Source organism: Mycobacterium persicum, from assembly GCF_002086915.1.
GTDB classification, from domain to species: Bacteria; Actinomycetota; Actinomycetes; order Mycobacteriales; family Mycobacteriaceae; genus Mycobacterium; species Mycobacterium persicum.
This window is the reverse complement of the sequence record NZ_MWQA01000001.1, coordinates 4,048,471-4,106,141: the sequence shown is the minus strand read 5'-3', so window position 1 is coordinate 4,106,141 and position 57,671 is coordinate 4,048,471. Positions and strand designations below refer to the sequence as shown.

The following is a 57,671-nucleotide window of genomic DNA, read 5'->3' as shown; positions in this document are numbered from 1 at the left end:
GTGAACGGCATCCGGGCCGGCGCCACCGACCAGCCGCCGGGACACACCACATCCACCGTGCCGCTCAACGCGAAGTCGCTGCAGTCGCTCGCGGCGGTGAGGCGCAACACCACCTGGTCTCCCGCGTCGGCGTTGACCAGCCGGGGATGTAGGTAGGCGACGGCCGGCAGTCCGCCCAGCGGTGCCGGGCCGCGATTGTGCAGCCAGTAACGGGCATACAGCGGCTGCGCCGTTTCGGCTTGCGGCGCGAGCTCGGCGTCGCCCGGGGTCCCGCTGATGTCGAGCCGGGCCACCACGGTCGCGACCTGGTAGCCGTGCAGGTCGATTGATCGCTTGCGCTGCTGCGGGGATTCCAGCAGGTCGGCCATCCGGAATCCGGTTACCTTAGCGACGTCGGAGCCGATCCGGACGCGGGTGGCGGCCCCGGTGGTCTCCACCAGCCGCAGCGCGACCACCGTGGGATCGACGGGCCGGGCACTGCCGGCCGTCAACGGGTTGCCCGCCGCTTTAAGTGCTCCCAGGTGAACCGCATCGGCGGGGTCGACCTGCAGCAGCGAGCCGGCCGACGGCAGCCTTGCCGCCGATTTTCGCGGGGTCAATGCGATGAGCGGATGCGAGAACTGCGCGCTGCTCGTGGGCAGGCCGGCCCGGCGCCAGTCGCCGTCAGCGCAGACCAGAGCGTAGTCGAAATCGTGTGTCCAGTGCTGGAGCTGGAAGTTCGAGCCGTCGGGCGCGGTGCGGCGCGGTTCGTCGATCCAGACGCCGGACGGCCAACCGGTGCAGGAGCGCATCAGCGCGGTATGCAAGGTGCCCTCGGTGTCGACGGCGAAGCTGGGCACCCCGCGGTTGAGCAGCGCCACGGTGCGGGCCTCGAAGGGTTCCATCGCAGCCGGTGCCTGTTGACTGATCTCGATCTCGGCGTCGTCGAGGTCGGCGATCACCGAGGTGATCGCCGCGGCGAGGTTGGCGTCGTCGCGGCCGTCGATCACCAGGACCGGCAGCGCGTTCGGCGCGCGCAGGTCCGCCCCGGGCACCCAGACCGCCGGCAACGGCGCCGCGGCCGGCACCCACACCCTGGCCCGGCCGTTCTCGGCCAGCTGCCGCTGGAGTTCGGCGGCGTATGCCGGGGCGGCCTCGGCCAACACCGCCTTGGTGAAGACGTTGCGGTCGGGCCCGCCCAGCGCGATCCGGATATCCGGCAGGTTGGAGTCCACGTCGAGGTTGCCGTAGCGCGGTTTGTCGGCGCCGCTGCAGGTGGCCGTGACGCCGGCGCGAACCAGCGCGACCATCAGCTCGCGAGCCATCGGGCCCGACATCTCCTCACCGGGCGACACCACCTCGGCGACCGATACCGCCCGGACCGCGTCACTGCCGGCCCGGACCCGTGCCGCCGACGACAAGCCGAACCAGCCGTAGGCGGGGTTGTCCAGCGTCCACGGGTGGTCTGCGGTGTCAACCGACCGAGTCCCGTCATGCAGCAGCGCGAAACCGCGCCCGACGACGGCATCGCCCACCTCGCTGACCGGCATGGCGCCCGGAACCGGGCACGGCCAGCGCAGCCGCAGCAAGCGGTCTTCGCCGGTGAACCCGTCAACCGTGGTGCGGCAGTCGACGCGGGGCACGCCGTTCCACAGGGTCAAGGTTTGGGTGTAGCGCAACACCGTGCCGATCCGGCCGCGCACCACCAGCCGCTCGCCCAGCGGGCACCGGTAGGCCCGCACCTGCGCCGGCGATTCCGACGAGCAGACCACCGGACCTTTGGGTAGCAGGTGCCACGGACCCTCACCCTGCGTCGGGTGCGCGGGGTATTCCTCGTAGACGGCAAGCTCGTTGCCCACCCGGCCGTCGGCGATGAGCTGACGACCGTTCTGCATCAGCGAGGACACCGCTCCGCCGCGCGCGGGGTCGACGGTCAAGCGGTAGTGCTCGTTGGCGACCGCGTCACCGGATGCCGGTTGCCAGCCTGCCGGGCCGTCGGCCGTGTCCAGCCGGTAGCACCGCCAGCCCAGCGACGGCATGTCCCGCGCCAGCCAGGTGACCGTCCGCCCGTCGTGCTCGACGAGTGCGGGAACCTCGGCGCCCTCGCAGTCATAGACCCGCACCCCGGCGACCTGCGGCGCTTCGAGCCGCACCGTGACGATGTCGGTGCGTCGGCGGCTCAGCGGATTCCACACGACGACGGCGCCCTCGGGAGCATCGACCAGGCCGGAAATCGCTGCCAGCGCGTTGTCGCGGGCGGTGCGGCCCAGTTCCCACGCGTCACGCCAGCCGGTCAGCAGATCGAGGTAAACCTGGTCGGATTCCGACCCGGTGATCGCGTCGTGGTGTGCGCCGTAGGCCAACTGCACCCAGGCTTTGGCCAACGCTGCCTGCGGATACCGGGCGCCGGTCAACACCGCGGCGAACACCGCGAATCGTTCGGCGTCCAACACCGCGTTCTCGGCGGCCCGATTGGCTTGCTTGGTGTCGATGTAGGAGACGTCCTTGCCGGTGTAGATCGGGTTCATGTCGCGGGTCTGCGGCGACGGCACCGCACCGCGATCGGCGAGTTCGGTGCGCACCGCCGCGAAGAACTCCCGCGGCAGCCCGCACACGAACCGCGGCCAGGTGTAGCGCGCGGCCCAGTCGCGGTGGATCTCGGTCACCCACTTGTTCGGCGGGGTGTAATCGGTGCCGACCGGCAGCAGCACATTGCGGGTCAGCGCAACGCTTTTGAGCTGGCCGAAAAGCGCGTACGTAGCCTCCTCGGCCTCGGCCAGCGACGTCGACGAATCCATCCACCAGCCCGCCGAATAGTGCGCCGGCATGTAGTGGGTGAGCAATCCGCGGCCCGACGGCGAGATCCACTCGAACTCGCTGGCAAACTGCATCCGGTCGACCGGGCCGCCTTGGGTAGGTCCCCATTGATGGTGTGGCCCACGAGCCCAAGAACTGGACGTCAGCCCCGCGTCGGCGGCCATGCCGGGAAATTGCGGGTCGTGGCCGAACACGTCGAGCTGCCAGGCGGTGGCCGGATCGGCGCCCAGTACGTGACGTTGAAACCCGCTGCCGTGCACCAGGTTTCGAATCGTCGTCTCGGGACCGGTGAGATTGGTGTTGGGCTCGTTATAGGTGCCGCCCATCACCTCGACACGGTCCTCGGCGAGGAACCGGCGCAGGTCGGCACGGTCCTCGGGATGGGTGTCCCAGTACGGCTTGAGGTAGTCGACTTCCGCGAGCACGAACTTATAGTCGGGATCGCGTCGTGCCAGCTCCAGATGAGCGCGCACGAGCTCGAAGCCGTTGGCCTGCCGGGCTCTCCCCGGCGGGTCTTCGCGCCACTGGCTGGTGTAGCCGGCCTGGGTGTTCCACCACACCGGGTCGTAGTGGAAGTGGCTGACCATGTACATGGTCCAGCCCGGCTCGGCCACAACGAACTCGAAAGCCAGGCCGGCCCCAGGGGCGCGCACCCACGCAGGCAACGGCGACCCCAGCACCGGGCGGTTCACCGAGACCGCGATCTCGACCACCTCTTCGCCGGAAGCGACGACCGCCTCCCCGCGCAGGCCGTCACCGTCGACGCGTAGCGGTGTCGGCTCGGCGCATCCGGCGACGGCGACGCGTACCAGTTGCAGCGGCTGGTCGGGCGGGCCTACGAACAGCTCGGTGGATGCCGCCGAAACCAGTTGCATGACCGCACCTTACGGTGCCTTACCGTCACGACGAAGACATTTGCCCACAGCACCCGCCGCCGCCGCGCCTCCGCCGGTTCCAGCACCTCGAACTCGGCGCCCACCATCGCGAAGTACAACGCCATCCGCCGTCCACATCCGATGCGACTGCAAGTCTGGCACTGGTACACCCAGCTGCGCCCGCGCCCGGACGGCCTGACCGACGACGAATACTTCTGGCAGCCGATGCGGGACTGCCGACCTTGCATCCGGACGCCTCGGTGGATTTCGTGTTTCCGACTCCCAGCCCGATGCCGTTCACCATCATCGCCTGGCGGCTGGCTCCCGTCATCGTCGGAGTGTTCGCCGTGCGCAATCACCGCCACTTCGGGGTCCGCCCGCGGACTACTAGAATTGGCCGTAAGCCACCCACGCCGCGACCGCCCTGCGGCAACTAGCGCGTCACCGGTATGCAAAGGGCATGGATGGCACGGGTGGCCGCCGCTCCGGACGCCCCTCACGAGGATCCGCGGCCGTTAGCGCAACGCACCGCCGAACACGCCAACGAATTTGTGATGCGGCACGAGGAAACCCTGGCCGGTTTACTCGAGGCATTTGCCGCGCAGAACGCGGAAACGCTGCGGCTGGTCGACACCACTGACCTGGACGCCGCGGTGCCCGTGCCGCGGGACGCCCCCTGGTTTCCCAAGGACGTCGAAGCCTGGTCGGTGCGCTGGGTCATCCTGCACGTGATCAACGAACTGGCCCGCCATGCCGGGCACGCCGACATCGTCCGGGAAAGCATCGACGGGGCCACCATGTACGAATTGATCGCCGGCCTGCAGAACTGGCAGCCGCAGCCGTGGCTGACACCCTGGCAACCCAAATAGACCGCCGAACGTGTACTCAGTGCGAAAATCCGCGCCGATTTTCGCAGTAGATACACGTTCGGCGAAGGCATAGCCCATCCATCGGCCGCGCCTTTGCCGCGGGTGAAGCGACGCACGCAAATTGTGAGTCGGCTCCACCAATTTGGCACACTGCACAGATGAGTTCCACCAAACACCGCGATGTGGCCAAGCTCGACCGGGTGCCGTTGCCGGTCGAAGCGGCCCGGGTCGCCACCACTGGTTGGCAGGTCACCCGCACCGCTGCTCGGGTACTCACCAGGCTGCCGGCCAAGGGTCCGTGGCAGCAGAAGATCATCAAGGAAATCCCGCAGACCTTCGCCGATCTGGGTCCCACGTATGTGAAGTTCGGCCAAATCATCGCCTCGAGCCCAGGGGCGTTCGGCGAGTCGTTGTCGCGTGAATTCCGCACCCTGCTGGACCAGGTGCCGCCGGCCGACACCGGTGAGGTGCACCGGCTTTTCGTCGAGGAGCTCGGCGACGAGCCGGCCAAGCTGTTCGCGACGTTCGAAGAAGAGCCGTTCGCCTCTGCGTCGATCGCCCAGGTGCATTACGCGACCCTGAAGACCGGCGAGGACGTGGTGGTCAAGATCCAGCGGCCGGGCATCCGCCGCCGGGTGGCCGCCGACCTGCAGATCTTGAAGCGTTTCGCGCAGGCCGTCGAACTGGCCAAGCTGGGCCGCCGGCTCTCGGCCCAAGACGTGGTGGCCGACTTCTCCGACAACTTGGCCGAGGAGTTGGACTTCCGGCTGGAAGCGCAATCGATGGAGGCGTGGGTCTCGCACCTGCACGCGTCCCCGCTGGGCCGCAACATCCGGGTGCCGCACGTGCACTGGGACTTCACCAGCGAGCGGGTGCTGACCATGGAGAAGGTGCAGGGCATCCGCATCGACAACGTCGCCGCCATCCGCAAGGCCGGCTTCGACGGCACCGAACTCGTCAAAGCGCTGCTGTTCAGCGTGTTCGAGGGCGGGCTGCGGCACGGACTGTTCCACGGCGACCTGCACGCGGGCAACCTGTACGTCGACGACCAGGGCCGCATCGTGTTCTTCGACTTCGGGATCATGGGCCGCATCGATCCGCGTACCCGCTGGCTGCTGCGCGAGCTGGTTTATGCCCTGCTGGTCAAGAAGGACCATGCCGCCGCCGGCAAGATCGTCGTGTTGATGGGCGCCGTCGGGACCGTGAAGCCCGAGGCCCAGGCCGCCAAAGACCTCGAGAAATTCGCCGCCCCGCTTACGATGCAATCGCTGGGCGAGATGTCGTATGCCGACATCGGCCGGCAGCTGTCGGCGCTGGCCGACGCCTACGACGTCAAGCTGCCCCGCGAGCTGGTGCTGATCGGCAAGCAGTTCTTGTACGTCGAGCGGTACATGAAGCTGCTGGCGCCGAAGTGGCAGATGATGTCGGACCCGCAGCTCACCGGGTACTTCGCCAACTTTATGGTCGAGGTCAGCCGCGAGCATCAGTCGGATGTAGAGGTCCAGTGAGGTCTAGCGGAGGTCTGGTGGAGGTCCGCAGCGGCACCGCGGTCGCGGGGCAGATGAAGCTGTACTACGAGGACATGGGTGACCCGGACGACCCACCCGTGCTGCTGATCATGGGTCTGGGCGCCCAACTGCTGCTGTGGCGGACCGCCTTCTGCGAGAAACTCGTCGCCCAGGGCCTGCGCGTCATCCGTTACGACAACCGCGACGTCGGCCTGTCCAGCAGGACCGAGCACGCCGACCCCGCCCAGTCGATGCTCGCGCGGCTGCTGCGCTTCTGGTTCGGCCTGCGCAGCCAGGCCGCATACACGCTGGAGGACATGACCGACGACGCGGCCGCGCTGTTGGACCACCTGGAGATCGACCACGCCCACATCGTCGGCGCGTCGATGGGCGGCATGATCGCCCAGGTTTTCGCGGCACGGTTCCCGGAGCGGACAAAGGCCTTGGCGATCATCTTCTCCAGCAACAACAGAGCGTGCCTGCGACCGCCGGCACTGCGCGCCTTGCGGGCCATGCTCAACGGCCCACCGCCGGGCTCGCCGCGCGAGGTGGTAGTGGACAACGTCGTGCGGGTCACCAGGATCACGGGCAGTCCCGGCTATCGCCTGCCCGAGGAGCGTGTCAGGGCCGACGCGGCCGAGAACTACGATCGCAGCTTCGACCCGTTGGGCGTGCGCCGACAGTTCAACGCGGTCCTGGGCAGTGGCAGCCTGCTCCACTACAACCGGCGCATCACGGCGCCGACCGTGGTGATCCACGGCCGAAAGGACATAATGGTGCGGCCTTCCAATGGCCGCGCGGTCGCCCGCGCGATCGATGACGCCCGACTGGTGTTGTTCGACAGGATGGGCCACGATCTGCCCGAGCCGTTATGGGACGGGGTGATCAGTGTCCTGATGAGCAACTTTGCCAGGGCCGGCTGAGTCTTGAACGAGGCTTGAACGAGGATTGTAGGGTTGCAAAAGGAGGTTGTCTCAAGTGGCCGAGCTGACACCGTATTACGAGGACTCGCAAGCCGCGTACGACATTTCGGACGACTTTTTCGGGCTTTTCCTCGATCCGACGTGGGTCTACACCTGCGCCTACTTCGAGCGCGACGACATGACCCTCCAAGAGGCGCAGCTGGCCAAGCTCGATCTGGCATTGGACAAGCTGAACCTCGAGCCCGGGATGACGCTGCTGGACGTCGGGTGCGGCTGGGGCGGTGCCCTGGTCCGGGCGGTGGAGAAGTACGACGTCAACGTTATCGGCCTGACGCTGAGCAAAAACCACTGTCAACGCAGCCAGGACCGGCTCGCCGCCATTCCCACCCAGCGGCGGGCCGAGGCGCGGTTGCAGGGCTGGGAAGAGTTCGACGAGAAGGTGGACCGGATCGTCTCCTTCGAAGCGTTCGACGCCTTTCACAAGGAGCGCTACGGCGCGTTCTTCGAACGCGCATACGAGATCATGCCCGACGACGGGCGGATGTTGCTGCACAGTCTGTTCACCTATGACCGCAGGTGGCTGCACGAGCAGGGCATCGCGCTCACCATGAGCGACATCCGATTCCTGAAGTTCCTCCGCGAATCGATCTTCCCGGGCGGCGAACTGCCGTCCGAACCCGACATTGTCGACAACGCGAAGGCCGCGGGTTTCTCCGTCGAAGAGATCCAATTGATGCAACAGCATTACGCCCGGACCCTGGACATGTGGGCCGCCAACTTGGCGGCCGCGCGCGAACGTGCCATCGAGATCCAGTCCGAAGCGGTCTATGACAACTTCATGCACTACCTGACCGGTTGCGCCGAGCGGTTCCGCCGCCGCTTGATCAACGTCGCCCAGTTCACCCTGGCGAAATAGCCTTGCACCGGCTCTGGCCTGCGCAGACTCGGTCGTGATTTAGTGCTGCGGCGCCAAATCGGATAACATTCCCCGAGCACATGGGGGAGCGTTTTTCGGTGCATCTTATGTGAGCACCGTAGGGCCGGTCCTGGCCCGGAAAGGCATTCATAAGGTCATGGCTGAACAACTGACGCCGCATTTCGACGACGTGCAGGCGCACTACGACTTGTCCGACGACTTCTTCCGGCTGTTCCTGGACCCGACCCAGACCTACAGCTGCGCCTACTTCGAGCGCGACGACATGACGCTGGAAGAGGCCCAGATCGCCAAGATCGACCTGGCGCTGGGCAAGCTGGGCCTGCAGCCGGGCATGACGCTGCTCGACGTGGGCTGCGGCTGGGGGGCCACCATGCGCCGGGCCATCGAGAAGTACGACGTCAACGTCATCGGCCTGACCTTGTCGAAGAACCAGGCCGCCCACGTCCAGAAGACCTTCGACGAGATGGACACCGCGCGCAGCAGGACGGTGTTACTGAAGGGCTGGGAACAGTTCGACCAGCCCGTCGACCGGATCGTGTCCATCGGCGCCTTCGAGCACTTCGGCCACGACCGCTACGACGACTTCTTCGCCATGGCACACCGGGTCCTGCCCGCCGACGGCGTGATGCTGCTGCACACCATCACCGGACTGACCGGACCGCAGATCGTCGAGCGCGGCATGCCGATGACCTTCGAGATGGCGCGCTTCATCAAGTTCATCGTGACCGAGATCTTTCCCGGCGGCCGGTTGCCGTCGATCGAGAAAGTCGAGGAGCACGCGGGCAAGGCCGGCTTCACCCTGACTCGGCGCCAGTCGCTGCAGCCGCACTACGCACGCACCTTGGACCTGTGGGCGCAGGCGCTGGAGGCACACCGGGACGAGGCCATCGCGATCCAGTCCGAAGAGGTCTACGAGCGCTACATGAAGTACCTGACCGGCTGCGCCAACGCGTTCCGCATCGGCTACATCGACGTCAACCAGTTCACCTTGGAGAGGTAGTGACGGCGACCATCGCAGATCTCAGTCGGGTCCCAGTCGGGAAAAACCGGCCGCTCAGCGACTTTCGATGCGATGGATGCGCCCTGCCCGGTGTAGGGTGCCGTGGATGATCACCGCGTGAGGGTGCTCATCTGTTCTTGGAGGACATATGGCTGGTAAGACAACAAGTGCCGCAGGCACCCGGTCTAACTTGGACGACGTCCAGGCCCATTACGACATATCCAACGAGTTTTTCGCCCTTTTCGTCGATCCCACCCGCACCTACAGCTGCGCGTACTTCGAACGCGACGACATGACCCTGCACGAAGCGCAGCTCGCCAAGATCGACCTGACGCTGGACAAGCTGGGACTGCAGCCGGGGATGACGCTGCTCGACATTGGTTGCGGCTGGGGCTCGGTGCTCAAGCGCGCGGTCGAGAAGTACGACGTCAACGTCGTGGGGTTGACGCTTTCCAAGAACCAGCACGCCTACTGCCAGCAGGTGCTCGACGAGGTCGACAGCAGCCGCTCGCGTCGGGTGCTGTTGCGGGACTGGGCCGAGTTCACCGAACCGGTGGACCGCATCGTCGTCATCGAAGCGCTGGAGCACTTCGGCTTCCACCGCTATGACGACTTCTTCAAGTTCGCTTACCACGCCATGCCCGGCGACGGCGTGATGCTGTTGCACTCGATCACCGGGTTGCACGTCAAGCAGGTCATGGAACGCGGCATACCGTTGACCATGGAGATGGCCAAGTTCATCAGGTTCATCGTGACCGACATCTTCCCGGGCGGCCGGCTGCCGATGATCGAGACCGTCGAGGAGCACGCGCAGAAGGTCGGTTTCACGGTGACCCGCCGCCAGTCGCTGCAACTGGACTTCGCCAAGACTCTGGACTTTTGGGCGGAGGCGCTTCAGGCGCGCAAGGACGAGGCGATCGCCATCCAGTCCGAGGAGGTCTACGAGCGCTACATGAAGTACCTGACCGGCTGCGCCAAGGCCTTCCGGATGGGCTACATCGACTGCAACCAGTTCACACTCGCCAAGTAGACTCAGGTGCCACAGACGGGCTATGGGTGCACACGCTCGCGTCGATAGGTAGTAACGCCTCGGGGGTTTATCGGGCTGTTGCACAAGTCAAACCGAGGCGTCGCATGCGTTCGGGCAATGAACACTATCCAGGAGAACAGGACGACAATGGCTGACAAGGCGCCGACACAGACGAAGACCCGGACGCGCTCGGAGGACATCCAGGCGCACTACGACGTCTCCGATGACTTCTTCGCCCTGTTTCAAGACCCGACCCGGACCTACAGCTGCGCCTACTTCGAGCGGGACGACATGACACTCGAAGAAGCTCAGTACGCCAAGATCGACCTCAACCTGGACAAGTTGGACCTCAAGCCGGGTATGACGCTGCTCGACATCGGCTGCGGTTGGGGTACCACGATGCGGCGGGCCGTCGAGCGCTTCGACGTCAACGTCATCGGCCTGACCCTGTCCAAGAACCAGCACGCCCGCTGTGAGCAGGTGCTGGCCTCCGTCGACAGCAACCGCTCGCGTCAGGTGCGGCTGCAAGGCTGGGAGGACTTCACCGAGCCCGTCGACAGGATCGTCTCCATCGAGGCCTTCGAGCACTTCGGACACGAGAACTACGACGACTTCTTCAAACGGTGTTTCGACATCATGCCCGAGGACGGCCGGATGACCGTCCAGAGTAGCGTCGGCTATCACCCGTTCGAGATGGCCGCCCGCGGCAAGAAGCTGAGCTTCGAGACGGCGCGCTTCATCAAGTTCATCATCACCGAGATCTTTCCCGGCGGTCGGTTGCCGTCGACCGAGATGATGGTCGAACACGGCGAGAAGGCCGGTTTCGTCGTCCCCGAACCGCTTTCGCTGCGCCCGCATTACATCAAGACGTTGCGGATCTGGGGTGACACGCTGGAGTCCAATCGGGAGAAGGCCATCGAGGTCACCTCCGAAGAGGTCTACAACCGGTACATGAAGTACCTGCGCGGCTGCGAGCACTACTTCACCGACGAGATGCTCGACTGCAGCCTGGTCACCTACCTCAAGCCGGGCGCCGTCGCCGCCTAGTTGGTGTCGGATTAAGGCTGCGCGGTTCGTCTAACAGGTAGAGAGTGGAGCACAGGGCTTCGCTCACTGCCGGATGAGGTGACCACGATGCAGTACTTCGCCCTATTGATCAGCCAGGAGCGCGACCGCACGCCCGACGAGCGGGCCAGCGAGATGGCGGCCTACGAGGCCTTTCACACCAGGGTGGCTTCGGCGATCCGCGGAGGTGACGCGCTGCTGCCGGCGGCGACCGGCGTGCGCATCACCGGCGGACCCGACGCGCCGATCGTCACCGACGGCCCATTCGCCGAGACCGCGGAGGTGGCCGGCGGCTACTACGTGTTCGAAGCCGAAAACCTGGATGAGGCACTGGCTTTGGCGCGCGACGTCCCCGCCGCCAAGCACGGCGCGGTGGAGGTATGGCCGATGTTCGGCAGCTTCGAACCCGCCCGGCGGGAAGGCAGCCAGTGGCTGGCACTGCTGCTGGAACCGCCATCGAACGCGGTCGCGCCGGGCAGCCCCGAATGGCAGGCGTTGGCCGCGCCGCACCACGAATTCATGGCCGCAGCCGGCGATCACATCACCGGCGGAGCCGCCCTGCATGAACCGTCCACCGCGACCACCGTGCGGGTGCATGGCGGCGAGGTCCTCATCACCGACGGTCCCTACGCCGAGGGCGCCGAGGTGGCCAACGGCTTCTATGTGCTCAGCGCAGCCGACCGCGACGAGGCCGTCAAGCTCGCGTCGATGATCCCGGCCTCCGCCGTGCAGCTACGTCAGCAGGCCGGTGTATCCGGACTGTAGCGCCGATGGTCAACCTGGACGGCGTCTTCCGTCGCGAATGGGGTCCGGCCGTCGCCGCGATCGCCCGGTGGTCCGGCGACCTCACCATTGCCGAAGACGCCGTCCAGGAGGCCTGCGCAGAAGCGCTTCGCACCTGGCCGCGTGATGGACTGCCGGATCGCCCCGGAGGGTGGCTGGTAACGGTCGCCCGCAACCGCGTCCGGGACCGACTTCGCCGCGAAGCTGCGCGACCCGGAAAGGAAATGGCGGCCGTGATAGACGAGATTCGGGCGCGTACCGATGACACCGACCCGCATCCGGTTCGCGACGACGAGCTACGGATGGTGTTCACCTGCGCCCACCCGGCATTGGACCGGCAGTCGCAGTTGGCGCTCACACTGCGGCTGGTGTCCGGGCTGACCGTCGCGGAGATCGCCCGCGCGCTGCTGCAGACCGAGACGGCGGTCGGTCAGCGAATTACCCGCGCCAAGAACAAGATTCGTCGTGCCAATATCCCGCTGCGGGTGCCGCCCGCCGAACTGCTGGCCGAGCGGACGCCGCACGTGCTCGGCTGCATCTACTCGGTGTTCACCGAGGGCTATTGGTCCACGGCAGGTCCGTCGGCGATTCGTGACGAACTGTGCGACGAGGGAATCCGGCTGGCCGGAGAGCTGTGCGCTTTGATGCCGCGCGAGCCGGAGGCGCACGCCTTGGCGGCCCTTGTGCTGCTGCACGATTCGCGGCGAGCGACGCGGGTGGACGCCTCCGGGGCGCTGGTGCCGCTGGAGGAACAGGACCGTCACCGCTGGGACGGCGACCGCATCACCCGCGGCCTGGACCGGCTCCAGCAGGCCCGCGGATCGACCGGACCGTACCTGCCGCAGGCGGTCATAGCAGCCTTGCATGCGACGGCACCTTCTTGGGAACAGACCGACTGGACCGCGATCTGCGCGGCCTACGACCGGCTACTGCAGCTGACCGACTCTCCGGTGGTGCTGGCCAACCGAGCGCTCGCGGTTGGTTTCCGCGACGGCGCCGGCGCCGGTTTGGCGGCACTGGAAAGGGTGGCTCACGACCCGCGACTGGCCAGGTCGAACCTGGTCGCCTCGGTGCGTGCCGATCTGCTGCGACGCGCCGGACGCCGATCCGAAGCCCTGGTCTGGTACCGAAAGGCGTTGGACGCCAACGGTTCCGAGCCGGGTCGGGCATTCCTGCGGCGCCGCATCGCCGAGTGCGGTGGCTAACACCGCCGAGCAGACACAGAATCGCATCGCTCCGGCGATGGTTGTGCGATTCCGCGTCTGCTCGCCGGGGAAATCAGGCCTCGGCGAAGTTGCGGGTGACGGACGGGTCGACCGGAATGCCGGGGCCGGTCGTCGTCGACACGGTGATCTTCTTCAGATAGCGGCCCTTCGATGCCGACGGCTTGAGCCGCAGCACCTCGTCGAGAGCGGCGCCATAGTTTTCGGCCAGCCGCGTCTCGTCGAACGACGCCTTGCCGATGACGAAGTGCAGGTTGGCTTGCTTGTCCACCCGGAAGTTGATTTTGCCGCCCTTGATGTCGGCGACGGCCTTGGCGACGTCGGGTGTGACGGTGCCGGTCTTGGGGTTGGGCATCAGGCCGCGCGGGCCCAGCACCCGCGCGATGCGACCTACCTTGGCCATCTGATCGGGCGTCGCGATTGCGGCGTCGAAGTCCAAGAACCCGCCCTGAATCTTCTCGATCAGGTCGTCACTGCCGACAACGTCGGCTCCCGCGGCGACGGCGGCATCGGCCTTTTCCCCTACCGCGAACACCGCGACCCGGGCGGTCTTGCCGGTGCCGTGGGGCAGGTTGACGGTGCCGCGTACCATCTGATCGGCCTTGCGCGGGTCAACCCCGAGCCGAATCGCCACCTCGACGGTCGCGTCCTGCTTGGTCGACGACGTCTCCTTGGCGAGCTTGGCCGCCTCCAGCGGCGTATAGAGCTTGCTGCGATCCACCTTCTCGGCGGCGGCGCGGTATGCCTTGCTGGTCTTGCTCATATCCGATATCCAATCTGGTGTTGGGTCGTGGTTTCCAACGGGCCGAAGCGAGCCCTCCCACGCGGGTTTGATCCCGGCCTATGCAGACCTACGCCGTACTACTCAACGGTGATGCCCATCGACCGGGCGGTGCCGGCGATGATCTTGGCCGCGGCGTCGATGTCGTTGGCGTTGAGGTCGGTCTTCTTGGTCTCGGCGATCTCGCGGACCTGATCCCAGGTGACCTTGGCGACCTTGTTCTTGTGCGGCTCCGCCGAACCTTTCGCCACACCTGCGGCCTTGAGCAGCAGCTTGGCCGCGGGCGGCGTCTTCAGCGCAAAAGTGAAGCTGCGGTCCTCGTAGACCGTGATCTCCACCGGGATGACCTGGCCGCGCTGGCTCTCCGTTGCGGCGTTGTACGCCTTGCAGAACTCCATGATGTTGACGCCGTGCTGACCGAGCGCGGGGCCAACCGGCGGCGCGGGGTTGGCCTGACCCGCCACGATCTGCAGCTTGATCAGCCCGGCGACCTTCTTCTTCTTCGGGGGCATGGCGACTCGATTGTTCCTTCCTGGTTAAACCTGGTTGATGCGCTGTGCGGGCCGGCTAGATCTTGGAGACCTGGCTGAAGGTCAGCTCCACCGGTGTCTCGCGGCCGAAGATCGAGACCAGTACCTTGAGCTTCTGCTGTTCGGCATTGACCTCGCTGATGGTGGCCGGCAATGTGGCGAACGGCCCGTCCATGACGGTGACCGACTCGCCCACCTCGTAGTCGACCTCGACAACCGGACGTTCCAGCCCGCCCGCTTCGGCGACGGCGGCGGTGCTGGCCGCCCCCTTCGCCGCCTTCTTCGCCGCTCCCCGGGGCAGCAGGAACTTCACCACGTCGTCGAGGGAGAGCGCCGATGGGCGCGAGGTTGCCCCGACGAACCCGGTTACCCCGGGTGTGTTGCGCACCGCTGCCCAGGAGTCGTCGGTCAGGTCCATGCGTACCAGGATGTAGCCGGGCAGCACCTTGCGGTTGACCTGCTTGCGTTGGCCGTTCTTGATCTCGGTGACCTCTTCGGTGGGCACCTCCACCTGGAAGATGTAGTCACCGACGTCAAGGTTTTGCACCCGGGTTTCCAGGTTGGCTTTGACCTTGTTCTCGTACCCCGCGTAGGAGTGGATGACGTACCAGTCGCCGGGCTTGCTGCGCAGTTCCGCCTTGAGCGCAGCGGCCGGGTCGACCTCTTCAGCGGGGGCTGCTACTTCCCGGGCGGTAGTGGCCTCTTGCAGGTCCACCACCTCACCCGCGGACGTGTCACCGTCGAAGGTAGTCACGGTTTTCAGTCCTCTCTGTCACTGCCAAGTCTTAGCCGAACACCAGCATCACGAGCCTGCCCAGGCCGAGATCGGCGCCGCCCACCAGCGCCACCATGAAGGCGAGGAATACCAGCACCACCGACGTGTAGGTGATCATCTGCTTGCGGTTTGGCCAGATCACTTTCCGCATCTCGGCCACAACCTGCTTGATGTAGTTGTAGACGAAGATGAACGGGTTGGCCGAGCGCGCGGCCGGCCTTCCGGCCTTCGTGGTTTTCTTGGCCTTCACCGACTTCTTCGCCGATGTCTTAGCAGACTTCTCAGCCGACTTCGTGTCTTTCTTGGCGGAGCCCTTCTTCGAGATCTCGGTCGCGGTCGACGACTCCGTGTCCTCGGCGTCCTCGTCGGCCGATACCACACGCTGCCGAGACCGCTTGCCGGTCGGTCGTTGCGGCCGCACCACGGACTTCGTCACCACGGCCGTGCGACCACCGCTGTCGCTGCCGTCCTCGGTTGCGCCGCCGTCGCTTACGGCGCCGTCGGCGGCGTCGCGCTCGTCGCTCACCGCGTGCTCCTTTGTTCGCTAACTATCACGCCAGCCGTCCCGGTAAGACTGGGGATCCTCCCCAGTGTCCAGCATGGCACGTCTTTGCCTTCAGCAGGGGCGACAGGACTTGAACCTGCAACCTGCGGTTTTGGAGACCGCTGCTCTGCCAGTTGAGCTACGCCCCTTCGCGGTTGGCAGGCCAACCTACTCCTGCCGGGGCTTACATGACACGAGCGCACCCCGGTCGGTGGTCACGAACCGAAGTGAGACAATTCGTTCGTCTCGCTCCCGTCGCCGGCTTCGCTCGACCGACTCACGGAAAAGTGCGCTGATGGTGGGAAACCCCGGGGTCCGAGTGTACTAGAGTCTACCCAGGCGCCGGTGCCAGATACTAATTACGCAGTCCTGATGACCTGCCCGGATTCCTTGTCCCATTTGAGTTTGGCGGAGCCGTCGCCCTGCTGACCCATCAGGGTGGTGTAGGCCTCCAGCACCAGCTCGCCGTCGTCGTTGTGGCAGGTGTTCTTGGTGACGACGATATCTGCGCCGAAACGCTCGTCCACGGAGTGGATGTCCATCCGGGCCCACAGCTTGTCCCCGGCGAACACCGGCTTGTAGAACACGAACCGCTGGTCGACCTGGACGATCTGCATGGTCTCCATGCCGATGTCGACGTGCCGGAAGAAATCGAGCTGCACCAGCTTGGCCAGGATCGTCACGAAGGTCATGGGCGCCACGATCGCGTCGTAGCCCAGCTCGGCGGCCGCGTCCTCTTCGAAATAAGCCGGGTGGTCGCACTTGATGGCTTGGGCAAACTGGCGGAGTTGCTCGCGGCCCACAATGAAGTAGTCGGGGTAGCGCCAGATCATCCCGCGGATATCGGTCTTCAAGGCCATGGCTACGCCAATTTCGCCGACGCGATCGCCCGCCCGAAGATCTTCTTGCCGCCAGTGGTGGCAGTGAGCGCGATGGTGACCGACTTGCTGTCCGGATCCACCGACTTCACCCGGCCGCTGAACACGAGCTCGGCGCCCTTGCCGTCGTTGGGCACCGGTACCACCGCGGTGAACCGCACGTTGTACTCGGTGATCGCACCCGGATCCCCGACCCACGACGTGACGTAGCCACCGCCGATGCCCATCGTCAGCATGCCGTGGGCGATCGCGGTGTCCAGCCCGACGACCTTGGCGATGTCGTCGTCCCAGTGAATGGGGTTCAAGTCACCCGACACGCCCGCGTAGTTCACCAGATCCTGGCGGGTCAGCGGATAGACCCGCTCCGGAAGCTGGTCTCCGACCTTGACCGAACTGAACTCACGCAGCGCCATCTGAAAATCCCTCTTCCCCATCCTCGCCGGCACGCCCCGCGAGGGTCGTGTAGGTCTCCTGCACGATGTCACCGTCGTTGTTGGTGATGATGTTCTTGGTGACGATGATCTGGGTGCCGTGCGCCTCACGCATCGAATCCACATACACGTCGCAGTAGAGCTTGTCACCGGCAACGATCGGCTTCATGAATTTCAGCACCTGGTCGACCTGGACGATCTGGGCGTCCTGGACGGCGATGTTCGCATGTTTGAAAAACGCCGATTGCGCCTTGTACCCGAACACGCAGATGAACGTCAACGGCGCCAACAGGCCGTCATAGCCGAGCTCCGCGGAGGCCTTCTCGTCGAAAAAGAAGGTGTCGTCGTTTTGCACGGCCTGGGCATGTTCGCGAATTTTCTCGCGCTCTACCTCGTAATGGTCGGGGTAGCGGTAATGCATCCCGACAATGTTGGTTGTCAGTGGCACGGCTATCGAATCTACCGAATCAGTTTGGCTACCGTATGTGGTCACCGCGTCTCGCGGTGCGCTTGGTGCTTGCCGCAGTTCGGACAGAACTTCTTCAGCTCCAGGCGGTCCGGGTCGTTGCGGCGATTCTTTTTGGTGATGTAGTTGCGGTGCTTGCACACCTCGCACGCCAAAGTGATCTTGGGCCGCACGTCGGTACTGGAAGCCATGACGGTTCTCTCTCGAATCTGGTGTCAAACGTCTCGGTGTTGTGTTGTAGCGATGGCCGGACTCGAACCGGCGACCTAACGATTATGAGTCGTTCGCTCTAACCGACTGAGCTACATCGCCTCTGGGCCGCCCCGCCTTGGTTCAGGGCTGCCCTCCTGCTCGGCGTCTGCCGAGCCCCCTAACGGAATCGAACCGTTGACCTTTTCCTTACCATGGAAACGCTCTACCGACTGAGCTAAGGGGGCCGCTCACCCGTAACGGCCAGTCGTGCCCCGGGCAAAAAGAGGGTACAGCCTGGCGCGCGGCGTCACCAAACCATGTGCGCGACGCGATGCGCCAGCTGGCGGCCTGGACACGCTGGACGACGGGAGCCACGACGGGGGCGCAGATCAGCCGCCACGGTTGCCCCGGTGCGGGTCGAGCACACTGAGATCGCTGAACTCGTCGTATTCCTCTTCGTCGGCCTCCCCGCTACCGCCCTCGGCGAGAAGGGTCCGCAACGCGAGATGGACCGCTTCGCGCGCATCAGCCAGACCGTACCGACGGATCGCTTCCTGGACCAGATCGTCGTCGATCTCGATCTCGACCTTCTTCCGCATGCGCCAACAATACCCACCGGCTTCGCCCGGGGAATCACAGAAGGCCCGCATTTCGCATCCGGGCTATCGTGGCGTCAAGGCCGCCAGGATTGGACCGATCTTGGATCAGTCATAGTCTGGTGGCGTGTCAGATTCGGACCGGCTGTATTTCCGGCAACTGCTCTCCGGTCGCGACTTTGCGGTCGGCGACATGATCGCCGCGCAAATGCGCAACTTCGCCTATCTGATCGGCGACCGTCAGACCGGCGACTGCGTGGTGGTCGACCCCGCCTACGCCGCCGGCGACCTCGTCGACAGGCTGGAAGCTGACGACATGCACGTGTCGGGGGTGTTGGTGACCCATCATCACCCGGACCATGTCGGCGGCTCGATGATGGGCTTCGAGCTCAAGGGATTGGCCGAGTTGCTGGAGCGGGCCACCGTACCGGTGCACGTGAACACCCATGAGGCATTGTGGGTTTCCCGGGTGACCGGAATTCCGATGAGTGACCTGACCACCCATGAGCACCGCGACAAGGTCGCCGTCGGCGACATCGAGATCGAGCTGCTGCACACTCCGGGTCACACGCCGGGCAGTCAATGTTTCCTACTCGACGGCCGGCTGGTCGCCGGGGACACGTTGTTCCTGGAGGGCTGCGGGCGCACCGACTTCCCCGGAGGGGATTCCGACGAGATCTACCGCAGCCTGCAACAGCTGGCCGCGCTACCCGGCGATCCGACGGTATTTCCTGGGCACTGGTATTCGGCCGAACGCAGCGCACCACTCTCGGAGGTCAAGCGGTCGAACTTCGTCTATCGCGCCGCCGATCTGGGTCAATGGCGCATGTTGATGGGCGGCGCAGCAGCGGCAGACCCGGGTTGATCCCGCTGAGTCACCGCCGCCGCGATGCGGGGGCCGCATCTAGGATCGTGCGCTACTCAATTTCGCCGGCGGATCGGTGTGGTGGTATAAGCGGAGGGTGGATTCCATGGGGTGGGTCCAGAGCAGCTGGCATGGGGTCACCGACGTCGAGTCCGGCACCTGGTTCGCGGTGGCTGCGTGGTCGGCGCTGGCACTCGGCGTTATCGCACTGGTCGTGATGAACTATCAGATTCGCCGCAACCGCGCACTGACGTTCGAGCAGACGCGACCGTATGTGTCGATGCTGATGGAGCCCCACGTCGCGGACTGGCATGTGATCGAACTGGTGGTCCGAAACTTCGGTCGCACCGCGGCCTATGACATCCGGTTCTCGTTTCCCAATCCGCCGACTGTCGCCGAATACGAGAATGCCTCGGACGGTTACGCCGACGTCGTCGAATTGCAGTTGCCCCGCGAACTGCCGACGCTGGCGCCCGGTCAGGAATGGCGGATGGTGTGGGATTCGGCGCTGGACCGCGCCGAGATCGGCCATGGGGTCGAATCCCGGTTCGAGGGAACGGTGATCTATTACGACCGCCCCGAGCAGCGGCCCGGCTGGCGGTTCTGGCGACGGGGGCGGCGTCCACTGGAGACAAAAGTGGTGCTGGACTGGGATGCCCTGCCGCCGGTTCAGCGGATCGAGCTGATGACGACCCACGACCTGGCGAAGCGGGAAAAGCAGAAGCTGGAGCTGTTACGCAGCGTGCTGACGTATTTTCACTACGCAAGCAAGGAAACGCGACCCGACGTTTTCCGCAGCGAGATCGACCGGATCAACCGCGCCGTCCAGGAGACTCAGGACAGGTGGCGAACCCGCCAACTCGACGAGCCCACCGACGTCAGCCTGCGCTGGGGTGATGCGGAAAACGAGTTGGGCAAGCATCGCAGTCAGCGGGTCTGAGGTCGCGCCGCGACCGGGCAAGAGATGCGCCGCGGTGGTGATCTGATTCAATCGACGTCCCTACCGAAGGAGTAAACCGATGAGCGGCCCGGTCACCTATACCCACGACGAAACCATCGCGGTGATCCGCATGGATGACGGCAAGGTCAACGTGATCGGCCCCGCCATGCAGCAGGCCCTCAACGAGGCGATTGACCAAGCGGACCGGGACAACGTCGGTGCGCTGGTCATCGCCGGCAACCACCGGGTGTTCAGCGGCGGTTTCGACCTCAAGGTCCTGACCTCCGGCGAGGTGCAGCCCGCGATCGACATGCTGCGCGGCGGCTTCGAGTTGGCCTACCGGCTGTTGTCCTATCCCAAGCCGGTGGTGATGGCCTGCACCGGTCATGCGATCGCGATGGGCGCGTTCCTGTTGACCTCCGGCGACCACCGCGTGGCTGCGCATGCCTACAACATCCAGGCCAACGAAGTCGCCATCGGCATGACCATCCCCTACGCCGCCCTGGAAATCATGAAACTGCGGCTGACTCCGTCGGCCTACCAGCAAGCCGCCGGGCTGGCCAAGACATTCTTCGGCGAAACCGCGCTGGCGGCCGGCTTTATCGACGAGATCGCGTTGCCCGAAGTGGTGCTCAGCCGCGCCGAGGAAGCCGCGCGTGAATTCGCCGGTCTCAATCAGCAAGCCCACGCCGCGACCAAATTACGCGCCCGAGCCGACGCCCTGAAATCAATGCGTGCCGCGATTGACGGAATAGAAGCGGAATTCGGGGTGTAACGGCGGCGTAAAGCCGGTAACCATCGCGGCGGCGTTTCGAATTCTCACCGCCGGGTAACTATCGCCCATGGTTACGCCGGACCGGATCGCCCAGCCCTGGGGAACCAGGACCCCCTACGGAACCGGCCGGGAGTGGCCGCAGCGCATCGATCAATATCTGGTCGACGGCCTGAATCCGGAATCGGTGGATCGGTGGGTGCAGTCGGCCGCGGTGTTGCACTCCAACGGCGACGGCCTGGACATCGCCGTCAAGGATGGGCGTATCGTCGGCGTCCGCGGCCGCGCCGTCGACCGGGTGAATCACGGGCGGGTGGACCCCAAAGACCTGTTCGGCTGGCAGGCCAACGCGTCGCCGGACCGCCTCAGCACGCCGCTGATCCGCCGCGACGGCCAATTGCGACCGTGCGACTGGGACACCGCCATGGACACGATCGTGCAGCGCAGCCGGGAACTGCTGGATAGCCACGGCCCCAGCGCAATCGGGTTCTATACCTCCGGACAGCTGTTCCTTGAGGAGTACTACACCCAGGCCGTCATCGCGCACGGCGCGATCGGCACCAACCACGTCGACGGCAACACCCGGCTGTGCACCGCGACGGCTGCCGAGGCGTTGAAGGAGTCGTTCGGTTGCGACGGCCAGCCCGGTTCCTACACCGATGTCGACCACGCCGACGTCATCGCGCTGTTCGGGCACAACGTGGCCGAGACGCAGACCGTGCTGTGGGCGCGGATGCTCGACCGGTTAGCCGGCGACACGCCGCCCGCCATCGTGTGCGTTGACCCCCGGCTTACCCCGGTGGCCCGGCATGCCACGGTTCACCTGGCGCCGTTGCCGGGGACGAATGTGGCGCTGATGAACGGGTTGCTGCACGAGATCATCGCGCACGACTGGGTCGACCACGACTACATCGACGCACACACCGTCGGCTTCGGCGAGCTGCGCAACCGGGTGGCAGAGTTCCCGCCGCAGCACACCGCCGAGATCTGCGGAGTCGCAGCCGACGACATCCGCCGCGCGGCAAGGCTTCTCGGCACAGCAGAGCGGCTGCTGTCCACTGTGTTGCAGGGTTTCTACCAATCCCATCAAGCCACCGCGGCAGCGGTCCAGGTCAACAACGTTCACTTGGTGCGCGGCATGCTCGGAAAGCCGGGCTGCGGAATCTTGCAGATGAACGGGCAGCCGACGGCCGAGAACACTCGCGAGTGCGGCGCCGACGGAGACCTGCCCGGCTTCCGCAACTGGTCCAACGACGACCACATTGCCGACTTGGCGCGGGTATGGAACCTTGAACCACAACAGATCCCGCACTATGCGCCGCCCACGCACGCGATGCAGATGTTCCGCTATGCCGAAGAGGGCACGCTTCGGATGTTGTGGGTTACCGCCACCAATCCGGCGGTATCGCTGCCGGAGCTCTCGCGGATCCGCGACATCTTGACCCAGAAGCGACTGTTCCTCGTCGTCGAGGACATCTTCATGACGGAGACGGCCGAGCTGGCCGACGTGGTATTGCCGGCCGCCGCGTGGGGCGAGAAGACGGGGACGTTCACCAACGCCGATCGCACCGTACATCTGTCCGAAAAAGCAGTCGATCCACCTGGATTCGCGCGCAGCGACCTGGACATCTTTCTCGACTACGCGCGGCGCATGGACTTCCGCGACAAGGACGGCCGGCCGCTGGTGTGGTGGACCGATCCCGAGTCGGCGTTCGAGGCGTGGAAAAAGTGCAGTGCCGGGCGGCCCTGCGACTACACCGGTCTGAGCTACGACAAGCTGCGCGGCGGTAGCGGCATCCAATGGCCTTGTAACACAACGCATCCCGACGGCACCGAACGGCTATACACCGACGCCGGATTCTGGGCGGATCCCGACTACTGCGAGGCCTACGGCAAGGACCTGATCACCGGCGCTCCGCTGGAGCCCACCGAATACCGCGCGATGAACGCCTACGGCAAAGCCATTATCAAAGCGGCCGAATATATTCCGCCGCACGAGCCGACCACCGCCGAGTTCCCGTTCGCGTTGATCACCGGCCGCACCCTCTACCACTTCCACACCCGCACCAAAACGGCTCGGGCGCCGCAACTTCAAGACGCCGCACCCGAGGTGTGGGTGGAAGTCTCGCAGCGCGACGCGGGCCGTCTCGGTATCGCGGAGGGCGATACCGTCGATGTGAGCACCCCGCGCGGCACCGTCCGCTGCGCCGCCCGGATCAGCGGCATCCGCGACGGCGTATTGTTCGTGCCGTTCCATTACGGCTATTGGGATGCCGATAGGGACACCGCCGGCCATGGCCATCACCGCGCCGCCAATGAGCTCACGCTCACCGATTGGGATCCGGTGTCCAAGCAACCGATCTACAAGACGGCGGCGGCGCGGCTGCGGCGGCTGCGCGCCGGAACCGGTGGGGCGGCATATGCGCCGACCACGGCGGCCTCGGCACCGGTCGACGGCGCGGTGCCCGATACGGTGGGCGGAGCGGCGGCCCGCGCAGCCGAAGCTCTGGTGAGTGGCGGTGCGTCGTGAAGCTCAAGCTCGCCATCCGCGAATTGCATCGCTCCGAGCGGAAACTCGCTCACCGCCTCAACGTGATGGCCGCACGCCACCGCGGCGACCAGGACATCTATCACCTGGCCCACGACCAGGCCGGCTGGTCGCAGCATCACCTCGAAGAGCTGGCCGAGCATGGCCGCCACTATGGGTTGCGGCTGTCCGCCGACCCGCATACCCGCGCGTTGACCGGCTTTGCGCAGACTCGGATGAGTCGCATGCTGCGACACCGCCCCGAACCGGCCCTGTTGCTGCTCGCCGACCTGCGGCGAATACACCGGATCGCCGCGGGCGCATCGCTGGACTGGGAGCTGCTAGGCCAGGCCGCGCAGGCGGCGAAGGATCTCGAACTGCTGCAGCTGACGTCGCGCTGCCATCCGCAGACACTGCGCCAGATGCGCTGGGCCAACGCGATGCTCAAAGAACTCTCGCCGCAGGTACTCACCAGCTGAACCGCCGGGCGCGTCAGCTTTGCGCCGAGACCCATTGATAGGGAAGGAATTTCCCGTCGAAGGTCACCACCACCCGGTCTCCCGAGGAGTGTGTCTGCCGCTGCACGTCGACGCTGAAGTTGATCGCGCTCATGATGCCGTCGCCGAACTTCTCGTGAATCAGCTCCTTGATGGCGCCGCCGTAGACCTGCAGCGCCTCGTAAAAGCGGTAGATGGTGGGGTCGGTGGGCACCGCGGTGGGCAGGCCGCCGCGCATCGGCGGGGCGGCCAGCACCGGCACCACCGACCTGTCGAGACCCAGCATCTCCACCAGGACGTTGCTGAGTTCGGCGGGAACGGGATGCTGTCCGAGGAGCGCCGCCGTCGTCCACGCCACCGGCCTGCCGATGGCGTCGGCCAACTGCTGCCAGGTAAGCCCCTTCGCCAGGCGGGCCAGCACGATCTGTTCGGTGATCTGGTTTCTGTTCATGGCCTCAGCATGCCCGCCACCATCAGTCGCGGGTCGCCGCGGGGTTGCCGGCAGAATGTCTTGGGCGTCGCTCACCACCGTGGCGCCGGCCGCTATGGTGGCCCGCGATGGCACTTCATCTCCACCGTGCCGAGCGCACCGACCTCCTTGCCGACGGACTCGGCGCCCTGCTGGCCGACCCGCTGCCCGACCCGTTCGCATCGGAGCTGGTGCTGGTCGCCGCCCGCGGCATGGAACGCTGGCTGAGCCAGCACCTGTCCCAGGTGTTGGGCAGCCGCGGCGCCCACGGCGACGGCGTGTGCGCCGGCGTCGCATTCCGCAGCCCGCAATCGCTCATCGCCGAGATTACCGGGACCGCCGACACCGACCCGTGGTCGCCGGAGGCCATGACGTGGCCGCTGCTGGAGGTGATCGACACCGTACTCGACGAACCGTGGTGCCGCTCACTGGCAACGCATCTGGGCCACTTCGACACCGACGCCGTCGAGGCCGAGTTGCGCCGCGGTCGCCGCTATTCGGTGGCGCGCCGCCTGGCCGGGCTGTTCGCCTCCTACGCGCGGCAGCGTCCTGCGTTGCTGGCCGGCTGGCTGGACGGGCACGACGACGTGGACGCGGACCTGGCGTGGCAACCCGAATTGTGGCGGGCATTGGTAGCCGCGGTCCCGGCCGATCCGCCGCACGTCCGGCACGAACAGACCGTGGCCCGGCTGACCGCGGGCCCGGCCGACCTGCCGGCGCGGCTGTCGCTTTTCGGGCACACCCGGCTGGCGTGCACCGACGTGCAACTGCTCGGCGCGCTGGCCACGCATCACGATCTGCACCTGTGGCTGCCCCACCCCAGTGACGATCTGTGGCAAGCGCTCGCCGGTGTCTACGGCGCGGCGCCACGACGTCAGGACACCAGCGGGCACGCTGCCCGGCACCCGTTGCTGCACACCCTCGGGCGCGACCTGCGGGAGCTGCAACGGGCGCTGCCGGCCGCTGCGGCGAGCGACGAATTCCTCGGCGGGACAACCAAACCCGACACGTTGCTGGGCTGGCTGCAAACCGACATCGCCGCCAACGCGACGCGTCCGGACGGACGGCGGCTGGCCGTCGGCGACCGCTCGGTGCAGGTCCACGCCTGTCACGGGCCGGCCCGGCAGGTCGACGTGCTGCGCGAGGTGCTGCTGGGTCTGCTGGCGGACGACCCAACCCTGGAACCGCGCGACGTGGTGGTGATGTGTCCCGATATCGAGACCTACGCGCCGCTGATCGTGGCCGGCTTCGGGCTGGGTGAGGTCGCCGGTACCGGGCATCCGGCGCACCGGCTTCGGGTCCGGCTCGCCGACCGCGCGCTCACCCAGACCAATCCGCTGCTCGGCGTCGCCGCCGAACTGCTCGGTATTGCGGGCGGTCGGGCCACCGCCAGCCAGGTGCTCAACCTCGCGCAGGCCACCCCGGTGCGCGCCCGCTTCGGTTTCAGCGACGACGATCTCGACGTGATCACCGACTGGGTGCGCCAATCCAACATCCGGTGGGGATTCGATCGGCACCATCGCCGGCCCTACGGGCTGGAGCGTTTCCTGCACAACACCTGGCGGTTCGGCATCGACCGCATCCTGACCGGCGTGGCCATGTCGGACGACTCGCGGGCGTGGCTGGACACCGCGCTGCCGCTCGACGATGTCGGCAGCAACCGGGTGGACTTGGCGGGACGCCTGGCCGAGTATGTCGCGCGGTTGCAACACGTGGTCGAACGACTTGGTGGCGCAATGCCGTTGACCGACTGGCTGGATGCGTTGACGGACGGGGTGGGCCTACTGACCCGCTGCGACGAGGATTGGCAGCAGGCGCAGCTGCAGCGGGAATTCGCCGACGTGCGCGCCCAAGCCGGCGCCCGCATGTCCACGCTGCTGCGGCTGCCCGACGTGTCGGCGTTACTGGATGCATCGCTGGGCGGGCGTCCCACCCGGGCCAACTTTCGCACCGGCACCCTGACCGTGTGCACCATGGTGCCGATGCGCTCGGTGCCGCATCGGGTGGTGTGCCTGGTCGGGCTCGACGACGGCATCTTCCCGCGACACAGCGCGCCGGACGGTGACGACCTGCTGGCGCGGGCACCGATGACCGGTGAGCGTGACGTCCGCTCCGAGGATCGCCAGTTGCTGCTTGACGCGATCGGTTCGGCCACCGAGACATTGGTGATCACCTACACCGGCGCCGACGAGCACACCGGGCAGCCGCGTCCGCCGGCCGTGCCGCTGGCCGAGGTGCTCGACGCGCTGGATCGCACGACGGGAGCGCCGGTGCGGCGGCAGGTTCTCACCAGACATCCGTTGCAGCCCTTCGACCGCAAGAACGTCACACCCGGGGCACTGGTGCCCGCCACACCGTTCACCTTCGACCCTGCTGCGCTCGCGGCCGCCGAAGCGGCCACCGGAACACGCCGTGCGCCTGTGGGTTTCATTGGCGACCGGCTGCCTGAGCCGCCCGCCGTCGACGTGACGCTGGCCGATCTGCTGGACTTCTTCAAGAACCCGGTCAAAGGATTCTTCCGGGCGCTCGATGTCACCCTGCCCTGGGACGTCGACACCGTCGAGGACGAGATGCCCGTCGAGATCGACGCCCTGCAGGCGTGGACGGTCGGCGACCGGATACTGCACGACATCCTGCGCGGCATGCATCCGGATGCGGCCGCCAACGCCGAATGGCGCCGCGGAACCCTGCCGCCCGGGCGCATCGGGGTGCGCAAGACGAAGGAAATCCTCGACGGTGCATGCCGGCTGGCCCGGGCCGCGCTGCCGCACATGGCGGCCGACGGCGACGCCTACGACATTGACGTCGATCTCGGTGCCGGCCGCCGGCTCAGCGGGACCGTCACGCCCGTCTACGGCGAGCATCTGGTGTCGGTGACGTACTCGAAGCTGGCGCCCAAGCATGTGCTGACGTCCTGGATCGGGCTGGTCGCGTTGGCCGCTCAACTTCCGGCCCGCGAGTGGGCGGCGCTGTGCATCGGCCGCGGAGCCGGCAGGAACCGCACCGCCAGAAGGCAATTCGCACCGCCTCCGGACCCGGTGGCGGTGCTGCGCGATCTGGTGTCGCTGTACGACGCGGGCCGCCGTGAGCCGTTGCCGCTGCCACTGAAAACGTCGTACGCGTGGGCGCAGGCGCGCCGGGACGGCGACGAGCCCGCAGCGGTCGCGCGAGAACGCTGGGAGTCGAACAGGTTTCGCGACGGAGACGACCGGGAGCCCGCGCACCTACGGGTCTGGGGCGACAAGCCCGCCTTCGGTGTGCTGCTTGACGCGCCCCGCCCGGGCGAGGAGGTGGCCGGCGAGGACACCCGCCTAGGTGCGCTGGCGGCCCGGCTGTGGCTGCCGCTGCTGCACGCCGAGAGGACCGGCTGATGGAGCGCTTCGACCTGCTGGGGCCGCTGCCCGCGCACGGCACCACCATTGTGCTGGAGGCCAGCGCGGGCACCGGCAAGACGTTCGCGCTGGCCGGTCTGGTGACTCGCTACCTCGCCGAGACCGACGTCACCCTCGACGAGATGCTGCTGATCACGTTCAACCGCGCGGCCAGCCGCGAGCTTCGCGAACGCGTCCGCGACCAGATCGTGGCGGCGGCGGCCGCTCTGAACGGCCGAATGCCGCCCGACACTGATCTGGTCAGGCACCTGGTGGGTAGCGAGGCCCAGCGCGCGGTACGGCTGGCCCGGCTGCGTGACGCGCTGGCCCACTTCGATGCGGCCACCATCGCCACCACCCACGAGTTCTGCGGCTCGGTGCTGAGATCCCTTGGCGTGGCGGGCGACAGCGATTCCGGCTTCGTCTTGCAGGAGAGCCTCGACGACCTGGTGGCCGAGATCGTCGACGACTGCTACCTCGCGCGCTTCGCCAACAGCGACACCGATCCGGTGCTGACGTATGCGCAGGCGCTCGATCTGGCCCGCTGCGTCGTCGCCGATCCGTACGCGCAGCGGCGCCCGCTGGATCCGGATCCGGACAGCGCGGCCGGTGTCCGGTTGGACTTCGCCGAGCAGGTGCTCGACGAGCTGGAACGGCGGAAGCGCCGGCTACGGATTCTCGGCTACGACGACCTGCTGCTGCGGTTGTCGAAAGCCCTTGCGGCAGCGGACTCGCCGGCTCGTGACCGGATGCGGCGCCGGTGGCGAATCGTGTTGGTGGACGAATTCCAGGACACCGATCCGATCCAGTGGCAGGTGCTGGAACGTGCTTTCCGGGGCGTGTCGACGCTGATAATGATCGGCGACCCGAAGCAGGCCATTTACGGCTTTCGCGGCGGCGACATCTACACCTACCTCAAGGCGGCCCGCACCGCCGACGCCCGCTACACGTTGGGAGTCAACTGGCGCAGTGACGGGGTGCTCGTCGAGAGCCTGCAGACGGTGCTGCGGGGTGCCGCACTGGGTCATCCGGAGATCGTGGTGCACGACATCGAGGCGCACCACGGCGGACATCGTCTGGCGGGGGCGCCGCGCGGCGCGCCGTTTCGGCTGCGGGTCGTCAGGCGGCCGACCGTCGGCTACGACGGTACCGCCAACGTGCCAATCAGCTTGTTGCGCGAGCATATTCCCGCCGACCTGGCCGGGGATATCGCGTCCCTGCTGTCCAGCGGCGCCAGGTTCGCCGGACGGCCGGTGGCGGCCGGCGACATCGCGGTGATCGTCGAACATCACCGAGACGCGAGGGCCTGCCGGGATGCCTTGGCGACGGCGGGTATCCCGGCGGTCTACACCGGCGACACCGATGTGTTCGCGTCGCGGGCGGCCAAGGACTGGCTGTGCCTGCTGGAGGCCTTCGACGCGCCGCAGCGCACCGGCCTGGTCCGCGCCGCCGCCTGCACCATGTTTTTCGGCGAGACCGCGGAGACGCTGGCCGCTGAAGGTGATGCGCTGACCGATCGGGTGGCCGCGATGCTGCGTGAGTGGACCGACCAGGCTCGGCTACGGGGGGTGGCGGCGGTGTTCGAGGCCGCGCAGCTGGCCGGCATGGGTCGCCGGGTGTTGGGCCAGCGCGGCGGCGAGCGACACATGACCGACCTGGCGCATCTCGCTCAGCTGCTGCACGAGACGGCTCATCGGCAGCGCTATGGCCTTCCGGCTCTTCGTGATTGGCTGCGCAGGCAGTGCGACGACAGCACCCGTGCCGCCGAGCAGAACCGCCGCCTGGACAGTGACGCCGCGGCGGTGCAGATCATGACGGTGTTCGTGGCCAAGGGTCTGCAGTTTCCGATCGTGTACGTGCCATTCATGTTCAACCGGAACGTCCGCCGCGACGACATCCTGCTGTATCACGACGACACCGATACCCGCTGCCTCTATCTCGGTGGCGACGCCAACCGATCGGTTGAGGAGTTGAACCGTGCCGAGGCGGCCCGTGACAACATCCGGCTCACCTATGTCGCGCTCACTCGGGCCCAGTCTCAGGTGGTGGCGTGGTGGGCGCCGACCGTCGACGAAGTCAACGGCGGGCTGTCGCGGCTCCTGCGCGGTCGTGGCAGCGGTGACCCGGCGGTGCCGGATAGGTGCACACCGCGGGTCTGCGACGACGACGCGTGGGCGGTGTTCACGCGCTGGCAGCAAGCCGGCGGACCGTCGGTCGAAGAATCGACGATCGTCTCCCCCGCCGCCATCGAAACCGGCTCGCCGACTGGCGGTTTGGCGGTCCGGCATTTCCACCGCCAGATCGACACCAGCTGGCGGCGTACGTCGTACTCGGCGCTGGTGCGCGGCGCGGAAGGGGTTGCGCAGTCCGGTGTGACCAGCGAGCCCGAGGTCGACGTGCGCGCCGACGAGGTGGATGCCGTGGTCGTTTCTGAGCCGGGTTCGGGTGCCGACCTCGACTCGCCGCTGGCCGCCATGCCGTCCGGTGCGGCCTTCGGGTCGCTGGTGCATGCGGTGCTGGAAACGGCCGACCCGCAGGCCGTCGACTTGGCCGGCGAGCTCGAGGAGCAGCTGCGACGGCACGCGCCGTGGTGGCCGGTCGACGCCGACGCTGCCGAACTGGCGACGGCGCTGGTGCCGATGCACGATTCGCCGCTGGGGCCGCTGGCCGGCGACTTGACATTGCGCGATATCGGAGTGCGGGATCGGCTGCGAGAGCTGGACTTCGAGATACCGCTGGCGGGTGGTGATCTGCGGGCCCGGGCGCCGCGGGTGTCTCGGGTGTCACTGTCGGATGTGGGCGAGCTGCTGCGGGCACACCTGCCGCGCAGTGATCCGTTCTGGTCCTATGCCGATCGGTTGACGTCGCCCGGTTTGGGCGATCAGTCGCTGCGGGGGTATCTGTCCGGGTCGATAGATGTGGTGTTGCGGTTGCCGCAGCAGCGATACCTGGTGGTGGACTACAAGACCAACCACTTGGGCGCCACCGCCGCCGACTACGGTTTCGCCCGCTTGACCGAGGCTATGCTGCATTCCGACTATCCGTTGCAGGCCCTGCTGTATGTGGTTGTGCTGCATAGGTTTCTGCGGTGGCGGCAGCCCGGATACGATCCAGAGCGGCATGTGGGCGGGGTGCTGTATCTGTTCGTGCGGGGAATGTGTGGTGCCGAAACGCCGATCCGGGACGGGCAGCCGGCCGGGGTGTTCGGCTGGGCCGCGCCCGCCGACTTGGTGGTGGCGCTGTCGGATCTTCTCGATGACGGGAGACGTGTCGGGTGAGCGTTGTCGAGACCGCCGTTACCGCAACGGGCCTGCTGCACGCCTTCAACGAAGCCGGGGTGCTCGATCTCGCGGACGTCCATGTGGCACAGCGTCTGTGCGCCCTGGGCAAGGAGACAGATGACCGGGTGGCGCTGGCCGCGGCGCTGGCGGTGCGGGCGCTGCGCGGTGGCTCGGTGTGCGTGGACTTGTCGACGATCGCGGGGGCCGCTGACGGCCTACCGTGGCCGGACCCCGAGCAGTTGCTGGCCGCGGTGCGGGTCAGCACGCTGCTCGCGGATCCGCCGGTGCTGCATCTCTATGACGACCGGCTGCTGTACCTCGACCGGTACTGGCGCGAGGAACAGCAGGTGTGTGACGACGTGGTGGCCATGCTGGTTCCCAGACCGTCCGGTCTTACCTTTGAGCGACTTTTCCCATCCGGCTACCACGAACAGCGAGCCGCCGCGGAAATCGCTGTCTCGCAAGGCCTCACGGTACTGACCGGCGGGCCGGGAACCGGAAAGACCACCACGGTCGCGCGCCTGCTGGCGGCACTGGCCGAACAGGCCGAACTGGCCGGCCGGTCGCGGCCCCGGATCGCGCTGGCAGCGCCTACCGGTAAGGCGGCGGCGCGGCTGGCCGAGGCGGTACGACACGAGGTGACCCGTCTCGATGCGGCCGATCGCATGAGACTCGGCCAGTTGCAGGCGGTTACGCTGCATCGTCTGCTCGGCAGCAGGCCGGACACGTCGTCGCGGTTTCGGCACGATCGCGGTAATCGGTTGCCGCACGACGTGATCGTGGTCGACGAGACATCGATGGTGTCGCTGACGCTGATGGCGCGGCTGCTGGAAGCGATTCGTCCGGGCGCCCGGCTGATTCTGGTGGGCGATGCCGATCAGCTGGCGTCGGTCGAAGCCGGTGCGGTGCTGGCGGATCTGGTGGACGGGCTCGCGGCGCGAGACGACGTGCGGGTGGCCGCGCTGCGCACCTCGCATCGGTTCGGAAAATCGATTGGGACCCTGGCCGATGCGATTCGTGGCGGCGACGCGGACCGGGTACTTGCGCTGCTGCGATCGGGTGACGAGCACATCGAGTTCATCGACGACATCGACCCGACACCACGGTTGCGCGCGGTGTTGGTGCCGCACGCGTTGCGGCTGCGCGAGGCGGCGCTGCTGGGAGCCGTGGACGTCGCGTTGGGCACCCTCGACGAGCACCGGATGCTGTGCGCGCACCGGCGCGGGCCTTTCGGTGTCGGGCACTGGAACCGACAGGTGGAGACCTGGCTGGGTGAAGAGACGGGCCAGCCGCCCTGGTCGCAGTGGTATGCCGGGCGCCCGCTGCTGGTGACCGCGAACGACTACGGGTTGCGGGTGTACAACGGCGACACCGGGGTGGCCGTGGCCGGCCCGGACGGTCTGCGCGCCGTCTTGGCCGGTGCGGCCGGCCCGCTCGACTTCGCCACGGGCCGGCTGTCCGACGTCGAAACCATGCACGCCATGACCATCCACAAGAGCCAGGGCAGCCAGGCCGATGCGGTGACAGTCTTACTGCCGGAACAGGATTCACGATTGCTGACGCGTGAGCTCTTCTATACCGCGGTCACTCGGGCCAAGGAGAAGGTGCGGGTGGTGGGTTCCGAGGCGTCGGTGCGGGCCGCGGTCGAGCGACGCGCGGTGCGGGCATCCGGGCTACGAATGCGGTTGCAGCGTCAGTGATTTCGGCGTTGGATGGCCGGGGCGGTCTGGCGTCGTCTGTTCTCGAGCGTCTCATCGTGGCGCCGACCTGTGCACCACGAATTCGTAGTACCTTTCACATCGACATCACCGAACGCGGAACCGTCATAGCTCATTTGGTTCCGGCCCAGGAGAGTCCCCTAGCCGAGATGATTAGCTCCGGAAAGCTTCATCCCGCCACCATCAGCGGACCGGCGCCACGTTTGAGCGGGCCTATCAAGACTGAGCAAGAGGCCGGCCAGGTGCTGCGCGAGTTGCGCGACAACGAGCGTTACTGAGCTCTACCTCACACGTCGGCCCTAATCAAACTGATTCGGCGGGAAGCGGAAAGCGATGCTCTGACGGAGCGGCTTGACACTCAGGCGCCCGCGGCATGAGTGTCGTCGACGCTGACGGAAGTGGAGCCGCTCCGCGCCCTGCGGTGCGTCGAACCCGGACTGCTCACAAATGTCCTGGATTGATGGCCCGCGTAGCACGCTACGAGGTCGACGAGGTGGTACGGGCGGCGGCGGCCACATATCCCGACGCGGCACTTCGCTTCCTCGATGCGATCCACCTTGCCACCGCACACGCGGCTTTTAGTTCATGGCTCGTTACATTCGTTGCCTATGACGAACGCCTGCTCGCCGCTGCGGCTGCAGTCGGTTTGCCGACGGCCGCTCCCGGCCGCCACCAGCCATAGCGGCTCGGGTCATGTCGGTCAGTGAATTCACTTGAGCAAGGTTTCGCGACGGCTTTGGCTGCGTATGTCGGGCAGGAACCGCTTGAATCCCAGCCCCAGTCCCGCGCCGATCTGCGCACTGCGCGTCAGGCCTGGTCCGGGATGGCCAATCGCCCAGACACGACACTGGCGAAGCCTTACCAGGAATATCGGCGTGAACATCAATGGAATCTCGCCGTGCCCCCTCGGTACGCCGCCAGCCTGGGGATTATCCCGACACCATCCAATCGGCGAGGTGATCAACGCGAGCGGCTCCGGGCGCGCCCGTCAGACAGTGATAGCTGCCCGGGAAATACGGCTGAATGAAGTCCCGCCGGTTGTCAATTGAACCCCGGCGGTAGGCGAATCCGCTGTCTTCGTTTGACGGCAAGGGCCATATTCGGCTGTCCGGCGCGCGTTTCGGTGCACCAGCGCTCTTGGTCAAAATGGTGGTGGCTTGTTGCGTTCGGCGACGTGGGCATCGTTGAGGGCCCGTTCGGATTTGATGCGGCGGGCGACCTCGGCGGCTCGGGTGCGTTGCCGGTGGGGCATCATCGCGCCGCGGTCACCGATAGTAGTTGCGGGGGTTGGTGTTGGGGGCAAGTCGCTGGTGGTGGTGTTCCAGGCGGGAAAGAAGATCCAGCTGCCGGGGCGGGTGGTGTAGGTCGCTCCGTTGGGCGCGGTCCAGATCACCGTGCCGTCGGGCAGCTGCTCATCCTTCCAGGCCGTCCAGAACGTTTTCAACAGGTGGTGTTTTCGACACGCACACTTAAGGTTTGACGGATGTGTGGGCCCCAACGGCCAGGGCACCGTATGGTCGATGTCACAAAATTCGGCGGGCACGTCACATCCGGGGAACCGGCATGTCAAATCGCGGATTCGGATGAACTCCGCCAGCTTGGCCGACGGTCGGTGGTGCGGCTCTAACCCAAGGCCGGCGGGTTGGCGCACGGGGCTGATGACGGCCCCGCCGCGGATCAACTCGGCCAGCAGCGGCGCAGGCACCACACCCCCGCTGGTAATCAACGCGGCCGGCGGCTTGACCGATGACGCGGCGGGCTGATCGGGTTCGGGGTCCGGCGCCAACGCCTCGGCCAGCGTCATCTCCGGAGTGATTGGCCGCGATGGGGGCACCTCACCCGACATGTGCGGGTCAGCTGCAGCATCCAGCGCGCAGGACTCGGCGACGACGTGGATGACCACACCGCTGGCCCGCTCGTTGGTGTCGCCGGCACCGCAGGGGCAGTCGGCGTTACCGCACCCGCAAACCAGCTGTTCGGCGCCTGCGGCCAATGCGCCCAGCGCATCGGCGCGGCGCTGAGCCAGGGTGCGCGGGTCGTCGTCGCACACCCCGTGGGCCATCTGTTTCAGCCGCCGATCCAGCATCGCGGCGTCGGTGGCATATAGCCGGCCCCACAACGCGGCGGTGCCCACGTCGTCGTCGGGTTCGCCGAAGCACACGTCGCGGCCGCGGGCCGCCGCACGGGTGCGCCGCAACGCACCGGGGTCGTAGCGATCAACCCACCCGTCGATGGCTTGCTCCAATTTGGACGCCGACAACGGCCCCCACGCACCGGCGTGTTCGGCCACCGCGGCATCGACGAGTCGCTGCGCCTCGGGGTCGCGGACCAGATAGGTCCGCCACGCGATGACCGACATCAACCGCGCGCTAAGCCCTCCGGCCAAAAACAGCGCCGCCACCTTGGGCAGCCGATTTAACGCCAGGCTCAGATGCATCTGCCCAGACGCCCTGCCCTGACTCAGACCCAGCGCGGCAGCCACCTCGGCAGCAGCGCTGTCCCATTCGTCGCAAGCCCAGTCTGCGCGCTGGTCACTGGCGGTGCGCCGACAGGTCAGCGCGGCGATCGCCGACAACCGCCGAGCACTCGCGGCCGCCTCCGCGCGAGCGCAGTCCTCGATCGCTGCCACCAGCGCAGAGTCGTCGCATCGGCGCAGTTCAGCCGGATCCGGCAACGAGACTTCGAACATATGAGCGATACTAGACAACGGCACCGACAACACGATCTGAACCGACCACCCGCCCGACAACGACGCGTGAAGCCGATGCGGTAACCGCGGTGCTGGCAAGAACGCGAGCATCAGGCAGCGCGGCGAGATCGCGTTGCCCGGTCCGGCGGAAGACAGCGGCGAAAACGCTGACCAGGTTATCCACGCGCGCCGACGCCGACGGAACCAGTGGCGAGGTCTCGTCGCACAGTGCCACTTGCCACAGGCTCAGACCGTGGGCTCGCCCCAGTCGCGCAGCCCTATCCCGGTATTGAACGTCGAAGAATTGGGCGGCCAGGGCCAGGCCGCGGACGAACGCGGCCTTGGTGGACTGCAGCGTAGAACGGCGCGCGATCGCCGCTGATGACTGTGAGCCGTTTGAGTCGTAGCCGCCCTGGAACAGCGCGAGTATCAACAGCAGATGGTAGGTGCGGCTGTTCTATCAGCTTGGGTGCCGTAAGCCGCCGTCCCCCAGGCCAGTTCAAGAACGACTTGTTCCTATCTTGCACGTGTTCGCGCGCAATCTCGCTTGCACTTGGTCACGGAAGCACCCTCCCGGGTACCCGGCAGCGCTTTGTGGAGGTAACACTATGGCTGTGGATCCGGTCGACGAGTTCGGCGCATTGCGCCGAGCGCCTGATGCCACGCTGGCCGCCGAAACAGGCGACGAACTCGTCGACGCCTACGAGCAGGGTGCGATCGTGATGGCCTGGTCGCAGGTCGTCGGGCAGGTGCCAACCCTCACCGACACTTTGCGGGTGACCATACTCGGGGCCGACGACATCGACTCCTACACCGTCGGAACGGTCTCTCGGGCCTTCCAAAACGCGGTGGCGCGAGTCGACAAGGCAACCCGCCGTCCCACCTCCACAGCCCCCTCCCTGACCCGCCGCGACCGTGAGCGCGCTGAGCTCGTCCAACAGGCCCAAGTCGGCAATACCGTGTACTTCCGCGTGCCGGCGGTGCCGCTCTCGCCCGGCGGTTACGACATGCATCCAGTAGGGACGAGCGCGCGCGGCGATTCGTGAGTTGGTCGAGACCCTGCGAGCCAGCACCGACGACGAGGAGTCGGCAAAGGGAATCCTCGGCGCGCCACGGCTATTGAGATTGGCCATACAAGACATTAGTAACGTTGCGGCCTTGGTGCCAGAAGGCCTCGAACTCGACCTAGAGACCAGCGCCGAGGAAATCAAATCCGTGCTCACCCGCGACCGCGCCGCGAAACTTCTCACCTTTTTGGGTAACCGAGACACCGTCGAAGACACCGAAACCGTGGTCGGCAGACTTGACGGATTTCGGGGTACTCGCCGCGTTTTCTACCTGATCAAGGACGACAATTCCGAGATCGCCGGGTCAATCGAAGGCGACCTTCTTTCCACCGTGCGCAATTTGGTGGGCACCAGGGTGCGCGCGCGCGTATCGACAACTCGGTGGCGAGCGCAGAACGGCCGCCTCGGCCCAAAGCACTACGGCTTGCTCGACCTCATGCCTGCCGGTGAGCTGGAAGCCATGTTCAGCGATGGATAGGTGGTCGATCGTCGAAGCTCCTGACGTGAAGCCATCGCTGTCGGATGAGCCACGCGCATAGCGGGTGCCGATTTGATCCCGATCTCTTGGCCGCGCAAAGACAACCTCGGTGTCAAGTGGTTGCGCCACACCGACGGAGGCAGCTGCTCATGTGTCAACTGCGACACTCCGGCACCTCACCGACGTACCCAGCCAGGCTAATTGACGGTCACACGGTCAGTTGGCGACTGCGGTAGCCATCTCGTCACAATCCGTCACCGTCAACCGAACTTTGGTCCAAAAGAACGTCCGGCCTGGACCATACTCTACGTCGGGGGTTCGCCGAGCCGCTGCAGTCTCGACAAGGAGCCGGCATGGACACACACGAACTGCGTATTTGCAACGTCGATGTCTTCGACAGCGTCGACGGCCGGATCACCGGGCCGATGGACGTCACCATCCGGGAGGGCGTGATCGCCGCGGTGGCGCCCGCTGGTTCGACGGAATTCTCCGGCTCGAAGATCGACGGGACCGCAAAGACGTTGATACCCGGGCTGATTGACGCGCACTGGCATGCGATGTTCGCCACCATCCCGGCAGCGGTGGCGCAATTCAGCGAACTCGGTTACGTCTACGCCCGGGCGATCACCGGCGCCCGGGAAACGCTGCTACGCGGCTTCACCACGGTCCGCGATCTCGGCGGGCCGGTGTTCGGGATCAAGCAGGCGATCGACGAGGGCGTGATCGTCGGCCCACGCATTTACCCGTCCGGCGGGTTCATCTCCCAGACCGGCGGCCACGGCGACTTCCGGCTGCCCCACGAGGTTCCTCGCGGTATCTGCGGACACCTGAGCTACACCGAGATCATCGGTGCCGCCGTCATTGCCGACGGCGAATCCGAAGTGCTACGGGGGGCACGAGAGATGTTGCGGCGCGGCGCCTCTCAGCTCAAGCTGATGGCCGGTGGCGGCATCACCTCGACGTACGACCCGGTCGACGTGGCCCAGTTCACCGAAACCGAGATCCGCGCCGCGGTGACGGCCGCGGAGAACTGGGGCACCTACGTCACCGTGCACGCCTATACGCCGCGCGCGATCCGCACCGCCGTCGCCGCCGGGGTCCGGTGCATCGAGCACGGCCACCTCATCGACGAGCACACCGCCGCGCTGCTCGCCGAAAACGACATCTGGTGGTGCCTGCAGCCGTTCCTGAACGACGAGCCGACGATCGCCGTTACGCCGCAGACGACGGCAAAGCTGCGGCAAGTGGTCTCCGGCACCGACGCCGCGTATCGGCTTGCGATCAAGCACCGGGTCAAGGTCGCGTTCGGAACCGACATATTGTTCGACACCACATTCGCCAGCCGGCAAGGCGCCCAGCTTGCCGAGCTCACCCGCTGGTTCACGCCCACCGAGGTGCTGCAGCAGGCGACCATCCGCAACGCCGAGCTCTTGGCCATGTCCGGGCCGCGCAACCCGTACCCCGGCCGGCTGGGTGTGGTGGCCGAAGGTGCCCTGGCCGACGTGGTTCTCGTCGACGGCAACCCGGTGGCCGACATCTCGCTGATCGCCCGGCCCGACGAGGCGTTCGTCGCCATCATCAAGGACGGCCGTCTGGTCAAAGGCACGGCCGACTAGCCAGGGCGCACCTGGACATGCCAGTGCGGAACAATCGGGGTCAGCATGGTCGACAACCCTGGTTCTCCGCTGACATCCCGACGACACCACATCGTGCGGCTCGTCGTGTTCGCCGGCTTCCTACTCGGGCTGTGGTACCTGGTAGCCGTCGCACGAGTCGTCGACATCGAGGTGATGCGGCGCGCGGTCTCGGCGACGGGTCCGGCGGCGCCGCTGACCTACGTCGTGGCCTCGGCTGTCCTCGGAGCGTTGTTCGTGCCGGGCCCGGTCCTGGCCGCGGGCAGCGGTCTGCTGTTCGGTCCGCTGCAGGGCATCTTTGTGACGCTGGGTGCGACAGTGGGCACCGCGATCGTCGCCAGCTTCGTCGGCCGTCGGGCCGGACGCGACAGCGCGCGTACCCTGCTGGGGACGAGCCGCGCCGACCGCATCGACGCGCTGATCGAACGACGCGGACTATGGGCGGTGGTCGGTCAACGCTTCGTCCCCGGCATCTCGGATGCGCTCGCCTCCTATGCGTTCGGCGCGTTTGGAGTTCCGTTGTGGCAGATGGCCGTCGGCGCGTTTATCGGTTCGATCCCGCGGGCATTCGTCTACACCACGCTGGGCGCCGCGATCGGCGATCGGTCGTCACCATTGGCATACGCGGCGATAGCGGTGTGGTGCGTGACCGCCGTCATCGGCGTGTTCGCCGCACGGCGTGGTTACCGAACATGGCGTGGGCGCGCCCTGCCGAGTCAGCGGCCGCGGCGCTGAAGATGTGAGCCGACCAGCTCCTTGCGCGCGGCGGCGCCGCGGCTGCGGTAGACGACGTAGGGCCGGAACAGATACGCGACCGGTGCGCTGAACGCGTGAACCAGCCGGGTGAACGGCCAGATCGCGAACAGCGCCAGCGCGATCATCACATGCAGCTGGAAGTACAGCGGCGCCAGCGCCATCAGTTCGCCGCGCGGTTGCAGCACCCAGATGGACCGGAACCACACCGACACGGTTTCGCGGTAGTTGTAGGACTCGCCGAACGTCCCCGAACCCAGCGCGGTCGCATACAGCCCCGCTGATATCGCCCCCGCCAGAAACACATACATCAGCTTGTCGTTGACCGTGGTGGCCATGAACACCGGCCCGCGGCTGCGTCGCCGGTAGATCAGCAGCGCCAGCCCCGTCAGCGTGGTGCCGCCGGCTATCGACCCCAGCACGACAGCCTGGACGTGATAGGCGTGATGACTCACCCGGGCTGCGTCCGTCCATGATTCCGGGATCACCAGGCCGATGACGTGTCCGACGATCACCACCAGGATGCCGTAGTGGAAGAGCGGGCTCGCGATCCGCAGCAACCGCACCTCGTAAAGCTGCGACGAGCGGGTGGTCCACCCGAACTTGTCATAGCGGTACCGCCACCAGGTGCCAACGGCAACAATGGCAAGTACCACGTACGGCACCACATCCCAGAACGTCTTGCCGAGCACCGCATTCACCTCCGTAAGTTGCGTCGCCTGTAGTGACCTCATCGCCGCCGCCCGCGCGGGAACATTCCGGGCGGCACCCCGCGACCGTCCCAGTTCAGTAGGTTGACCCGCGACGGCTGATTGGCGTTGGCTGCCATCTGTTCACTGGTCTGCCGCTGCCGCAGCGCGTGAAAGGTCTCGACCGCCACCGGCACCGGTCCTCCGCTGGCCTCACCGAACGGGCCGGACCCATACATCCCGGGACCGCCGTCGAACGACAACGAGCAGCCGGGTTCTTCGATTGCCTCGCCGTCCAGCTCGTATGCCGTCGGGATCACATACCGCTCTTCGTATTTCGCCAACGCCAGCAGCCGGTACATCTGGTAGATCTGCTCCTCGGTCATGCCGACCGATTCCGGGATGTGCGGCTGCGTCGGCCGGCCGAGGTTGATATCGCGCATATAGGAACGCATCGCCGCCAGCCGGCGCAGCACGGATTCCACCACGGTTGTGTCGCCGGCGGTGAACAGCCCCGCGAGGTACTCGATCGGGATGCGCAGCGCCCCCAGCGCCCCGAACAGATTGCCGAGGTCCTCGCCGTCGTGTCCGTCGCGGCCGATGGCGTCGACGACCGGAGACAGCGGCGGAATGTACCAAACCATCGGTACGGTGCGAAATTCCGGATGCAGCGGAAGCGCCACCTGGTAGGTGTTGATCAGCGCATAGACCGGAGAGCGCTGGGCGGCCTCGATCCACTCGTCGGGGATCCCCTCGGCGCGGGCACCGGCGATCACGTCGGGATCGTTGGGGTTCAACAGGATTCGCCGGTGGGCATGGTAGAGATCAGCCTCACGCTCCGCCGACGCGGCTTCCAGCACCCGGTCGACATCGTAGAGCACCAAACCGAGGTAACGTAACCGTCCGACACACGTTTCCGAGCACACCGTCGGCAGACCCACTTCGATGCGCGGGTAGCACATCGTGCACTTCTCCGCCTTACCGGTCTTGTGGTTGAAGTACACCTTCTTGTACGGGCAACCCGACACACACATCCGCCAGCCGCGGCAGCGATCCTGGTCGACGAGCACGATCCCGTCCTCGGTGCGCTTGTACATCGCACCCGACGGGCACGAGGCCACACACGACGGGTTCAGGCAGTGCTCGCAGATTCGCGGCAGATAGAACATGAACGCCTGCTCGAGTTCCAACCGCACCCGTTCGCTGACCTGCCGCAGCACCGGGTCACCGGGCACGATTTCCGGTGAGCCGCCGAGGTCGTCGTCCCAGTTTGCCGACCACGACACCTTCATCGGCTTGCCGCTGATCAGGCTGCGCGGCGGCGCCACCGGCATCTGCTCACCCAGCGGTGCGGTGATCAGCTTCTCGTAGTCATAGGTCCAGGGCTCGTAGTAGTCGCCCAGGCTCGGCATCTTCGGGTTGGCGAAGATCTTCAGTAGCTTGGCCAGCCGCCCGCCGCCGCGCAGCCGCAGCCGACCGCGGCGATCGCGCTGCCAGCCCCCGCGCCAGCGCGTCTGGTCCTCATAGGTGCGCGGATAGCCTTGTCCTGGACGGGTTTCGACGTTGTTGAACCAGACGTACTCGGTGCCCGCGCGGTTGGTCCACGCCTGCTTGCAGGTCACCGAACAGGTGTGGCAGCCGATGCACTTGTCGAGGTTCATCACCATCGCCAACTGCGCCATGACTTTCATCAGTAGGCCACCTCCTGGGAGCGCCGACGCACCACCGCCACCTCGTCACGCTGGTTGCCGGTTGGGCCTAAGTAGTTGAACGCGAACGCGTTCTGCGCGTAGCCGCCCGCCAGGTGGCTGGGCTTGATCAGCAGCCGAGTCAGCGAATTGTGGATGCCACCGCGACGCCCGGTGGTCTCGGTCAGCGGCGTGTCGATGGTGCGCTCCTGGGCGTGGTAGACGAAGACGACGCCGTCGGGCATCCGGTGGCTGACGATCGCTCGGCACACCACCACCCCGTTGCGGTTGACCGCCTCCACCCAATCGTTGTCACGCACACCGATTTTCGCAGCATCACCCACGCTCATCCACATGGTGGGACCGCCCCGCGACAGCGACAGCATGAGCAGGTTGTCCTGATACTCCGAGTGGATCGACCATTTCGAGTGTGGCGTCAGATACCGCACGGTCAGCACCGCGCCGTCACCGCCCAGTCTCGGCTCACCGAAGAGCCGCGACATGTCCAGCGGCGGACGGTAGATCGGCAGCTGCTCGCCGAGCTCTTCGACCCAGTCGTGGTCCAGGTAGAAGTGCATCCGGCCGGTCAGCGTGTGAAACGGCTTGAGTTCCTCGATGTTCACCGTGAACGGGGCATATCGGCGTCCGCCGGTCTCGCTGCCGGACCACTCCGGGCTGGTGATCACCGGCACCGGGCGGGCCTGCGCGTCGGCATAGGTGATGCGGCGTTCCTCGCTGCCTTCGGCCAGATGCGCCAACCTGCGCCCGGTCCGTCGTTCCAGTTCATGAAATCCCTCGACGGCGAGCCGGCCGTTGCTGGTTCCCGACAGCGCCAGGATCACGTCGGCCATCCGCTCGGCGGTGGTGATCGCCGGCCGGCCGGCCGCGGGCCCGGAGTTCAGCACCCCGAATTTGGCGGCGAGCTCGTCGACTTCGCGATCCGGCACGATGGTGATGCCCTTGGTGGTCAGCCCCAGACGTTCGGTCAGCGGCCCCAGCGCGGCCCACATGTCGGCAATGGCGGCGTAGTCCCGCTCGACCACCGCGATGGTACCCATCGTCTTACCCGGCTTGGGCCGCTCTCCTGTGGCGCGCCAGTCGGATTCGACTCCCGACGGGTAGGCCATCGCGCCGGGTGTGTCGTGTTGCAGTGCGCCGAGCACGACGTCGGTGCGGGTGCCGAGGTGCTTGGCCGCCAGCGTCGAGAAGGCGCTCGCGATCGCCCCGAACGCCTCGTAGTCGGAGCGGGTCTCCCACGGCGGATCGATGGCGGGGCTGAACGCGTGCACATACGGGTGCATGTCGGTGCTCGACAGGTCGGCCTTCTCGTACCAGGTGGCGGCCGGCAGCACCACGTCGGACAGCAACGTGGTGGACGTCATCCGGAAGTCGATCGACGTCAGCAGGTCGAGCTTGCCTTCACCGATGTCGTCGCGCCAGACGATGTCGTTGGGCCGCAACGCTTCTGGCGTCGGCGTCGCCTGCAGGTTCGACGTCGTGCCCAGCAGGTGCGCCAGGAAGTATTCGTTGCCTTTGCTGGACGAGCCGAGCAGGTTGGCACGCCACACGTTGAGCACTCGCGGCCAGTTCGCCGGGTCGTCGGGATCGGCGAGCGCCGGTTTGAGCGCACCGGTGGCGAGTTGTTCGACCACGTAGTCCGCGATGTCCCGGCCGGCCGCACGCGCCTCGTCGGCGACGTCCAGGCTGGAGCGGTTGAACTGCGGATAGAACGGCGTCCAGCCCATCGCGACGGCGGAGGCCAGCACGTCCATGGTGTGCTTGCCGGCGAACCGGCCGCGACCGGCCGGGCTGGCCAGCGCGTCGGCTCGGTAGCCGTCGTAGCGCCACTGGTCGGTGTGCACGTACCAGTACGACGTGCCCGCCATCTGGCGCGGCGGCCGCGACCAGTCGGTGGCCATCGCCATCGTCGCCCAACCCGTGACCGGGCGGCACTTTTCCTGACCGACGTAGTGCGCCCAGCCGCCGCCGTTGCGGCCCATCGACCCGGTGAGCAGCAGTAGTGCCAGCACGGCCCGGTAGGTGGCGTCGCCGTGGAACCACTGACAGATGCCGGCGCCCATGATGATCATCGACCGGCCACCGGATTCCTGGGCGTTGCGGGCGAATTCGCGTGCCACCCGAATGACCTGATCGGCCGGCACCCCGGTGATCGCCTGCTGCCAGGCCGGCGTGTACGGGTATGCCGCATCGTCGTAGTCGGTGGGCCAGTCTCCCGGCAGCCCGGGCCGGGCCACCCCGTATTGGGCCAGCATCAGGTCGAACACCGTGCAAGTCAGGTGCTCGCCGATGCGGCGCACCGGCACGCCACGCGTCATCGTCTCGCCGCGGCCGTCTGCAGTGTCGAAGCGGGGCAGGATGATTCGCGCGGATTCGCCGGGCGTGCGGTGCGCGACGGTGAGGGCCGGCACGATATCGCCGAGGTCGAGGTTCCACTTGCCCGCGCCGTCGTCGCCGTACCGGAAGCCCAGCGAACCGTGCGGGACCGCGGCCCGGTCCGTGGCGCCGTCCAGCAAGACCGGTTTGAACGCCGCATTCTCGACCTGGTGGCCCAGGTCGGCGGCGGTGAGGACCTTGCCCGGCACCAAGTCGTCACCGCGGCTTTCCAGTTTGACCAGAAACGGCAGGTCGGTGAACCGGCGCACATAGTCGACGAAGAATGGAATCCGTTGCTTGACAAGGTATTCCGAGAGAATTACGTGTCCCATCGCCATCGCCAGCGCGCCGTCGGCGCCGGCCGCACACGGCAGCCACTCGTCGGCGAACTTGGTGTTGTCGGCGTAGTCGGGGCTGACGGTGACCACCTTGGTGCCGCGGTAACGCACCTCGGCCATCCAGTGCGCGTCGGGCGTGCGGGTGACCGGCACGTTCGACCCCCACATCATCAGGTACGCGGCGTCCCACCAGTCGCCGGACTCCGGCACGTCGGTCTGGTCGCCGAACACCTGGGGCGCCGCCACCGGAAGGTCGGCGTACCAGTCGTAGAACGACGTCATCGCCCCGCCGATCAACTCCACGAAACGGGAGCCGGCCGCGTGGCTGACCATCGACATCGCCGGGATCGGCGAGAAGCCGGCGACGCGGTCGGGACCGTAGGTCTTGATGGTGTGGACGTGCGCCGCGGCGATCATCTCGGTGGCCTCGGCCCAGGTGACCCGCACCAGCCCACCTTTGCCCCGTGCCCGCTGGTATCGGCGGCGCCGGTCAGGATCGGACACCACGTCGGCCCAGGCCAGCACCGGATCGGTCAAGCGCGCCTTGGCTTCCCGATACATGTCGACCAGCACGCCGCGGGCGTACGGGTGACGCACCCGCGTCGGCGAATAGGTGTACCACGAGAACGCGGCGCCGCGCGGACAGCCACGTGGTTCGTATTCGGGGCGGTCGGGGCCGACGGACGGATAGTCGGTCTCCTGGTTCTCCCAGGTGATGATCCCGTCTTTGACGTAGATCTTCCACGAGCACGACCCGGTGCAGTTGACGCCATGGGTGGAGCGCACCACCTTGTCGTGACTCCACCGGTCGCGGTAGAAGACATCACCTTCGCGCCCACCCTCCCGGGTGACGGTGCGCAGGTCATCGGAGAACGTCCCCGGCGTGAAGAACCTTCCGCAGCGCTCGAGCAGTTCTTCGATCCGGCCCCCAGGCGGGCCGCTCACGCGGTCGCCTCCCTGCGTTCGGGTTCGTTGGCATGCAATCCCAGCGCCGTGTACGCCAGCGCCACCAGGGCGGTCGCGACCAACAGCAGCAGCCCGACGGTGTAGTCGTTTTCGACAGGGTCGTAGGTCGCGCCCATCACCAACGGCGGGAAGTAGCCGCCCAGCCCGCCCGCGGCGGCGACGATGCCGGTGATCGTGCCGACAGATTGGGCGGGTGAGCGGCGGGCGACCCAGGCGATCACGCCGCCGGTACCGGCCCCCAGGAAGATCGCCAGCGTGATGAACGTCAGCGCCGAGAACACGTCGGGCGGCGGCTTGAACGCCGCGATGAACGCCAGCGCCGCGGTACCTGCCAGCGACCCGAGGACGACGTACTTGGGCGCGATGCGGTCGGCGAGCGCGCCGCCGAATGGCCGGGCCAGCACGGCAGCCACGGCGAAGCCGGCCGTGCGGGCACCCGCGTCGACGGCGGAGAAACCGTAGATGGTCTTGATGTAGGTGGGCAGGTAGTTGGCGAACGCGACGAAACCACCGAACACGATGGCGTACAGGAACGACATCTCCCAGGTCACCCGGAGCTTCGCGGCGGCGATCAGCTTCGGCAGCACCGGGCCGGTGTTCGGTGTGAAATCCGGCGAGTTGCGCATCACCAGCACACACGCCGCAGCGGTGAGCGCCAGCACGACGGCGATGACGGCGTGCGTGTTGAACAGGCCGAACCAGCGCACGAATCGGGGTGTGAAGAAGGCGGACAACGCGGTGCCCACCATGCCCATGCCGAATACCCCGGTGGCGAACCCACGGCGGGCGGGCGGGTACCACGCGTTGACGAACGGGATCCCGACGGCAAAAACCGTGCCCGCGATCCCGAGGAAAAACCCGAACACCAACAGCAATGGGTAGGAACCCGACTTGCCGGCAAGACCCACGGCCAGCACCGGCGCGATCGTCGCCAGCGAGATCGCGATGAACATCGCGCGACCGCCGAACCGGTCGGTCAGCGAGCCGATGACGATCCGGCCCAGTGCCCCGACCAAAATGGGCGTCGCCACCAGCAGCGAGGCTTGCGCGCTCGACAGCCGCAAGTGTTCGGCGTAGGTCGTTGACAGCGGGCCGATCATGTTCCATGCCCAGAAGTTGACGGTCGAGACCCAGGTCGCCAGGGCCAAGTTCGCGTCCTGCCGTGCGCCGGTATCCGGCGTATTCGCCGTAGTCACCGCTCTACCCAATCACCTCATCAGCCGGTTCGAAACCAAACCGAGGTAATCGGCGGGCCGGTGTTCGGTGCATATTGCGCTAGGCGCCGGCCCGCACCGCGGACACGAACATATTCCGCGGCGCGCTGTCTTGGGCCTCCTTCGGCGGGTTGCGGTCGTAGCCGGCCATCAGCTGCGCCGACGGCGTCACCGTCACCTCCCAGCCGTGGCGGCGCAGCCAGTCGCCGACGTCGTCGCGCTCCTCGAAGTACCACAGCTCGTCCGTACTGGGCACCTCGCGCTGCGGGTCGACCTTGGCCATCAGCGCGCGAACACGGTCCATCCGCTCGCGCCGCTTGGCGCGGAATTCGGGGTCCATAAAGTCGGGTCCGAGCGCCTCGACAGCAATCCGGCTACCGGCGACGGAGAGGCCGTCAACGCGGTTGAACAGCAGATCCTGGGCTACCGCCGGCAGATACGGCATGAGTCCCTCGGCTGACCATGCGCTCGGTGCGGACGCGTCGAAACCGGCCTGCTGCAACGCCTTCGGCCAGTCTTGACGCAGGTCCACCGGGACGCCGACGCGCCGGCAGGTCGGCTCGACCCCGTGCTCGCGTAGCGTCGCCGTTTTGAACTCCAGCACCTTGGGCTGGTCGAGTTCGTAGACCGTGGTCCCGTCGGGCCACGGCAACCGCCAGCACCGCGAGTCCAGGCCGGTCGCCAGAATCACTGCCTGACCGATGCCCGCTCGGGTCGCGTCCAGGAAGAAAGTGTCGAAAAATGCTGTGCGGCAAGCCATATAGTTGGTCATTGCCTGCATTCGCAGCGACACCTCGGGCTCGGCTTCAAGGACTTCGGCGGGCAGCTGCGACCCCGAATACCAGTTCCACACGCCGTCGCCGGCCGCGTCGAGGAAAATCCGCGCGAACGGATCGCTGATCAGCGGATTGGCGCTCTCGGTTTCGGCCGCGCGGGCCGCCGCCACACCCAGCGCCGTCGCGCCGACGCTCTCGGTGATCTCCCAGCTGTCGTTATCGGTTCTGGCGGTTTTGGCCATGCTCACTTCCTCCCGTCAACACCGACCCTACGGGCAGGTATCCAACTCGTCGGTCCGGGTCGGGCCACGCCGGTTGGCCGGGTATCAGCAGGCCGTCGGTACGAGGACCGCGACGTCACTGTGCAAGTGCGCCAGTCCGCTATCGAGAGTCGCCAACTGCCCGTTGCGGCTTCGGGCCAGCTGAGCCAGGTAAGCATCGGTCACCTGTCGGTGGCCGACCACGCCGCCGCTCTCGACATCGGCGAAAGAGACGCTGTCGGGCCAGAACTTGTGGCGCTTTGCGGTTTCGACGGCGCTGACCACCTCCCGTGCCGCTGCCGCGGATTGACCCGTCCGCAGCAAGAATCGAACCAGACTTCCCTGCGTGATGGGGCACGTCGCGAAACCGGCGTCACGCGTGGACAGCCATGCCGCGGCGGCGTCGTGATGCACGTGCTCGGCGACCACCAGCGCGATCAGCACGTTCGCGTCCAGCAGCGCGATCACGCCTCATCCTCCAACGAGCGCACGTCCTCGGAGGTCACGACTTTGCCGACGCTCACCAGTGGCAACCCGGTCCTGGGATCGGTGGAGATCGCGGCGGTACGGCCGGCTCCCAGGCCGCGTCGCATGAGGTCGGCAACGGTTTCACTCAAGGTGCGGCGGGTGTCCCGGGCGATAGCCAGCGCCTGTTTGTGCAGGTCGTCGGGCAGATCAATGGTGGTACGCACACCCAAGCCTACATCACTGCATCACGATGCCATGATGCCATGATGCGGCCGACTTTGAGCCGACCGACAACCCGAAGCAAGCCGGCGGGGCTCTCGAGGCGCCGCTCGCCGGCGCATAGGGTGGTCGCCGTGACCGATGCCTTCACCGGGTCCGAGACCCTGGCAAGAATCTTGACCGAACACGGCCCGTTGGACGCCGACGACATCGCAGCGCGGCTACGGGACGACGGCGTGGCCGATGCGGATGCCGTGCTGGCTCAGGTTCTCGACGAAATACAGTGTCCAGCAAGACAGTTGGTCGACGAGAGGTGGGTGTGGCTGCCGGCCGTGCTGGCCGGACGGGTGTTCACGCACCGGGTCAAAGCGGACGAGCTGGCCGACGACCTGCTGACTGTGGCCCCGGATCTGGACCCCATCACCGAGCTCTGCGAGCACGCGCAGTACCAGCGGCTCGCCGACGGTTCACCGACGCAGGTCATGCTGGCCGGGTTCGATGACGAGTTGCTCGAGCAGCGGGGCATTCCGGACGAGGCGGTCGACCCGCACGGGGTGCTGCTCCTGGCGCCGGGCACGTTGGTGGCATTGGGGGTGGCCGAGGGCGACCTGGTGGGGATGCGGCTGACCGAGAAAGGGTTGGTGGTCGAGCGGGTCACTGAGGTCGCGTCGGCCGAAGGAGTGGGTGCGCGGCTAGCCGCGACGCTCCACGCCCAGGAGCCGACGTACTTCGACGCCGCGGTGTGGACGGTGTGCGCCGAAGATCCGACGCTGTTCACCGAGCCGCTGCCGCCGTTGTCCGAGATCGTCGACGACTATGGTCTCGCGCGCCAGCGCGATTGGCTTGCACCGGGCGGATTCGATTTTAGCGCTTGGCGTTTCAAGCTAGGGTGCCAAGCGCTGGCCGAACGTCATGAACTCGACCCCAATGAGGCGGTCGCGTTGTACGTGCTGGTCAAGTTGCACGACCAGATCGCAGAGCTGCTCGACGCGGGCATGGCGCCGCAGGAAGCGTTGGCCGCGGCCACCCACGGCGCGACAGCACCCGACATGGATCTCGTCGGCGCGTTGGGTGCCGCACTCGCTGATCCGCTGCTGGCCGAGCTGCTGGTGGCCGAGACGGTCGGCGACGAAAGCGTCGGGACGGCCGCGCTGGTCTTGTTCGCCGAGGTGCTGGAGTCGAAGGTGCCCCGCGCGGCGCGGGTGGCGTGTCGGTGGCTACGGGCGGTGGCGCTGGAGCGCATCGGCGACATTGCGGCGGCCGAACGTGAACTGCTGGCCGCCGAGTCGATGGATCCGGATTGGCCGTTGCCGTTGTTCGATCTGGCTCGGATCGCCTCCGATCGCGGTGACGTCGAGCGCGGGTTGGCGTTGCTGCGCCGGGCGGGCGCCGAGCCGGACTACCCGCTGGTGGAGCTGCTGGAGCAGTACCAGGCCGAGCCGCGCCGTGACGTCGGCCGAAATGACGTGTGCTGGTGCGGGTCTGGGCGCAAGTACAAGAAATGCCATCTCGGGCGTGAGCAGCTGCCGCTGGACGACCGGGCGCGCTGGTTGTACGCGAAGGCCATCCAACATGCGCTGGTGAGCGGCTGGAACGACCTGTTGATCGACGTGGCCTACGAACGCTCCCGCCATGCCGGCGATGATCCGGACGCGCTGACCACCGCGCTGGGCGATCCGCTGGTGATCGACGCGGTGCTGTTCGAGGGCGGGGCGTTCGAGGAGTTCCTCGAAATCCGCGGGTCGTTGCTGCCCGACGACGAGCGACTGCTGGCGCAGCAGTGGTTGTTGGTGCAGCGGTCGGTGTTTGAGGTGGAGCGGGTGCAACGCGGCCACAGCGTCACCGTGCGCGACCTGCGCATCGGCGACACCCATGAGGTGCGGGAGCAGGCGGCCAGCCGCCAGCTGAAGACGGGGCAGCTGGTGTGCGCGCGGGTGCTGCCTGCCGGTGACACCATGCGATTTTTCGGCGGCGTGGAACCGGTCGCGCTGCACGAGCGCTACCCGCTGAGCGAACTGCTTGACACCGAACCCGACGCGGTGACGCTGGTGGCCTACCTGAGCCGCCGGTTTGCGCCGCCGACGCTGACCAACACCGAGGGTGATCCGCTGGCGTTCTGTGAGGCCACCGTGCGCATCGGCGACCGTGCCGCGATCCAGGCCGCGCTTGACAACACCTACGACCGGGTCGAAGGCGAACCGCCGCCGCGATGGCACGAGTACGTCAACGACGATGGGACGCAACGGATCCGGGCGACCCTGGTGCTCGACGCCGACACGCTGCGGGTAGCGTCCAACAGCGACAAGCGGATGGACCGGGTGCTGGCCACGGTGGCCGCCCTGGATCCGGCGATGAGCGTGCTGGAGGACTCGCGCCGCCCGTTGGGCGATACCCGCGAGCTGGCCGAGCTCGCCAAGCAGCTCCCGGCTACCGAGGAAAGAGAGCCCGATGGGCCCGAGGTGGCCGCGGCACTCGAGGAGTTCGTCCGCGACTACGAAACCAAGTGGCTTGACCAGCCCATCCCGGCACTCGCCGGGCGCACCCCGCGGCAGGCCGCCGACGACCCCACCCGACGGAGCGATCTGATCAAACTTCTCGACAGCTTCCCCGCCGCGGCACGTGCCGGCGCCATGGACGCCAACCGGCTGCGCGCCGCGTTGGGACAGTAGTGCGGATGCGGTGACGCCACGCCTCTGCAGAACCGGCCGGCGATTCCGGCGGAAATAGGCGCCGGGCGGCGCATGATGGAAGGGTGCGGATCGGAGTCGGCTTCTCCACCGCGCCCGATGCGCGGCAGGCGGCGGTGGCGGCGGCCACGCAGGCGTGCGATGCGCTTGCGGGTGAGGCGCCGTCGCTGGCTGTGCTGCTCGGATCGCGGTCGCACTCCGATCAGGCGGCGGACGTTCTCAACGCGGTGCTGGGCATCGTCGGGTCGCCCGCGCTGATCGGTTGTGTCGCCCAGGCGGTTGTCGCCGGCCGGCGTGAGATAGAGGACCGGCCGGCGGTGGCGGTGTGGCTGGCGTCGGGCCTGGCCGCCGAAACGTTCCAGCTGGACTTCGTCCGCGCCGGCTCGGGCGGACTGCTTACCGGTTACCGGTTCGACCGGACCGCACATGATCTGCACCTGCTGCTGCCCGACCCGTACACCTTCCCGTCGAGTCTGCTCATCGAGCACCTCAACAGCGACCTGCCGGGGACGACCGTGGTGGGCGGTCTGGCCAGCGGTGGACGCGGCCCGGGCGGCACCCGGCTGTTCCGCGACGGTGGTGTGTTCAGCTCGGGGCTCGTCGGGGTGCGCCTACCCGGGGTGCACGGGATACCGATCGTGTCGCAGGGCTGCCGGCCGATCGGCCGCCCCTACATAGTCACCGGCGCGGACGGGGCGGCGATCACCGAGCTGGGTGGCCGTCCGCCGCTGGTGCGCCTGCGCGAGATCGTCGAGGATCTGCCCTTGCACGAGCAGGAGTTAGTCAGCCGTGGCCTGCAGATCGGCATCGTGGTCGACGAACACCTGGCGGCTCCGGGGCAGGGCGACTTCTTGATCCGCGGGCTACTGGGCGCCGACCCTTCGACCGGAGCCATCGAGATCGGCGATGTTGTCGAGGTCGGCACGACCGTGCAGTTCCAGGTGCGTGACGCGGCGTCGGCGGACAAGGACCTGCACCTGGCCGTGGAGCGGGCGGCGGCGGAGCTGGGTGGGCGTCCGGCGGGTGCGCTGCTGTTCACCTGCAACGGGCGGGGGCGGCGGATGTTCGGGGTGGCCGACCATGACGCGTCGACGATCGAAGACCTGCTGGGCGGGATTCCGCTGGCCGGGTTCTTCGCCGCCGGGGAGATCGGTCCGGTGTTCGGGCGCAATGCGTTACATGGCTACACGGCGTCGTTGGCACTGTTCGTCGACTGAGCTGGGCTGGCGTGCATCACTTTCGTCAGACTGGTCATCGCTCTGGTGCACCATGCGTTATGCCCGGCGATGATCGGACGCCAGTGTGCCCAAAGTCGTTGCCTTTCCATCCTTTCCATAACAGTGGCTCGCGCAGGTCGGTGGCCAGTGCATAGGACGGGCAATCGCCGAAGTTCAATCCGGCCGGGTGGCCGCTGCCTTTGCCGAAATCTGCGTAGGCCTGGCACGCAAGCCGGGCCTGCCGTTCAGTGACCGGCTCCACCACAAACCCGGCCTCCTCGAGCAGCTCGTCCAAACCTCTGCTGATGATCGGATCGTGTTGGGAATCCAGGACGTCCCGACGTGGCTGGCCATCTGTTCGGACGTGAACGCACCGACTCGCCCCGGTGCGCGGACCGTTCCGGGACGCCTACGGTCCGCACTGCTTCTATTGCGGCACGCATCTGCCGGCCAACAATCCGGTCGATCACGTGCTGCCGTGGTCGCCGGTCGGCATCGACGGCCCGGCCAACCTGGTGTTGGCGTGCGCGCGCTGCAACGGCGACAAGAGCGGTGCGCGACCGGCGGTGTCGATCGTGGACCGAGTGCTCGATCGTGACCGAGATGTGTTGGAACAGATCGCATCCGAGATCCAGTGGCCAACGCAGCGCTATCGTGTGGTGGCCGCGGCGCTCGGCATCTACCGGGTGCAGCCGCCGGTGCGCCGACGTGGTCGGGGTACCAGCGGAGCGAGCGGCTGGATATCGGCTTTGTGTCGTCGTGGAGGTGAATTGTGGTGTGCCTCGGTGTCGCCCGGCTTCGCTGCCGTGTGTTCGCCCGGTTGCTACCTACGTCCCATGGCGCGGGGCGCATATGCAGGCCGGACGGATCCGCATTGCCCGGTGTGACAAATCCGCAACAACCTACTGGACGGATTCGCAATAGATGACTAGGCAGATCCGCAGCGTATGCTGTCCACATGTCCGTAGTCGACCGCGCGATCGCACCCATGGTGCTAGCCGCGCTGGCCGACACGCCGGTCGTCGTCGTCAATGGCGCACGCCAGGTCGGGAAGACGACCCTTGTTGCGCGACTTAACTACCCAGGGTCAAGCCAGGTCGTCTCCCTCGACGACGCCGCCAACCGCGATGCTGCCCGCCACGATCCGCGCGCATTTGTCTCCCGGCCGGTGGACACGCTCGTGATCGACGAGTCACAACTGGAACCGGGACTGTTCCGGGCGATCAAGGCCGAGGTTGATCACGATCGCCGACCCGGCCGCTTCCTGCTTACCGGTTCGGCGCGGCTGCTTTCTGCCCCCGACATGGCCGACGCGTTGGTCGGCCGAGTCGAGATCATCGAACTCTGGCCGTTCTCGCAGGGTGAACTCGCCGGATTCGCCGACAACTTCGTCGATCTGCTGTTCAGCGCACCTCGCGAACTGATCCACAGCTCCGATTTGCGGCGCGCCGATCTGGTCGAGCGCATCGCCACCGGAGGCTTCCCAGAGATCATTGCCCGCACGCCGTCGAGACGCCGTGCGTGGTTCGACAACTATCTGACCACTGCGGCGCAGTCGGTCATCCGCGAGCTCTCCGCAATTGAGCGGCTTGCCGAAGTTCCACGATTACTTCGGCTCTGCGCGACGCGGACTGGCGCCGAACTCAACGTCAGCGCGCTGGCGAACGAACTGTCGATTCCGGCCCGCACCACCGACGGCTATCTGGCCTTGCTGGAAGCGGCCTTCCTGATCCATCGGGTGCCGGCCTGGTCGACCAACCTGACCCGCAAGGTGATCCGCAGACCGAAGCTTGTCGTGTCGGACAGTGGCCTGGCATGCCACCTGCTCGGTGCTACCAGCGCGACGCTGGATCGTCCAGGTGGTCACCTCGGCCCGCTTCTCGAGACGTTCGTGGCCAACGAGATTCGCAAGCAGCTCACCTGGTCCGCCGAGCCGGCCAGTCTGTGGCATTTTCGCGACCGCGGCGGCGCCGAAGTCGATCTGGTGCTCGAACACCCCGACGGCCGGATCTGCGGCATCGAAGTCAAGGCGACCAGCACCCCACGAGCGGAGGATCTTCGCGGTCTGCGCTATCTGGCCGACAGGCTCGGCGATCGTTTTCAGTTCGGCGTGCTGCTCACCGCGGCACCGGAAGCCACGCCGTTCGGCCCCAACCTTGCGGCCCTACCGGTCAGCACGCTCTGGGCGTCTCGGTGAGGCTCGACACCCTCGATAGCGCGACACGATCCTGGCGTCGCCACCGGACATCTTGCACCCAAGATCGCGCGACGGGATATGACTGACCCTAATCGCCATTGCGCCAACGGGTAGCTTCGCCAGGTCGCCTCCCTCGATGACACCATCAACCGCGATGCCGCACACGAATCCAGCGACTCCCCGAAGCCGGCATCCCGCTATCGGTCAACGCGGTCGGCAATTCGTTCACAGGACTTACTGGCTCCCTGCCCGAAACTATCGACGTGTTGTGCAGGCCCGAGTTGACCAAACCACCGCTTGCGCACCATCGAAGTGCTCGAGTTAGCCATGGAAACATGGACCGGTTCGACGAGGACGGTGAATCCGAGCGCGTTGGCTTGGCGGACGATGCGGCGCATGGCGCGTTCGGGATCTAGCCGCGCGAAGTAGTCACCGCCAAGATCGGCGTAGTCGACATCGTCGGCGAGCACGTGCCATCCCGCGGTCAGGATTGAGTATTGGATGGCGACAATGGCTTGGTCTTCCCGAGCCGGGGCGCCAGAAGCTGATATCGGGCGCCGAAGTAGGTGATGCCTTGTGCGGGACGCGACCATCGTGGCGGCGCCCAACGCGCTGGTCAGCCATCGGTTGCCGCGACGGGTCGTGTCGGCGGCGTTCGTCGGCCGACTCCTGATGGCTCAGGGCACACACCCGCCCGCGGCGCCAGGTGCGCGGCGGTGACAAGCGGTCACACCCGAATGATCGTCACGCTCGCCGGGCAGTCGAAGGCGAAAGTCATCCACAGGTTGATCACACGGTTGACTTCTGCAACCATTTCCGATACAGATGTATCCGTTACAGTACGCCCGTATGTGTCGCGCCCGAGCGTGTAGCGAAAGCCGAGGCAGTTGCGGAGTTTCAGATCAGCCCGAAGGGATGTCAGCAGTGACGCGGTAGGTAATTCCCGAAGGGCTAGCGGACGCCGCGCCAGCGGTGGAGTCGTTGAACGCACGGTCGGTGGCAGCCTATGCCGCCGCAAGGCCCGGCGATCGAACCACATGGTTTCCGTTGCAGCCGAACCCATTTCGTTTGGACCGCAGCCGGGCTGAGCGCCCCCGGCAGACAGCGCGTGGCCGCAGCCGCCGAAGGCCTGTTTCGCAGTCCGGTATCGGTGCGCCCGGACAGGCCTCGCCGATGCCACTGCAGCAGCGCTGAAACCATGCCCGACAACAGCTCTCGACTGACCACACCGGCGACGCCATGACCGGCGCACCTCAAAGACATCGCTCAACAGCAGTACCGAAGAAAGGACCGCCCGACCATGCCGAAGCCGACTCATCCCGCCAAACCTGAAAGCAACGCCGACGATGCCGAATCCGGTTCGGCTCGTGCTAAAGGCGGGATCGGCAAGTCGCGGCGAGGCAGGCTTGCCGCCGGCGCTGCACTGGGAGCGCTAACACTGACAAGCGGCATCGCCGGCATCGTCGACGTGACCACCCCGACCACCGCCAACGGCTTCGGTGTCAATGTGGGGCGACTCAATATCACGCTGACCTCCCACGGCGGCTTCAAGCTCGACAGCTGCACGAGCAACACCAACGACACTTCTGGTGGCAGCCTCAGTGGCGCTGGGTCGTCGAGCAATTCGACTGACACGACGGCTACTACCCAAGACAACACCACCGCAACCATCAGTTCCGGCGGCGGCAATGAGCTTCCCACAGATACGCAGACAAATTTGATCCCGGGTGACGACCAGCCAACCGGGACGCAAGTTACGTCCAGCACAGGCGCCGCAGGCGGGTATGACGACGACTACTACTACAGCTCGAGCGAATCCGACGACGACAGTTCAGGTACAAACACCATCGCGCAATGGCAAGCAAACAACAACGAATACCGGCCTGACGACCCCAATTCCGAAGAGCAGTCGGACCTCGACTTTGCAACCGCGTATGCGGCTGGCGACCCGTATAACCCTGACAACTAACGGTAGACAGGCAGATCGGCATTTCATATGCGTTCGACCACCCGGAGACGTCAGCGGCACAGTCCCGATTGTCCGGCTCGGCAAGAAAGCGGGCGAGGTTATGGTGGCCATTGTCGATAGAGCCCCCTCCCTTACCGGTACCTCTGGTATCACAGCTGCTGAAAGCAATGATTCGGACACGGAAGTGCTCGACGCTCATCTTCGTGAGGCGTTGGCTTTCGAGGCGCCGTATGTGCTTGATCGGATGCTTAGCGACCGGGTAGTCGAGACCCGCGCTCAGGCCCAGGAGCTTTTCACCGAGGTCAAGAAGTATCTGGTTTTGTCTGAGCTGAGCCACGACATGGTCATCGGCATGTATTCAGAGATGGTCGACGCCGCCTGGCACGCATTTATCTTGTTCACCAACCAATACGCGGATTACGGGCATCGCTACTTCGGCCATTACCTTAGCCATGCTCCGACAGTCCACTCCGGCCCTGGATACGACGGGCAGTTCGGCGCGGCTGCCGAAAAGCGACGCCCAGGAATTTCGCGGCCCCGCCGGCGAACACGCAAGAAATCCACGTTCACCGATTTCCGCGAGCGCTATGAAGCATTGTTCGGACAACCGCTCCCCGATGTCTGGCATGACATCTGCTTTATCACCGTTAATCGACGAATGCTTGTCGACGACCGCGCGGGCCGGCTTACCTTGGCTCGCAGCGACGGCTACGTCGCGCTGTGTCGCACCGACGGCACCGCCGTCTTGTCGGTCAACGATATGGCCTGTGCCGCATTGCAATTCATCATCGCCACGGGCGCCTTCTACGTCCGGGAATTGCCCGGCGGGCTGACCGACGACGAAAAGATCGGGCTTGCTCAAGCGCTGGTCCGGTCTGGCGCACTCAAAGTCGCTCCGTAGCAACATGTCCGGTTCTGACGGTGCCGCCGGAGGGCGTGCGCATACATCACCGGCATTGGTCCCGACGACCCCGCGGGACGGTCTGGCGGGTCGGCGGTACCGGATCAGTTCGTCACTGCTGGCAAGCAGGCGGCGGTTTCCCATCATTCACCACCAGCAAGGCCAGGAGCCATCGTGTTTGATTTTGCGCTGTTACCGCCAGAGGTCAATTCGGCCCGGATGTATACCGGTGCAGGCTCGGGTTCGCTGCGCACCGCCGCGGCCAGCTGGCAACTGCTGGCCGCCGAACTGCACTCCGCGGCCAGCATGTACCGATCGGTGGTCACCGACCTGACCACCATGCAGTGGACGGGTCCGTCGTCGATGTCGATGGCCGCCGCCGTCATTCCCTATGTGGATTGGCTCACCGTCACCGCCGAGCAAGC

The 57,671-nt window shown here is 66.5% G+C and carries 49 protein-coding genes, 3 tRNA genes and 5 pseudogenes (1 of these 57 running past the window's edge); 32 read left to right on the top strand and 25 right to left on the bottom strand.

The genetic code is table 11. From position 1 onward, the window contains the following. On the bottom strand, positions 1–3,671 hold the 5' portion of the coding sequence (locus B4U45_RS18805) for a glycoside hydrolase family 38 N-terminal domain-containing protein (protein WP_075547004.1). 493 nt of this gene lie to the left of the window's left edge; the window shows 3,671 of its 4,164 coding nt (coding positions 1–3,671); its start codon is at positions 3,669–3,671; its stop codon lies beyond the left edge, outside the window. 141 nt (positions 3,672–3,812) lie between these two features. On the opposite strand from B4U45_RS18805, the pseudogene B4U45_RS29440 reads away from it, so the two are divergent. From B4U45_RS29440 to B4U45_RS18760, 10 genes and pseudogenes are all read left to right on the top strand, one after another. Continuing rightward, positions 3,813–4,059, top strand: a pseudogene (locus B4U45_RS29440) (DinB family protein); the annotation flags it as partial. Positions 4,060–4,114: 55 nt separating this feature from the next. Continuing rightward, a pseudogene (locus tag B4U45_RS18800) lies at positions 4,115–4,540 on the top strand (mycothiol transferase); the annotation flags it as partial. 158 nt (positions 4,541–4,698) lie between these two features. Next, on the top strand, positions 4,699–6,048 hold the full coding sequence (locus B4U45_RS18795) for an ABC1 kinase family protein (protein WP_075547003.1): 1,350 nt from the start codon (positions 4,699–4,701) through the stop codon (positions 6,046–6,048). Positions 6,049–6,062: 14 nt separating this feature from the next. Beyond that, positions 6,063–6,971 carry an alpha/beta fold hydrolase gene (locus B4U45_RS18790; RefSeq protein ID WP_275887207.1) on the top strand — a complete coding sequence of 303 codons (909 nt, stop codon included), beginning with the start codon at positions 6,063–6,065 and terminating at the stop codon, positions 6,969–6,971. A 55-nt stretch (positions 6,972–7,026) separates the two neighbouring features. Next, positions 7,027–7,887 (top strand): mycolic acid methyltransferase MmaA1, encoded by an 861-nt coding sequence (gene mmaA1, locus B4U45_RS18785; protein ID WP_075547001.1) that lies wholly within the window; start codon positions 7,027–7,029, stop codon positions 7,885–7,887. A gap of 157 nt (positions 7,888–8,044) precedes the next feature. Beyond that, entirely contained in the window at positions 8,045–8,908 is an 864-nt protein-coding gene (mmaA2, locus tag B4U45_RS18780) for a cyclopropane mycolic acid synthase MmaA2 (protein WP_075547000.1), read from the top strand. Positions 8,909–9,056: 148 nt separating this feature from the next. Continuing rightward, entirely contained in the window at positions 9,057–9,938 is an 882-nt protein-coding gene (gene mmaA3 / locus B4U45_RS18775) for a methoxy mycolic acid synthase MmaA3 (RefSeq protein ID WP_075546999.1), read from the top strand. A gap of 117 nt (positions 9,939–10,055) precedes the next feature. Beyond that, a complete protein-coding gene (gene mmaA4, locus B4U45_RS18770) occupies positions 10,056–10,985 on the top strand; it encodes a hydroxymycolate synthase MmaA4 (protein WP_275887180.1) in 930 nt (309 codons plus the stop codon). Positions 10,986–11,072: 87 nt separating this feature from the next. After that, positions 11,073–11,768, top strand: coding sequence for a YciI family protein (locus B4U45_RS18765; protein ID WP_075547156.1), 696 nt, complete (start codon positions 11,073–11,075; stop codon positions 11,766–11,768). Positions 11,769–11,773: 5 nt separating this feature from the next. Then, complete coding sequence (locus B4U45_RS18760; RefSeq protein WP_075546997.1) at positions 11,774–12,991, top strand: RNA polymerase sigma factor; 1,218 nt, start codon at positions 11,774–11,776, stop codon at positions 12,989–12,991. Between the two features lie 73 nt (positions 12,992–13,064). Here the strand turns inward: B4U45_RS18760 and rplA are convergent, their stop codons facing one another. From rplA to B4U45_RS18700, 12 genes are all read right to left on the bottom strand, one after another. After that, the gene (gene rplA, locus B4U45_RS18755; RefSeq protein ID WP_075546996.1) at positions 13,065–13,772 is read right to left on the bottom strand and encodes a 50S ribosomal protein L1; all 708 of its coding nucleotides are present in this window, start codon (positions 13,770–13,772) and stop codon (positions 13,065–13,067) included. A gap of 98 nt (positions 13,773–13,870) precedes the next feature. Then, positions 13,871–14,302 carry a 50S ribosomal protein L11 gene (gene rplK, locus B4U45_RS18750; RefSeq protein ID WP_075546995.1) on the bottom strand — a complete coding sequence of 144 codons (432 nt, stop codon included), beginning with the start codon at positions 14,300–14,302 and terminating at the stop codon, positions 13,871–13,873. Positions 14,303–14,357: 55 nt separating this feature from the next. Beyond that, positions 14,358–15,074: a transcription termination/antitermination protein NusG gene (gene nusG / locus B4U45_RS18745; RefSeq protein ID WP_075546994.1), complete on the bottom strand. Its 717-nt coding sequence runs from the start codon at positions 15,072–15,074 to the stop codon at positions 14,358–14,360. Positions 15,075–15,105: 31 nt separating this feature from the next. After that, positions 15,106–15,621 (bottom strand): preprotein translocase subunit SecE, encoded by a 516-nt coding sequence (gene secE / locus B4U45_RS18740; protein ID WP_075546993.1) that lies wholly within the window; start codon positions 15,619–15,621, stop codon positions 15,106–15,108. Between the two features lie 94 nt (positions 15,622–15,715). Further along, positions 15,716–15,788, bottom strand: a tRNA-Trp gene (locus B4U45_RS18735). A 210-nt stretch (positions 15,789–15,998) separates the two neighbouring features. Further along, positions 15,999–16,499 carry a (3R)-hydroxyacyl-ACP dehydratase subunit HadC gene (gene hadC, locus B4U45_RS18730; protein WP_075546992.1) on the bottom strand — a complete coding sequence of 167 codons (501 nt, stop codon included), beginning with the start codon at positions 16,497–16,499 and terminating at the stop codon, positions 15,999–16,001. A gap of 2 nt (positions 16,500–16,501) precedes the next feature. Beyond that, positions 16,502–16,930, bottom strand: coding sequence for a (3R)-hydroxyacyl-ACP dehydratase subunit HadB (gene hadB / locus B4U45_RS18725; protein WP_075546991.1), 429 nt, complete (start codon positions 16,928–16,930; stop codon positions 16,502–16,504). Further along, on the bottom strand, positions 16,917–17,369 hold the full coding sequence (gene hadA / locus B4U45_RS18720; RefSeq protein ID WP_371686846.1) for a (3R)-hydroxyacyl-ACP dehydratase subunit HadA: 453 nt from the start codon (positions 17,367–17,369) through the stop codon (positions 16,917–16,919). The genes hadB and hadA overlap by 14 nt, the downstream gene beginning before the upstream one ends. Before the next feature lie 68 nt (positions 17,370–17,437). Further along, on the bottom strand, positions 17,438–17,605 hold the full coding sequence (rpmG, locus tag B4U45_RS18715) for a 50S ribosomal protein L33 (protein ID WP_003898538.1): 168 nt from the start codon (positions 17,603–17,605) through the stop codon (positions 17,438–17,440). A 47-nt stretch (positions 17,606–17,652) separates the two neighbouring features. Continuing rightward, a tRNA-Met gene (locus B4U45_RS18710) sits at positions 17,653–17,726 on the bottom strand. A gap of 52 nt (positions 17,727–17,778) precedes the next feature. Then, positions 17,779–17,851: transfer RNA gene (locus B4U45_RS18705), tRNA-Thr, on the bottom strand. A 144-nt stretch (positions 17,852–17,995) separates the two neighbouring features. After that, complete coding sequence (locus tag B4U45_RS18700; protein WP_075546989.1) at positions 17,996–18,205, bottom strand: type II toxin-antitoxin system VapB family antitoxin; 210 nt, start codon at positions 18,203–18,205, stop codon at positions 17,996–17,998. Positions 18,206–18,329: 124 nt separating this feature from the next. Here B4U45_RS18700 and B4U45_RS18695 point away from each other — a divergent pair, with 124 nt between their 5' ends. The 5 genes from B4U45_RS18695 (at position 18,330) to B4U45_RS18675 (ending at position 23,785) form a co-directional block, all read left to right on the top strand. Continuing rightward, the gene (locus tag B4U45_RS18695; protein ID WP_075546988.1) at positions 18,330–19,067 is read left to right on the top strand and encodes an MBL fold metallo-hydrolase; all 738 of its coding nucleotides are present in this window, start codon (positions 18,330–18,332) and stop codon (positions 19,065–19,067) included. Positions 19,068–19,173: 106 nt separating this feature from the next. Then, complete coding sequence (locus tag B4U45_RS18690; RefSeq protein WP_083153152.1) at positions 19,174–20,007, top strand: hypothetical protein; 834 nt, start codon at positions 19,174–19,176, stop codon at positions 20,005–20,007. Between the two features lie 79 nt (positions 20,008–20,086). Then, positions 20,087–20,782, top strand: coding sequence for a crotonase/enoyl-CoA hydratase family protein (locus B4U45_RS18685; RefSeq protein WP_075546986.1), 696 nt, complete (start codon positions 20,087–20,089; stop codon positions 20,780–20,782). A 67-nt stretch (positions 20,783–20,849) separates the two neighbouring features. Beyond that, the gene (locus B4U45_RS18680; protein ID WP_083153155.1) at positions 20,850–23,309 is read left to right on the top strand and encodes a molybdopterin oxidoreductase family protein; all 2,460 of its coding nucleotides are present in this window, start codon (positions 20,850–20,852) and stop codon (positions 23,307–23,309) included. Next, positions 23,306–23,785 (top strand): hypothetical protein, encoded by a 480-nt coding sequence (locus B4U45_RS18675; protein WP_075546984.1) that lies wholly within the window; start codon positions 23,306–23,308, stop codon positions 23,783–23,785. Before B4U45_RS18680 ends, B4U45_RS18675 begins: the two co-directional genes overlap by 4 nt. Positions 23,786–23,798: 13 nt before the next feature. Here the strand turns inward: B4U45_RS18675 and cynS are convergent, their stop codons facing one another. Then, positions 23,799–24,254 (bottom strand): cyanase, encoded by a 456-nt coding sequence (gene cynS / locus B4U45_RS18670; protein WP_075546983.1) that lies wholly within the window; start codon positions 24,252–24,254, stop codon positions 23,799–23,801. Positions 24,255–24,361: 107 nt separating this feature from the next. Here cynS and recC point away from each other — a divergent pair, with 107 nt between their 5' ends. The 5 genes from recC (at position 24,362) to B4U45_RS29435 (ending at position 33,324) form a co-directional block, all read left to right on the top strand. Then, entirely contained in the window at positions 24,362–27,643 is a 3,282-nt protein-coding gene (gene recC / locus B4U45_RS18665; RefSeq protein ID WP_075546982.1) for an exodeoxyribonuclease V subunit gamma, read from the top strand. After that, on the top strand, positions 27,643–30,921 hold the full coding sequence (gene recB, locus B4U45_RS18660) for an exodeoxyribonuclease V subunit beta (RefSeq protein WP_099223454.1): 3,279 nt from the start codon (positions 27,643–27,645) through the stop codon (positions 30,919–30,921). Before recC ends, recB begins: the two co-directional genes overlap by 1 nt. Continuing rightward, on the top strand, positions 30,918–32,624 hold the full coding sequence (gene recD, locus B4U45_RS18655; protein ID WP_075546980.1) for an exodeoxyribonuclease V subunit alpha: 1,707 nt from the start codon (positions 30,918–30,920) through the stop codon (positions 32,622–32,624). Before recB ends, recD begins: the two co-directional genes overlap by 4 nt. 167 nt (positions 32,625–32,791) lie before the next feature. Further along, positions 32,792–32,920, top strand: coding sequence for a hypothetical protein (locus B4U45_RS29940; protein WP_255245974.1), 129 nt, complete (start codon positions 32,792–32,794; stop codon positions 32,918–32,920). Between the two features lie 182 nt (positions 32,921–33,102). Further along, positions 33,103–33,324, top strand: a complete 222-nt coding sequence (locus B4U45_RS29435; protein WP_240316573.1) for a hypothetical protein — start codon at positions 33,103–33,105, stop codon at positions 33,322–33,324. A 459-nt stretch (positions 33,325–33,783) separates the two neighbouring features. Here the strand turns inward: B4U45_RS29435 and B4U45_RS18645 are convergent, their stop codons facing one another. Both B4U45_RS18645 and B4U45_RS18640 read right to left on the bottom strand, forming a co-directional pair. Further along, positions 33,784–35,331 (bottom strand): HNH endonuclease signature motif containing protein, encoded by a 1,548-nt coding sequence (locus tag B4U45_RS18645; RefSeq protein ID WP_075546979.1) that lies wholly within the window; start codon positions 35,329–35,331, stop codon positions 33,784–33,786. A 10-nt stretch (positions 35,332–35,341) separates the two neighbouring features. Beyond that, positions 35,342–35,764, bottom strand: a complete 423-nt coding sequence (locus B4U45_RS18640) for a hypothetical protein (RefSeq protein ID WP_075546978.1) — start codon at positions 35,762–35,764, stop codon at positions 35,342–35,344. Positions 35,765–35,939: 175 nt separating this feature from the next. On the opposite strand from B4U45_RS18640, the gene B4U45_RS18635 reads away from it, so the two are divergent. From B4U45_RS18635 to B4U45_RS18620, 4 genes are all read left to right on the top strand, one after another. Continuing rightward, a complete protein-coding gene (locus tag B4U45_RS18635) occupies positions 35,940–36,377 on the top strand; it encodes a hypothetical protein (RefSeq protein WP_075546977.1) in 438 nt (145 codons plus the stop codon). 1 nt (position 36,378) lies between these two features. Beyond that, entirely contained in the window at positions 36,379–36,876 is a 498-nt protein-coding gene (locus B4U45_RS18630; RefSeq protein ID WP_075546976.1) for a hypothetical protein, read from the top strand. 353 nt (positions 36,877–37,229) lie between these two features. Further along, on the top strand, positions 37,230–38,492 hold the full coding sequence (locus B4U45_RS18625; protein ID WP_075546975.1) for a metal-dependent hydrolase family protein: 1,263 nt from the start codon (positions 37,230–37,232) through the stop codon (positions 38,490–38,492). Between the two features lie 45 nt (positions 38,493–38,537). Further along, complete coding sequence (locus tag B4U45_RS18620) at positions 38,538–39,245, top strand: TVP38/TMEM64 family protein (protein WP_075546974.1); 708 nt, start codon at positions 38,538–38,540, stop codon at positions 39,243–39,245. On the opposite strand, the pseudogene narI reads toward B4U45_RS18620, so the two are convergent. The 7 genes and pseudogenes from narI to B4U45_RS18585 form a co-directional block, all read right to left on the bottom strand. After that, positions 39,227–39,955: pseudogene (gene narI / locus B4U45_RS18615) on the bottom strand (respiratory nitrate reductase subunit gamma); the annotation flags it as partial. The gene B4U45_RS18620 and the pseudogene narI sit on opposite strands and share 19 nt — an antisense overlap. A gap of 38 nt (positions 39,956–39,993) precedes the next feature. Next, a complete protein-coding gene (gene narH / locus B4U45_RS18610) occupies positions 39,994–41,643 on the bottom strand; it encodes a nitrate reductase subunit beta (protein WP_075546972.1) in 1,650 nt (549 codons plus the stop codon). After that, entirely contained in the window at positions 41,643–45,317 is a 3,675-nt protein-coding gene (locus B4U45_RS18605) for a nitrate reductase subunit alpha (protein WP_075546971.1), read from the bottom strand. The genes narH and B4U45_RS18605 overlap by 1 nt, the downstream gene beginning before the upstream one ends. Next, the gene (locus tag B4U45_RS18600; RefSeq protein WP_075546970.1) at positions 45,314–46,534 is read right to left on the bottom strand and encodes a nitrate/nitrite transporter; all 1,221 of its coding nucleotides are present in this window, start codon (positions 46,532–46,534) and stop codon (positions 45,314–45,316) included. Before B4U45_RS18600 ends, B4U45_RS18605 begins: the two co-directional genes overlap by 4 nt. A 79-nt stretch (positions 46,535–46,613) precedes the next feature. Then, entirely contained in the window at positions 46,614–47,570 is a 957-nt protein-coding gene (locus B4U45_RS18595) for a class I SAM-dependent methyltransferase (protein ID WP_075546969.1), read from the bottom strand. 84 nt (positions 47,571–47,654) lie between these two features. Further along, positions 47,655–48,056: a TA system VapC family ribonuclease toxin gene (locus tag B4U45_RS18590; RefSeq protein WP_075546968.1), complete on the bottom strand. Its 402-nt coding sequence runs from the start codon at positions 48,054–48,056 to the stop codon at positions 47,655–47,657. Beyond that, entirely contained in the window at positions 48,053–48,280 is a 228-nt protein-coding gene (locus tag B4U45_RS18585; protein ID WP_075546967.1) for an antitoxin, read from the bottom strand. Before B4U45_RS18585 ends, B4U45_RS18590 begins: the two co-directional genes overlap by 4 nt. A 120-nt stretch (positions 48,281–48,400) precedes the next feature. Between B4U45_RS18585 and B4U45_RS18580 the strand changes: the two genes are divergently transcribed. Further along, positions 48,401–50,944 (top strand): SEC-C metal-binding domain-containing protein, encoded by a 2,544-nt coding sequence (locus tag B4U45_RS18580; protein WP_371686829.1) that lies wholly within the window; start codon positions 48,401–48,403, stop codon positions 50,942–50,944. A gap of 83 nt (positions 50,945–51,027) precedes the next feature. Then, positions 51,028–52,179, top strand: coding sequence for an FIST signal transduction protein (locus tag B4U45_RS18575; protein ID WP_075546966.1), 1,152 nt, complete (start codon positions 51,028–51,030; stop codon positions 52,177–52,179). 34 nt (positions 52,180–52,213) lie between these two features. On the opposite strand, the pseudogene B4U45_RS18570 reads toward B4U45_RS18575, so the two are convergent. Further along, positions 52,214–52,513, bottom strand: a pseudogene (locus tag B4U45_RS18570) (type II toxin-antitoxin system VapC family toxin); the annotation flags it as partial. A gap of 2 nt (positions 52,514–52,515) precedes the next feature. Between B4U45_RS18570 and B4U45_RS18565 the strand changes: the two are divergent. Then, positions 52,516–52,948, top strand: a pseudogene (locus B4U45_RS18565) (HNH endonuclease); the annotation flags it as partial. Positions 52,949–53,137: 189 nt separating this feature from the next. Further along, a complete protein-coding gene (locus tag B4U45_RS18560) occupies positions 53,138–54,376 on the top strand; it encodes an ATP-binding protein (protein WP_075546965.1) in 1,239 nt (412 codons plus the stop codon). Positions 54,377–54,573: 197 nt separating this feature from the next. Here B4U45_RS18560 and B4U45_RS18555 read toward each other — a convergent pair whose 3' ends face one another. Then, positions 54,574–54,846, bottom strand: coding sequence for a hypothetical protein (locus B4U45_RS18555; protein WP_075546964.1), 273 nt, complete (start codon positions 54,844–54,846; stop codon positions 54,574–54,576). Positions 54,847–54,952: 106 nt separating this feature from the next. Here B4U45_RS18555 and B4U45_RS18550 point away from each other — a divergent pair, with 106 nt between their 5' ends. The 4 genes from B4U45_RS18550 to B4U45_RS18535 all read left to right on the top strand — a co-directional run. Then, a complete protein-coding gene (locus B4U45_RS18550) occupies positions 54,953–55,096 on the top strand; it encodes a hypothetical protein (protein ID WP_158006335.1) in 144 nt (47 codons plus the stop codon). A 580-nt stretch (positions 55,097–55,676) separates the two neighbouring features. Further along, positions 55,677–56,345: a hypothetical protein gene (locus B4U45_RS18545; protein ID WP_075546963.1), complete on the top strand. Its 669-nt coding sequence runs from the start codon at positions 55,677–55,679 to the stop codon at positions 56,343–56,345. A 100-nt stretch (positions 56,346–56,445) separates the two neighbouring features. Beyond that, the gene (locus tag B4U45_RS18540; RefSeq protein ID WP_142995465.1) at positions 56,446–57,246 is read left to right on the top strand and encodes a glycine-rich domain-containing protein; all 801 of its coding nucleotides are present in this window, start codon (positions 56,446–56,448) and stop codon (positions 57,244–57,246) included. 219 nt (positions 57,247–57,465) lie between these two features. Beyond that, the coding region (locus B4U45_RS18535) for a PPE domain-containing protein (protein ID WP_423734697.1) at positions 57,466–57,671 on the top strand (206 nt) is incomplete at its 3' end.

Bases quoted from the DNA above. Each gene is read 5' to 3' on its own strand.
- B4U45_RS18595 (WP_075546969.1), bottom strand. From the start codon at position 47,570: ATGGCCAAAACCGCCAGAACCGATAACGACAGCTGGGAGATCACCGAG.
- hadC (WP_075546992.1), bottom strand. From the start codon at position 16,499: ATGGCCTTGAAGACCGATATCCGCGGGATGATCTGGCGCTACCCCGAC.
- B4U45_RS18560 (WP_075546965.1), top strand. From the start codon at position 53,138: ATGTCCGTAGTCGACCGCGCGATCGCACCCATGGTGCTAGCCGCGCTG.
- narH (WP_075546972.1), bottom strand. From the start codon at position 41,643: ATGAAAGTCATGGCGCAGTTGGCGATGGTGATGAACCTCGACAAGTGC.
- B4U45_RS29940 (WP_255245974.1), top strand. From the start codon at position 32,792: ATGATTAGCTCCGGAAAGCTTCATCCCGCCACCATCAGCGGACCGGCG.
- recC (WP_075546982.1), top strand. From the start codon at position 24,362: ATGGCACTTCATCTCCACCGTGCCGAGCGCACCGACCTCCTTGCCGAC.
- B4U45_RS18680 (WP_083153155.1), top strand. From the start codon at position 20,850: ATGGTTACGCCGGACCGGATCGCCCAGCCCTGGGGAACCAGGACCCCC.
- mmaA4 (WP_275887180.1), top strand. From the start codon at position 10,056: ATGAACACTATCCAGGAGAACAGGACGACAATGGCTGACAAGGCGCCG.
- B4U45_RS18645 (WP_075546979.1), bottom strand. From the start codon at position 35,331: ATGTTCGAAGTCTCGTTGCCGGATCCGGCTGAACTGCGCCGATGCGAC.
- B4U45_RS18795 (WP_075547003.1), top strand. From the start codon at position 4,699: ATGAGTTCCACCAAACACCGCGATGTGGCCAAGCTCGACCGGGTGCCG.
- B4U45_RS29435 (WP_240316573.1), top strand. From the start codon at position 33,103: ATGGCCCGCGTAGCACGCTACGAGGTCGACGAGGTGGTACGGGCGGCG.
- mmaA3 (WP_075546999.1), top strand. From the start codon at position 9,057: ATGGCTGGTAAGACAACAAGTGCCGCAGGCACCCGGTCTAACTTGGAC.
- B4U45_RS18635 (WP_075546977.1), top strand. From the start codon at position 35,940: ATGGCTGTGGATCCGGTCGACGAGTTCGGCGCATTGCGCCGAGCGCCT.
- B4U45_RS18700 (WP_075546989.1), bottom strand. From the start codon at position 18,205: ATGCGGAAGAAGGTCGAGATCGAGATCGACGACGATCTGGTCCAGGAA.
- rpmG (WP_003898538.1), bottom strand. From the start codon at position 17,605: ATGGCTTCCAGTACCGACGTGCGGCCCAAGATCACTTTGGCGTGCGAG.
- rplK (WP_075546995.1), bottom strand. From the start codon at position 14,302: ATGCCCCCGAAGAAGAAGAAGGTCGCCGGGCTGATCAAGCTGCAGATC.
- rplA (WP_075546996.1), bottom strand. From the start codon at position 13,772: ATGAGCAAGACCAGCAAGGCATACCGCGCCGCCGCCGAGAAGGTGGAT.
- B4U45_RS18690 (WP_083153152.1), top strand. From the start codon at position 19,174: ATGGGGTGGGTCCAGAGCAGCTGGCATGGGGTCACCGACGTCGAGTCC.
- B4U45_RS18765 (WP_075547156.1), top strand. From the start codon at position 11,073: ATGCAGTACTTCGCCCTATTGATCAGCCAGGAGCGCGACCGCACGCCC.
- B4U45_RS18625 (WP_075546975.1), top strand. From the start codon at position 37,230: ATGGACACACACGAACTGCGTATTTGCAACGTCGATGTCTTCGACAGC.
- mmaA2 (WP_075547000.1), top strand. From the start codon at position 8,045: ATGGCTGAACAACTGACGCCGCATTTCGACGACGTGCAGGCGCACTAC.
- B4U45_RS18760 (WP_075546997.1), top strand. From the start codon at position 11,774: ATGGTCAACCTGGACGGCGTCTTCCGTCGCGAATGGGGTCCGGCCGTC.
- B4U45_RS18545 (WP_075546963.1), top strand. From the start codon at position 55,677: ATGCCGAAGCCGACTCATCCCGCCAAACCTGAAAGCAACGCCGACGAT.
- B4U45_RS18620 (WP_075546974.1), top strand. From the start codon at position 38,538: ATGGTCGACAACCCTGGTTCTCCGCTGACATCCCGACGACACCACATC.
- B4U45_RS18685 (WP_075546986.1), top strand. From the start codon at position 20,087: ATGAGCGGCCCGGTCACCTATACCCACGACGAAACCATCGCGGTGATC.
- recB (WP_099223454.1), top strand. From the start codon at position 27,643: ATGGAGCGCTTCGACCTGCTGGGGCCGCTGCCCGCGCACGGCACCACC.
- cynS (WP_075546983.1), bottom strand. From the start codon at position 24,254: ATGAACAGAAACCAGATCACCGAACAGATCGTGCTGGCCCGCCTGGCG.
- hadA (WP_371686846.1), bottom strand. From the start codon at position 17,369: ATGCATTACCGCTACCCCGACCATTACGAGGTAGAGCGCGAGAAAATT.
- hadB (WP_075546991.1), bottom strand. From the start codon at position 16,930: ATGGCGCTGCGTGAGTTCAGTTCGGTCAAGGTCGGAGACCAGCTTCCG.
- B4U45_RS18540 (WP_142995465.1), top strand. From the start codon at position 56,446: ATGGTGGCCATTGTCGATAGAGCCCCCTCCCTTACCGGTACCTCTGGT.